This window comes from Rhodococcus sp. 15-725-2-2b (genome assembly GCF_002259075.1).
In the GTDB taxonomy this organism is placed as follows: domain Bacteria; phylum Actinomycetota; class Actinomycetes; order Mycobacteriales; family Mycobacteriaceae; genus Rhodococcoides.
In genome coordinates this window covers 57,672-115,342 of sequence record NZ_NPFL01000016.1, presented here as the reverse complement: position 1 = coordinate 115,342, position 57,671 = coordinate 57,672, and the positions used below count along the sequence as shown (strand labels likewise).

Annotated in this window: 45 protein-coding genes (2 of these 45 cut by a window edge); 27 read left to right on the top strand and 18 right to left on the bottom strand. The window is 62.9% G+C overall.

Going from position 1 to position 57,671, the window contains the following annotated elements; translation table 11 throughout:
* The 7 genes from CH306_RS17795 to CH306_RS17760 form a co-directional block, all read right to left on the bottom strand.
* Nucleotides 1–311, bottom strand: partial view of a lipocalin-like domain-containing protein gene (locus CH306_RS17795; protein ID WP_037183665.1) — the 5' portion only. It extends 148 nt beyond the left edge of the window; 311 of the gene's 459 nt are visible here — the first part of the coding sequence; its start codon is at nucleotides 309–311; its stop codon lies beyond the left edge, outside the window.
* Nucleotides 312–767: 456 nt separating this feature from the next.
* Complete coding sequence (locus tag CH306_RS17790) at nucleotides 768–1,106, bottom strand: carboxymuconolactone decarboxylase family protein (protein WP_037183663.1); 339 nt, start codon at nucleotides 1,104–1,106, stop codon at nucleotides 768–770.
* Between the two features lie 180 nt (nucleotides 1,107–1,286).
* Complete coding sequence (locus CH306_RS17785; RefSeq protein WP_094622270.1) at nucleotides 1,287–2,315, bottom strand: zinc-dependent alcohol dehydrogenase family protein; 1,029 nt, start codon at nucleotides 2,313–2,315, stop codon at nucleotides 1,287–1,289.
* Nucleotides 2,316–2,344: 29 nt separating this feature from the next.
* Nucleotides 2,345–3,718 carry an MFS transporter gene (locus tag CH306_RS17780; protein WP_218829682.1) on the bottom strand — a complete coding sequence of 458 codons (1,374 nt, stop codon included), beginning with the start codon at nucleotides 3,716–3,718 and terminating at the stop codon, nucleotides 2,345–2,347.
* Between the two features lie 810 nt (nucleotides 3,719–4,528).
* The gene (locus CH306_RS17770) at nucleotides 4,529–5,380 is read right to left on the bottom strand and encodes a class II fructose-bisphosphate aldolase (protein ID WP_094622341.1); all 852 of its coding nucleotides are present in this window, start codon (nucleotides 5,378–5,380) and stop codon (nucleotides 4,529–4,531) included.
* Nucleotides 5,381–5,456: 76 nt separating this feature from the next.
* Nucleotides 5,457–6,986, bottom strand: coding sequence for a four-carbon acid sugar kinase family protein (locus CH306_RS17765; protein ID WP_094631388.1), 1,530 nt, complete (start codon nucleotides 6,984–6,986; stop codon nucleotides 5,457–5,459).
* 55 nt (nucleotides 6,987–7,041) lie between these two features.
* Entirely contained in the window at nucleotides 7,042–7,719 is a 678-nt protein-coding gene (locus tag CH306_RS17760; RefSeq protein ID WP_037183658.1) for an aspartate/glutamate racemase family protein, read from the bottom strand.
* Between the two features lie 524 nt (nucleotides 7,720–8,243).
* Here CH306_RS17760 and CH306_RS17755 point away from each other — a divergent pair.
* The gene (locus tag CH306_RS17755; RefSeq protein WP_176459269.1) at nucleotides 8,244–9,482 is read left to right on the top strand and encodes an MFS transporter; all 1,239 of its coding nucleotides are present in this window, start codon (nucleotides 8,244–8,246) and stop codon (nucleotides 9,480–9,482) included.
* Between the two features lie 26 nt (nucleotides 9,483–9,508).
* Here CH306_RS17755 and CH306_RS17750 read toward each other — a convergent pair whose 3' ends face one another.
* The 3 genes from CH306_RS17750 to CH306_RS17740 are packed head-to-tail and all read right to left on the bottom strand — an operon-like array spanning nucleotide 9,509 to nucleotide 13,175.
* Nucleotides 9,509–10,267, bottom strand: coding sequence for an SDR family NAD(P)-dependent oxidoreductase (locus CH306_RS17750; RefSeq protein WP_208601183.1), 759 nt, complete (start codon nucleotides 10,265–10,267; stop codon nucleotides 9,509–9,511).
* 55 nt (nucleotides 10,268–10,322) lie between these two features.
* Nucleotides 10,323–11,804: an aldehyde dehydrogenase gene (locus CH306_RS17745; RefSeq protein WP_037183653.1), complete on the bottom strand. Its 1,482-nt coding sequence runs from the start codon at nucleotides 11,802–11,804 to the stop codon at nucleotides 10,323–10,325.
* 51 nt (nucleotides 11,805–11,855) lie between these two features.
* Complete coding sequence (locus tag CH306_RS17740) at nucleotides 11,856–13,175, bottom strand: MFS transporter (protein ID WP_254924329.1); 1,320 nt, start codon at nucleotides 13,173–13,175, stop codon at nucleotides 11,856–11,858.
* 356 nt (nucleotides 13,176–13,531) lie between these two features.
* Between CH306_RS17740 and CH306_RS17735 the strand changes: the two genes are divergently transcribed.
* Nucleotides 13,532–14,314: an IclR family transcriptional regulator gene (locus CH306_RS17735; RefSeq protein ID WP_217901044.1), complete on the top strand. Its 783-nt coding sequence runs from the start codon at nucleotides 13,532–13,534 to the stop codon at nucleotides 14,312–14,314.
* A gap of 21 nt (nucleotides 14,315–14,335) precedes the next feature.
* Here the strand turns inward: CH306_RS17735 and CH306_RS17730 are convergent, their stop codons facing one another.
* The 3 genes from CH306_RS17730 to CH306_RS17720 form a co-directional block, all read right to left on the bottom strand.
* The gene (locus tag CH306_RS17730) at nucleotides 14,336–15,694 is read right to left on the bottom strand and encodes an MFS transporter (RefSeq protein WP_254924319.1); all 1,359 of its coding nucleotides are present in this window, start codon (nucleotides 15,692–15,694) and stop codon (nucleotides 14,336–14,338) included.
* Nucleotides 15,695–15,773: 79 nt separating this feature from the next.
* The gene (locus tag CH306_RS17725; protein ID WP_094622278.1) at nucleotides 15,774–17,153 is read right to left on the bottom strand and encodes an MmgE/PrpD family protein; all 1,380 of its coding nucleotides are present in this window, start codon (nucleotides 17,151–17,153) and stop codon (nucleotides 15,774–15,776) included.
* A 136-nt stretch (nucleotides 17,154–17,289) separates the two neighbouring features.
* Nucleotides 17,290–18,045: an SDR family NAD(P)-dependent oxidoreductase gene (locus CH306_RS17720; protein ID WP_037183649.1), complete on the bottom strand. Its 756-nt coding sequence runs from the start codon at nucleotides 18,043–18,045 to the stop codon at nucleotides 17,290–17,292.
* A 1,590-nt stretch (nucleotides 18,046–19,635) separates the two neighbouring features.
* Here CH306_RS17720 and CH306_RS17710 point away from each other — a divergent pair.
* The 4 genes from CH306_RS17710 to CH306_RS17690 all read left to right on the top strand — a co-directional run bounded on the left by CH306_RS17710 (nucleotide 19,636) and on the right by CH306_RS17690 (nucleotide 25,100).
* Nucleotides 19,636–21,087 carry an NAD(P)/FAD-dependent oxidoreductase gene (locus tag CH306_RS17710; protein ID WP_094631389.1) on the top strand — a complete coding sequence of 484 codons (1,452 nt, stop codon included), beginning with the start codon at nucleotides 19,636–19,638 and terminating at the stop codon, nucleotides 21,085–21,087.
* A 1,168-nt stretch (nucleotides 21,088–22,255) separates the two neighbouring features.
* Nucleotides 22,256–22,699, top strand: a complete 444-nt coding sequence (locus tag CH306_RS17700) for an acyl-CoA thioesterase (protein ID WP_244165159.1) — start codon at nucleotides 22,256–22,258, stop codon at nucleotides 22,697–22,699.
* Nucleotides 22,700–23,077: 378 nt separating this feature from the next.
* Nucleotides 23,078–24,043, top strand: a complete 966-nt coding sequence (locus CH306_RS17695; protein ID WP_254924320.1) for an SDR family NAD(P)-dependent oxidoreductase — start codon at nucleotides 23,078–23,080, stop codon at nucleotides 24,041–24,043.
* 52 nt (nucleotides 24,044–24,095) lie between these two features.
* The gene (locus tag CH306_RS17690; RefSeq protein ID WP_037183642.1) at nucleotides 24,096–25,100 is read left to right on the top strand and encodes a GAF domain-containing protein; all 1,005 of its coding nucleotides are present in this window, start codon (nucleotides 24,096–24,098) and stop codon (nucleotides 25,098–25,100) included.
* 95 nt (nucleotides 25,101–25,195) lie between these two features.
* On the opposite strand, the gene CH306_RS17685 is transcribed toward CH306_RS17690, so the two are convergent.
* Nucleotides 25,196–25,648 (bottom strand): helix-turn-helix transcriptional regulator, encoded by a 453-nt coding sequence (locus CH306_RS17685; protein ID WP_037183640.1) that lies wholly within the window; start codon nucleotides 25,646–25,648, stop codon nucleotides 25,196–25,198.
* A gap of 1,121 nt (nucleotides 25,649–26,769) precedes the next feature.
* Between CH306_RS17685 and CH306_RS17680 the strand changes: the two genes are divergently transcribed.
* From CH306_RS17680 to CH306_RS17605, 16 genes are all read left to right on the top strand, one after another.
* Nucleotides 26,770–28,110: a hypothetical protein gene (locus CH306_RS17680; RefSeq protein WP_244165053.1), complete on the top strand. Its 1,341-nt coding sequence runs from the start codon at nucleotides 26,770–26,772 to the stop codon at nucleotides 28,108–28,110.
* A 49-nt stretch (nucleotides 28,111–28,159) separates the two neighbouring features.
* Nucleotides 28,160–28,753, top strand: a complete 594-nt coding sequence (locus tag CH306_RS17675; RefSeq protein ID WP_254924321.1) for a hypothetical protein — start codon at nucleotides 28,160–28,162, stop codon at nucleotides 28,751–28,753.
* A 74-nt stretch (nucleotides 28,754–28,827) separates the two neighbouring features.
* Nucleotides 28,828–29,484: a hypothetical protein gene (locus tag CH306_RS17670; RefSeq protein WP_094631339.1), complete on the top strand. Its 657-nt coding sequence runs from the start codon at nucleotides 28,828–28,830 to the stop codon at nucleotides 29,482–29,484.
* Nucleotides 29,484–30,773 (top strand): MinD/ParA family ATP-binding protein, encoded by a 1,290-nt coding sequence (locus CH306_RS17665; protein WP_094631340.1) that lies wholly within the window; start codon nucleotides 29,484–29,486, stop codon nucleotides 30,771–30,773. Before CH306_RS17670 ends, CH306_RS17665 begins: the two co-directional genes overlap by 1 nt.
* A 38-nt stretch (nucleotides 30,774–30,811) precedes the next feature.
* Nucleotides 30,812–32,893 carry a cutinase family protein gene (locus CH306_RS17660; protein ID WP_094647445.1) on the top strand — a complete coding sequence of 694 codons (2,082 nt, stop codon included), beginning with the start codon at nucleotides 30,812–30,814 and terminating at the stop codon, nucleotides 32,891–32,893.
* A 146-nt stretch (nucleotides 32,894–33,039) separates the two neighbouring features.
* A complete protein-coding gene (locus CH306_RS17655) occupies nucleotides 33,040–34,737 on the top strand; it encodes a peptidoglycan DD-metalloendopeptidase family protein (RefSeq protein ID WP_094631341.1) in 1,698 nt (565 codons plus the stop codon).
* Nucleotides 34,734–35,324, top strand: a complete 591-nt coding sequence (locus CH306_RS17650) for a hypothetical protein (protein ID WP_094631342.1) — start codon at nucleotides 34,734–34,736, stop codon at nucleotides 35,322–35,324. The genes CH306_RS17655 and CH306_RS17650 overlap by 4 nt, the downstream gene beginning before the upstream one ends.
* A gap of 58 nt (nucleotides 35,325–35,382) precedes the next feature.
* Nucleotides 35,383–35,796: a hypothetical protein gene (locus CH306_RS17645; RefSeq protein ID WP_094647423.1), complete on the top strand. Its 414-nt coding sequence runs from the start codon at nucleotides 35,383–35,385 to the stop codon at nucleotides 35,794–35,796.
* Nucleotides 35,797–35,868: 72 nt separating this feature from the next.
* Complete coding sequence (locus CH306_RS17640; RefSeq protein ID WP_094631344.1) at nucleotides 35,869–36,609, top strand: hypothetical protein; 741 nt, start codon at nucleotides 35,869–35,871, stop codon at nucleotides 36,607–36,609.
* A gap of 8 nt (nucleotides 36,610–36,617) precedes the next feature.
* On the top strand, nucleotides 36,618–38,789 hold the full coding sequence (locus CH306_RS17635; RefSeq protein ID WP_094647421.1) for a hypothetical protein: 2,172 nt from the start codon (nucleotides 36,618–36,620) through the stop codon (nucleotides 38,787–38,789).
* Between the two features lie 3 nt (nucleotides 38,790–38,792).
* A complete protein-coding gene (locus CH306_RS17630; protein WP_094631346.1) occupies nucleotides 38,793–40,379 on the top strand; it encodes an SCO6880 family protein in 1,587 nt (528 codons plus the stop codon).
* A 14-nt stretch (nucleotides 40,380–40,393) separates the two neighbouring features.
* On the top strand, nucleotides 40,394–41,890 hold the full coding sequence (locus tag CH306_RS17625; RefSeq protein WP_094631347.1) for an ATP/GTP-binding protein: 1,497 nt from the start codon (nucleotides 40,394–40,396) through the stop codon (nucleotides 41,888–41,890).
* Nucleotides 41,887–42,666 (top strand): hypothetical protein, encoded by a 780-nt coding sequence (locus CH306_RS17620; protein WP_094631348.1) that lies wholly within the window; start codon nucleotides 41,887–41,889, stop codon nucleotides 42,664–42,666. The genes CH306_RS17625 and CH306_RS17620 overlap by 4 nt, the downstream gene beginning before the upstream one ends.
* Entirely contained in the window at nucleotides 42,663–44,510 is a 1,848-nt protein-coding gene (locus CH306_RS17615) for a type IV secretory system conjugative DNA transfer family protein (RefSeq protein ID WP_094631349.1), read from the top strand. Before CH306_RS17620 ends, CH306_RS17615 begins: the two co-directional genes overlap by 4 nt.
* On the top strand, nucleotides 44,507–45,130 hold the full coding sequence (locus tag CH306_RS17610; protein ID WP_094631350.1) for a DUF4913 domain-containing protein: 624 nt from the start codon (nucleotides 44,507–44,509) through the stop codon (nucleotides 45,128–45,130). Before CH306_RS17615 ends, CH306_RS17610 begins: the two co-directional genes overlap by 4 nt.
* Before the next feature lie 289 nt (nucleotides 45,131–45,419).
* Nucleotides 45,420–46,673 (top strand): hypothetical protein, encoded by a 1,254-nt coding sequence (locus CH306_RS17605; protein WP_094647419.1) that lies wholly within the window; start codon nucleotides 45,420–45,422, stop codon nucleotides 46,671–46,673.
* Nucleotides 46,674–47,159: 486 nt separating this feature from the next.
* Here the strand turns inward: CH306_RS17605 and CH306_RS17600 are convergent, their stop codons facing one another.
* From CH306_RS17600 to mobF, 3 genes are all read right to left on the bottom strand, one after another.
* Nucleotides 47,160–48,173: a hypothetical protein gene (locus CH306_RS17600; RefSeq protein ID WP_094631352.1), complete on the bottom strand. Its 1,014-nt coding sequence runs from the start codon at nucleotides 48,171–48,173 to the stop codon at nucleotides 47,160–47,162.
* A gap of 125 nt (nucleotides 48,174–48,298) precedes the next feature.
* Nucleotides 48,299–50,941 (bottom strand): AAA family ATPase, encoded by a 2,643-nt coding sequence (locus tag CH306_RS17595; RefSeq protein ID WP_256981199.1) that lies wholly within the window; start codon nucleotides 50,939–50,941, stop codon nucleotides 48,299–48,301.
* A gap of 15 nt (nucleotides 50,942–50,956) precedes the next feature.
* The gene (gene mobF, locus CH306_RS29520) at nucleotides 50,957–52,402 is read right to left on the bottom strand and encodes a MobF family relaxase (protein WP_256981198.1); all 1,446 of its coding nucleotides are present in this window, start codon (nucleotides 52,400–52,402) and stop codon (nucleotides 50,957–50,959) included.
* 346 nt (nucleotides 52,403–52,748) lie between these two features.
* On the opposite strand from mobF, the gene CH306_RS17590 reads away from it, so the two are divergent.
* The 3 genes from CH306_RS17590 (at nucleotide 52,749) to CH306_RS17580 (ending at nucleotide 55,168) form a co-directional block, all read left to right on the top strand.
* Complete coding sequence (locus CH306_RS17590) at nucleotides 52,749–53,183, top strand: hypothetical protein (protein ID WP_254925923.1); 435 nt, start codon at nucleotides 52,749–52,751, stop codon at nucleotides 53,181–53,183.
* Between the two features lie 183 nt (nucleotides 53,184–53,366).
* The gene (locus CH306_RS17585) at nucleotides 53,367–53,588 is read left to right on the top strand and encodes a hypothetical protein (protein WP_094631353.1); all 222 of its coding nucleotides are present in this window, start codon (nucleotides 53,367–53,369) and stop codon (nucleotides 53,586–53,588) included.
* A 254-nt stretch (nucleotides 53,589–53,842) separates the two neighbouring features.
* On the top strand, nucleotides 53,843–55,168 hold the full coding sequence (locus CH306_RS17580) for an AlbA family DNA-binding domain-containing protein (protein ID WP_094631354.1): 1,326 nt from the start codon (nucleotides 53,843–53,845) through the stop codon (nucleotides 55,166–55,168).
* A 286-nt stretch (nucleotides 55,169–55,454) separates the two neighbouring features.
* Here the strand turns inward: CH306_RS17580 and CH306_RS17575 are convergent, their stop codons facing one another.
* Nucleotides 55,455–56,153, bottom strand: a complete 699-nt coding sequence (locus CH306_RS17575; protein WP_141214734.1) for a hypothetical protein — start codon at nucleotides 56,151–56,153, stop codon at nucleotides 55,455–55,457.
* A gap of 162 nt (nucleotides 56,154–56,315) precedes the next feature.
* On the opposite strand from CH306_RS17575, the gene CH306_RS17570 reads away from it, so the two are divergent.
* Both CH306_RS17570 and CH306_RS28810 read left to right on the top strand, forming a co-directional pair.
* Nucleotides 56,316–57,155: a hypothetical protein gene (locus tag CH306_RS17570; protein ID WP_094631356.1), complete on the top strand. Its 840-nt coding sequence runs from the start codon at nucleotides 56,316–56,318 to the stop codon at nucleotides 57,153–57,155.
* 203 nt (nucleotides 57,156–57,358) lie between these two features.
* Nucleotides 57,359–57,671 carry the beginning of a hypothetical protein gene (locus tag CH306_RS28810; RefSeq protein WP_143546919.1) on the top strand. It continues 368 nt past the right edge of the window, so 313 of the gene's 681 nt are visible here — the first part of the coding sequence; it begins with the start codon at nucleotides 57,359–57,361; its stop codon lies beyond the right edge, outside the window.

Here is a 57,671-nt window from a genome sequence, read left to right as displayed (position 1 = left end):
GTGAATGTTCCGGCATCCGCATCGGTGGTCAGGTCGCCGTAGAACGCCTCGTATCCCTGCACCGTCAAAGCCGTGTCAGGTGCCTCGGTGTCTGGGTTCATGGCCTGGACGGACACTGTGTCACTGGTGAAGGTGATCTGGCCCGAGTAAGGCACCGGCTGCAGGTCGCCCTCGGTCCCGACCTCGAGTGACGTCATGCGCCACTCGCCGACCAGCGAGTCGCTACCCTCCTCGTCCGAGCCTTGCGAGCACGCAGCGATCGAACCCAGCAACCCCAATGTGATTGCTCCCGTAAGTATTTGCTTCTTCATCGTTCCTACCTTTGAGTGTGAGACAAATCGTCTCTCCACACGGTAGGTGCACAAATCGGACAATGGGAGTCCCTGCCAGGGCACCTATCTCGCATCCTCTGTCGCCGTCGTACCGATCAGCCGCGTTGCAACACCGAACATGGACATTCAGCGACCGCCCATGGGGCCGGTCCGGGCAGGCGATCGACATCTGAACGCATCGGATCGGCGTCAAAACACTGCTGGCTGGCAGGATCCTCGCCCTTCTGAACCACGGAGATGTGTTTCACGAACACCCCCGACGCGGCAACGGGGCAGTCCTATTCTTTGCATGACGCGTAAGTTTTGACCGTTCATGTGTAAGTGCATGCCGTGCTGGCTCCCGGGGCGAAACGAACCGTCGCGACAATACAGCGGACTCGATTTTCACGATCCTGCAATCTCGATCGATTCGATTGAGCTCACCTGCAGCCCAACTTATTGGGCAGCATCCCCGTCGAACAATTCTTTAGCGACGCCCATCGCAGCCATCCCCTTGGGCCAACCCGCGTACATCATGACGTGCGTGATCGCCTCGATCAGCTCGTTCTGCGTTAGGCCGTTCTCAACAGCGCGCCCGAGGTGGAACCCGAGCTGCTCGGTGTCGCCCCCGGCCGTCAGCACCGCTACTGTCAGCAGGCTTCGGTCGCGGGCAGCAAGTTCGGTCCTGTTCCAGACATCGGCAAAGAGCACGTCGTCGGTGAGCTCGGCGAGCTTAGGGGCGAACTCCCCGAAGCTCGCCCGCCCACCTCCTACTTGCTTTGGTTGGTCGGTCACGGCAATCCTTCCTGGTCGATATCACCAGCATGGCGTGTAAGGCCCGAGGAGGGAAGGCCCTGCCGAAGAGCGCACCGACAGGGCATCATTCACTGCTCGAACCTGAAGATATGAGACCCGGAGCTCTCGAGGATTGTGGCCAAAGCGCTGGTCCCCTGCTGCCCGTGCGACACCGAGGCGTCAGTCGAAGACGAATACGCCCTTGCCGATCTCGCGTCGATCGAACAACCTGTAAGCACGTTCAGCTTCGGAAATCCGGAACTCGTCTGTGAACAGTGCTTCGATGTCGAGGTCACGCTCCGCCACGAACGATGCGCACTCCTCCTGGAGATTCTTGCTGAACGTAAGCGACCCCACGATCGTCTTGTGAAGATGGATCAGCTCGTCACTGCTGATCTCCAAGGGGCCGAATACACCGACCATGCACGCAGTCCCCCAAGGCCGAATCGACAGCACTGCGTGTTGACGCACGGTAGCGTTGGCGCTGCATTCGATCGACTTGTCTGCACCCTCGCCGTCACTTGTCAACGCTCGAACGGCCTCCACTGCATCGACTTCCGCGGAGTTGACAACGAAGTCGGCACCGAACCGCTTCGCCATCTCGAGTCGTGCAGGATCGATGTCCACCGCAATGACGCGAGCACCGAATGCTTTGGCCAACAACGTCGCACTCAATCCGACAGGTCCCTGACCGAAGATCGCGACCGTGTCAGCAGCGGTCAGGTCGATCCTTTTGATCGCCGCAAACGCAGTACCCGTTCCGCACGAGATCGCAGCACCCGTCTTGAACGACAAAGAATCCGGCAGTTTGATCAGCGTGTGCGCAGGGACCTTCATGAAGTCAGCGTGTGCACCATCGCCGTTGAGGCCCCCGTACACGATGCGTCCGTTCGGGCAGTATTGCGTCCAACCGGAGCGACAGTACCGACATGCGCGGCAGCCGTCGTAGTGATGGACCATGACGCGATCCCCCACCTGTGCCTCGGTGGGTCGGACCGCATTTCCTACGGAATCGACAACTCCGCACGGCTCATGGCCTTCGATTACCAGTGCGTCCGCGGGCCGTTTCGGGCTGTGTAGGTGATGCAGGTCGCTGCCGCACATCCCGGAGGCCTTGACACTGATGACCACCTCGTCCGGACCTGGCACTGGATCCGGTAAGCGACGAACCTCGATCTTGTTCTCGCCAAGAAAAATTACGGCATCCATTTTGTGGCTCCCATGTGTGGTTGACGGGGTCAGTTGCCGGTTCGCGTCGGTCCGACCGACACGTCGGCGTCCTTCGGCGTCCGAGAATCGGCCTCTCGATCGTCTCTGGACAGAGCCTCCTCGGAGATCTGGCTGAGAGCTTCTCGAGAAGTGTCGACGCGCGCAACGGCATACATCAGGGTTGCGATCACATACAAGCCCGACAGAGCCAGGATTACTCCGACAATTCCGAAGTGGGAGTACAACCAAAGGACGATGAACGGGGAGAAGATCAAGCCCACACGACCGACGGTCTGAGTCAATCCCCCGCCGCGGAACCGGAAGGCGGTCGGGAAGAACTCAGGCACTGTGCCGAGACACATCGTCAAGAACGATGCGGCCATGGCCACCAGGATGAAACCGATAACGACAATCAGAGCCGGATGCTGCATGAAGGGATAGATACCCGCGAATATCGCAGCGAGTGTTCCGAAGATCACGATGCTGTTTCGACGACCGATGCGGTCAGCGATCAGAACGCACAGCGACGGCCCGACAACGTATCCGGACATTATCGCGGCGTTGAAGCCCAAGGACCGCGACACAGTGAGCCCCTGCTCGACGAAGAAAGTGGGCATCCAACCAGTAATCACGTTGGAGCCGAACAAGCAGATGACAGTGAGGAACAAAGCCATTGCCGTCCGAGCGATCACCGGACGGGAAAACAGCACCGTGATCGGTACCCATTCGGCCTTCGCGCTGACGGAGGTCGACGCGGCGTCGGAGCTCTCCGGTGAGTTGTTCAGGCTGTGCGGGATGCCGTTCTGCCTTTCGATCTCCTGCATGACCGCTTCGGCTTCTTCGTACCGCCCGCGTGACTCCAACCACCGCGGCGACTCCGGCATCGACCGGCGCAGCCACCACGCAACGAGTGCACCGACGCCCCCGATAACGAACATCGCGCGCCACGAGAAGGTGGGAATCACCAACCAACCCAAGACAGCGGACACTGTCACCCCCAGTCCACCGAAGAAGCCGAGGATTCCCAGATACCGACCACGACGAGCACGCGGAATGAACTCGGTGATCATGCCGTAGCAGATGACGTATTCGGCACCCATCCCGATACTCATGAGAAAGCGCAGGGCAATCAGAATTTCCATGTTTGGTGCAATCGCGGCGCACAACGCCAAGACTGCGAACAACCCCAGGTTGAACTGAAATGCGAAGCCTCGGCCGACGCGGTCGCTGAGCCAACCCGCGAACGCTGCCCCGATCGCCAGACCAGCGAACGTGAACGACAGAAACAGAGAGTTCAGTTCCAGCGTAGAAAAGCCGGTAGGCAGCATCGAAGCAAGAACTGCAGCAGAGAGCTTGTTGTCGAATGCATCCCAGAACATTCCGAGCCCTACCAGAATGATCATGCGCCGATGGAATCTTCCCATCGGCAAGTTGTCGAGTCGCCTACCAACATCGATGCGTGTGCTCACTGCCCCGCCCCTCTCGACACTGGCTCAGTACCGACACCGAGAAGCCGTACACCTCGCCTGCTTCGATCGACCGGACACGTTCGAAGTTCAGCTTTCACTGCAACATACCTTTGATTGGTGTTCTTATTTCGTCGGGCGCAAGCACCGAGCTCCAGGTGGTCTTCGCGGGATCCGTTGGCAGGCAACAGCGAGATGCTGCACTTGGTCGCGTGCAATATCAATCGTCTTTCTTGTTGTACAGATCACGTTGAGCTCGATGTCCATTAAGTCGTCACAGCTCGCCCACGTCCAATACCGAAAGCCGATTCGGCATATAGACCACTACGATCTCCACCGACCAACTGCTGGTCGATCGAGGTGCCGGACACAGTGGATGCGTTTCGCCTACTCGAATTTCGGTCGGCCGAGCGCAGGAATCGGCGCGATGTGCGGTGCACCCGGTCGGCTCGGAATTTTGCTCGGCCGAGATATCCCCCGCACGCAGCGCAGCCATTTCGAGTGGAAAAGTGCGGGTCTACAAGCATGCCTGTCGACAGGGGCCACGACCGGCTCGACGATCGCCGAATGATCAACCCAACCGCCCGATTTCCGATGACAACCAACGGTGTTGGCGGCGGAACAAGATATAGCGGACACCGTCGCCGACGCTGCTCATTCGGTTGTACGGTCCATCCGATCGCCATAATCGAGCGAGGACCCCTGCCGCGCTCTACAAGATGCTCGATGCCGATTGCTCTGTGGCTCTCAACGAGTGAGGTTCGTCAGGGTCGCAACGCCGAATGCGCGGGCAGCATCATCCCACCGCCCCAGCAGACCGAGCAGGTTCTCCCCGTCCGCACGGTACGAACGGATTTCGAGTTCGAGAACCTCGAGAATGCCAGTTCGCAGCTCTGTGTTGAAGTTGATCTTGCCGACGTTCATCGTTCTCGCCCTGGCCAGATCCTCCGCTGGGATTCCCGATGCACCGTGCAAGACGAGTGGTATCGAGGTGCGCGTGGCGACGTCGCGCAGAACATCCCACTTCAACTGTGGTTCGCCGCGATATGCGCCGTGAACATTGCCCACTGCAACGGCAAGAAGTTGAGCACCGGTCCGAGCCAGGAAGTCCGTGACCAATGTGGGATCGGTGAGGCCAGCACTGGATTCCTCGGCATCGGACGCGACATGAGCACGGTCCTCGTCGCCGGCGAGGCCACCCAGCTCTGCTTCGATAACGATGTTCGGGCCGATGAGCTCTCGTGCCGCTCGGACCAACGCGATGTTGTCCTCGTACGCGAGGGCAGAACCGTCTACCAGAACGGAATCGGCCCCCGCCGCCACCGCCGCGGCGATCACTTCCAAGTCTCCAGCATGGTCCAGCTGGACTGCGACCGGAACGACGGCTCCGTCCGCGAGGCCTCGAAGTGCCGTGATCAGCCGGCACCCGTTCTCGGTCGCCGCCACCTTGGGAGCGACCAGCAACGTCGTCCCGCAGCCGGAAGTCTCCGCAGCGGCGACAACGGCGAGCGCCGTCGTGAAGTCGTAACAGGTGAAGGCGGGCACAGCCGACCCACGCAACAGGCTCACAGAAACCAGATCATCGAGTCGCGTGCGCATCAGAGGACACCGTGCCAACACCCAGCAGTGGAACCCAGCTGTCGGATTACGAACGAGCTCGATCCGCGATATGTGCTCATGCTGTCCCGCCGACTTCTTCCTCGAATTTGCTACTCAGTTTTCGAGTCACATCGACCAGCGATCGATCGTCGCCGACGTTGCCGGGAAATACGATGTACGGGATGCCTTTACCCGGACCTTCGGCTGGCTCCCACAGAGAGACAATGCCGGGCAGCATGGGCCCGCGCACGATCGCGTGGCGGATCTCCATACCGTATGCGGCCACGTCGGAGGACGTAATCCCTCCCTTGGCGATGACAAACCGGGGCGGAAAGGCTTCGAGGGTCCTCTTCACGACATCAACGACCGCAGCGGAGACGGTACGAGCAATTTCCAAACTCGACGACGCTTCATCGGTCTTGACGAGTGCTCGGCAAGTGTGCACGATGACGTCTCCGTCATGCAGGCCATCGACCACATCGGCGACGATTCCGTCGATATACGGATTGTCGGGCGCTTGGCGACCGGAAAGCAGTAGCTGCTCGACATCGATTTCGATGACACGAGCCGATCCGTGAGTCGATGTGAGGGCGTTGAGTTGACGGGTGGTGATCGCAACATGCGATCCCACCACGATCAATCCGCCGGCTTGGGCGGAAGTATTGCTTGCGTATACGTCCTCTGACACCAGAGCGGCACGAATTTCCTGACCGATGCGCGCCCGGACGAATGGCGGACCGACTCGGTACAGTAGCTTCTTTCCGCGGCGTTCGGCTTCCAGCAGTCCGAGCGCCAAGGCTCGAAGATCGTTCTCCGTGACAACGTCTGCGACGATCGGAGTCGAGTTCGTTGCAGGCTCGATGGCATCGGCAATAGCTTTCGCCGAGACGCTCGGGTCCTGTGTGGCCGCACCCGCTCGAATGACGTTCAGGTCCAGGACGATCACGGACTTCGCAGGAAAACGACCGTCCGACTTCTCTTCGATGTACTCGGGCAGCGACGAGTGGACGAAGCCGAAGCTGGCATCGCTCGCAAACTCCGTTTCCCCGACGGGTATCAGGTTTCCCGACTCGGTACCCGTTGCGCGCATGTAGTGGACTCCACCGATGGTGATCCGACCTGCGTCGGGAAATGCAGGGACGACCACAACGCCATCGGTGCCATCGCCGGTCACCGCTTTCACGGTGGCGGCGATGACATCGGGCTCGAGTGGGTAGTGTCCACGCAGAGTCGAGTCACTCCGGCTTACGAACGACAGTGTCAAGCGTCCGTCTACGGTCGCGGCCGATGTCAGCGCGTTTCGTACCGCCTCTTCGTTGCGGGCAGCGGCCTCGGCAGGGCTGAGGCTTCGAGTGTTGGTCAGTACGTAGACAGCCGGTTTGGTTTTCTCTTCTCGAATGTGCTTGAAGGCCCAGTCGAAATCACTCGGCTCCCACCGGGTGAGTACCGGTACGTCCCACACGGACTGCGTGCCTGTGGGGTCGTCATCCAGTACGACCAATACGCGAAAACTGTCGCCGTCGTGCGCGATGTTCTCCGACACGGCCGACGCTGAAATCGTTACCTCTTCGGGAAAAGCTGACAACACTTCATGTTCGAGCAACACTGCGCACTCCATCGTGACGGCTAGTTCGGTTTCGAGGTAGACAAACTCGGATCTGTCAGACGGCCACTGCGGAGACGCGTTCAGCCAGGTAACCGACACCCATGCGCGGACTGGACAACACAGTAACCCCAGTTTTCTCCTGCAACACCTCGGCGAGGCGGTTCATCGAAGCTTGCGCCAGAACGATCAGGTCGACCGTTTCGGCGAGGTTCGTCGCCTGCTCGATAATCAGTGCGTCATGCTTTTCGCGGTCTCCGGCCATCAGAACCGCGAACGCACCCTCACACAACCGCTGCTGGATTTCCACCTCGCGGCCGATCTCGACTGCCTTCTTTTCGATCAGATCGGACGTAGGGCCCAGAGTGGTCGGCACCGTTGCCAGAACGCCGATCCGTCGACCGTCGCTGGCGGCTTGGAGTGCCATTGCCTCGTCGATCTTAACTACGGGGGTGTTGACGTTCTGCGCGGCAACATCCAACGCCGGGCCGAGCGAGGAGCACGCGGAAAAGATGATGTCGGCACCTGCGGCCTCCGCAGCCTGGGCAAGACGGGTCATCCGTTCCTCACTCTTCCGAGAGATTCCCTGTTCGCGAACGACTGTGGCCAGAACATCGGAGTCCACGAAATGCATCACCTCTGCATCGGGAATCAACTCGGCGATCAAGTCGTTGATCACAGGCTCGACGGAGACGAAAACGAAACTCGTATGGAGAATTGCAATCTTCTTTGTCACGATATCCTCTTTCTAGGTGGCACCGGATTGTGAATCAGAGCGTGTTCGGCGAACGGTTCATTGGGGCGAACGGCTACGTCCGCAGATCGCGACGCGTAATCAATTTGCATGGCGCAGTGGCACGGCCGTGAATTGGTCACAACACGAGCCGGCTGACGGTCGACGCGCTCACGAAACGGCAGGTCCGCGGCGAAGGGTGGTCGCAGGGAGTCAGCCCGATCGGCGCTCGAGCGCGATCCGACCATTCCCTCCCCTGAAAGTCCTTTCGGGTCACATACCATTAACAGGCATGCACAATTCCATGTCCAATATCGGTTTATGATCAGCCATATAGCCTCCCTCTATGGACCCGCGATGTGCGTAACCACGCGGCTCACGTCGGCCGAACGAGCGTGATCGCCCAATTCCCCCGCGTACCAGAATATGTGCCGATCAACGTAGAGTGGAGTCGACAGTCTGGAATGGGCGCACTCCCCTGATGCGCCTCACCGACGAGTATTCGACGCCCACAGCAAGGATCGGCATTGGCATCGCGAGAACGAACCTGGACCATCCGTCTGCTGATTCTTGCGGCTTCGGCTTCCATTGCAGTGAGCATCATCTATCTGCCACAGGCGCTATTGACCGCCATGGCGGCGTCGTTCGGTATCTCACCGTTGGTCACCGGTGCAGTGGCGACCGCGGTCCAAATCGGCTACGCAATCGGAATCTTCCTGTTCGTTCCACTTGCCGACCGAGTACATCCGCGTCGACACATCACGATTCAGTCGGCCGCGCTCGGCGTGGCATTAGCAGTGTCCGCGGTGGTGCCCAATGTCGTTGCGCTAGCGATCAGCTTCTTCACAGTTGGGCTGGTGGCCAATATTGCGCAGGTCCTCATTCCGGTGGTGGGCAAATTGGCTCCGGAGGACAAACGGTCCCGGGCTACCGGGACCATGGTCGGCGCTCTTCTGATCGGGGTCTTCGGTGGCCGAATCATTGCCGGTCTGCTTGTCGACTCGATCGGATGGAGGCTCGTCGTTGCTGTTTTCGCCGCGACGATCCTCTGCACCATTCCGCTTACTCGACGAATTCTGCAGGTGAAGTGGGTAACTCCCGCACCGGGCAGTAAGTACCGCGTGCTTCTGGCCGATACTTTGAGGCTCACCACACGTAGTCCCGAACTCGTCGAATCCTCGTTCATACAGTTCTTCGCATTCGCGACGTTCAACATGTTCTGGACTGTCAGCGTGATACATCTGACGTCGGAGACCCACGGCTGGTCGGTTGCGTCCGCGGGACTCTTCGGATTGGTCGGCCTTTCAGCGGTTGTGATAACCCCACTTTTCGGCCCGGCTATCGACCGATTCGGATCCCTTGGGGTGATCGCAGTGAGCCTGCCGATCTTGTTGTGCGCCTGCATATCCGTCGCACTCGATTCCGATCACATCGCGTTGTTCGCGGTATCACTGTTCGTCGTAACTGCCTGCAACCAATCGCTGCAGGCAGCAAACCAGACGAGGGTGCTCTCCGCAAACGAGCAGTACGAGGCGCGAGCCAACACCATGTTCATGGTCGCCGTCTTTGCGGGTGGTTCGACGGGTGCCGTCCTGGCGCCTCTTGCTTACGGGCTCGGCCAGACGCCTGCTGTCGCCATGATCGCATCGATACTCATTGCCGTCGACATCGCGGTGTTGTGCGTGGTCTGCGTGCGTCACAGGCGCCGAACCGCAGTCACATCGAGCGATCTGGGGCTGGTCGATGAGTCGACCAGCCCCAGATAGTTCCGATGCGCTTGGCAGTAGCCGGTTCAGTGGAAGGACCGGCCTCCATCGGTCGCGAGCGCTGAGCCTGTGACGTACGAAGATTCCGAGCTGGTCAAGAACAGAATCGAACGAGCAATTTCGATCGGCTCAGCCAAACGGCCCAGCGCATAGTTCCCAACGTTGTTTCGGTGTCCGTCTGCCATCGCGGTGTCCACCATCCCGGGGCACACACTGTTGACTCGCACTGTCGGTGCCAGCTCGGCGGCGAGAACGCGAGTCAGGTTCAACACTCCACCCTTGGAGGCGGCGTATGCGGTGTATCCGGGGGCATTGGGTAGCAAGCCTTGCGCTGACGCGATATTCACGATTGTCGCGGTCTCCTCCTTCTGCAGCCAGGGGATACAACTACGCAGAACTATGTAAGCACCGGTCAAATTGACCTCCAGCACGTGCCGCCAGTCCGCCGCCGTGACGTCGGATGCCAGGCCGCGGAACATAATTCCTGCGGCATTGACTACACCGTCTATGCCGCCCAGCGCAGTGCCCGCTCGATCGACCGTATACCCAACCGCCTCCTCGTCGGTGATATCGACCGCGTAACCGGTTCCACCGGTAAGTTCGGCAGACTGCATTACGCCACGTTCGTCACGATCCAGTAGCGCGAGCGAAGCACCCTCGCTCGCGAAGAGCTGGGCAGTCGACTTGCCGATTCCCGACGCTGCGCCGGTCACAACTATTTTGCGTCCGAGCAATCGTTGCCCGGGGGTCGTCGAATGAGCTTCCATGCCTATCGAAGGCGTCATGATGCCGCGTCCCTCTCCTCTGTCTTCCGATCTCAGCAACCAACGACGATCCGACTCAGCGCATCACGAAAGCATTGGATGGCGCACCGTCATCGGTGGAGATGACAATGCTCTTGGTATCGAGATATCCGTCCACGGCTTCTATTCCGTGTTCGCGACCTAAACCGGACTGTTTGGTACCGCCGAATGGAACCATGTAGCTGTACGTACGGTAGGTGTTCACCCACACGGTCCCGACGTCGAGGGCCTTCGACATTCGTAGCGCGCGTCCAACGTTTTCGGTCCACACGCCTGCAACAAGGCCATACGCCACGTCATTACCGAGGGCGATCGCGTGCTTCTCGTCCTCGAATTCGATGATCGAAAGGATGGGGCCGAACACTTCCTCCTGCGCGATCCGCATGTCGTTGGTGACGTCTGTGTAGATCGTCGGCTCGATGAACTGACCACCGGTGAGATCAGCGCCACTGGCCGGCTTACCGCCGAGAAGGCAACGAGCTCCCTCGGCGTTCGCAATGTCGATGTAGTCCAGTACTTTTCGATACTGCGGTGGCGTAGCGATGGGGCCCACATTGGTCAGTGGATCGTTCGGATCGCCGAGTCGGATGCTGCGGGCAATCTCCACCAACTTCTCGGTGAACGCGTCCTTGATGGAACTGTGGACGAGCAGCCTCGAGCCGGCGGAACACATCTGCCCTGAGGCACCGAAAATCCCCGAGACCACTCCTGTCGCGGCCTTGTCCAGATCCGCGTCCTCGAACACGATGTTCGGTGATTTTCCGCCCAGTTCGAGCGACACACGCTTCATCGTGCGAGCGGCGCTCTCGTAGACCCTGGCCCCGGTCGTATCGGACCCAGTGAACGTAATCTTCGCGACATCGGGATGTTCCACGAGCGCCGAGCCGACATCCGGGCCGAGTCCTGTCACGACATTGAACACACCGGCAGGCAACCCGGCCTGCCTGGTCAGCTCGGCGAATTCCAACGTACTGGCAGAAGCGAACTCCGACGGCTTCACGATGACGGTGCACCCGGCGGCCAGCGCCGGTGCACACTTGACCGCCGCAAACCACAGTGGCGAATTCCACGCGGTGAGAGCTGCGACAACCCCGATCGGCTCTCGGTACGTGAAGGCAACCGAATCGGACTTCTCGATGGGGATTGTCGATCCCTGAATTTTGTCGGCCAACCCGGCGTAGTAGTACCAAACATCGGCAAGCGATGCCAACTGTCCGTTGACCTCAGCGAGTAGCTTTCCGTTGTCACGAACCTCGACGGCCGCCAAGTGATCGGCGTTCGCGAGTACGAGATCTCCCAAACGGCGCATGATCTTTCCGCGCGCCGACGCCGACATCGACGACCACGGTCCGTCGGTCATCGCGCGGCGGGCTGCCGAAACCGTCCGTGTGACGTCGTTCTGATTACCGAGAGGGATCTGCGCCCACGCTTCCCCTCGATAGGGATCGACGGTGTCGGTCCACTGCCCTCCGTCGGGGTCGACCCAATCTCCGTCGACGAACATCTGGTACTTCTTCATAGTCGATCCCTTCGTTTTATTGTCATGCGAGAGTTGGCCATGCGAATTCGGTCACGGCGCAGGTCGAGCTCCGGCTGTACCGTGCGCGGTGGCGGCAACTCGGTCGGTCGTGTATTCGGACAGCTCGATGTGACGGCCCTCGTCGAGATTGGACACCGCGTATGCCGAGCCGACAATCACTGCCAGCGTGAACACCATCACCGAGCTGGTGCCACCTAGGGCAGCGAGAGCTGCTGCAACGAAAGGTGCCGGGGCAGAGAAGATCAAGTTGGAAAACGTATGTGACATGGCAGCGCCTGAAAATCGCACCTCGGTCGGAAACTGCTCCGCGAACAATGCAGGCTGAGCGCCACTGAGGAATTGAATCGAGCACAAGACCAAGGTCACTATCAGGCCTGTCACGAATCCGTTCGCGCTGGCAAGGGTGAAGAAGAGTAAAATTCCAGCGAAGCAGCTTGCGAGTCCGATGTAAAAGACTTTCCTGCGTCCGATGCGGTCACATACCCATCCACCGGCGATCGAGAAGAAGATGGATACGCCGTTGGCAATCATCAGGATCACGAACGCCGTCTGCGAGGACATCCCCGTCTCACTCGGAAGGTAGCTCAGCCCGTACACAGCGATCAAGTAGAAACTGAGTGACGAGCCGCCCCAGGCCAGCGTGAGCATGAAAACCTTGCGTGGATGCGTCCTCAGCACCGACAGTCCGGCACCGCGAGTCTTCTCGATCCTTTGCTCGACAGCACTGTTGACTACGAACGCTGGGGTTTCCTCGAGCTTCGTTCTGATGAAGACGGCTACGACGACGATAAGGATGCTGCCGAGGAACGGCACGCGCCAACCCCACGACTCGAACTGCTCCTGGCTGAGTGTTGCACTGAGAACGACCAAAGCGAGGTTCGCGAGTACCTGACTGACCGGCGAGCCAACTATGATGAACGAGCCCAGTAGTCCTCGCCGGCTCTTGTCGCCGTGTTCCATCGTCATGAGTTGGTTTCCGATGGCTTCGCCGCCCAACGAAAATCCTTGAACGAACCTCAGACCCACGAGCACAGCGGCAATGCCGAACCCCTGTCCCGTCGGCAGAAAACCGATCAGGATCGACGAACCGCCCATGAGAATCAGCGTGGCGAACAAGATGGGCTTCCGCCCATGTCGATCGCCGAGATGGCCGAATACCACCGCGCCTACCGGTCGTGCGACGAAACCGACGCCGAACGTCGCGAACGATGCCAGGAGCGCACCAGTGGACCCCAGACTGTGAAAGAACAAGGCCGGGAACAGTGTTGCTGCGAGAGCGCCGTAGACGGCAAAATCGAAATATTCCAGAGCAGACCCTAGGGTGCCACTCACGACGGCGCGAGTCTCCATCGTTCTGGGCTGCATACGCGCGGCCGGGATAGGAGCGGCCGACTCCGGTTGACTATCTGTGTTCACTTCACTCTCCGAATCTCTTCATCGAGTCGCCGGGCGGTCGCTGCGGTGGACCGGGCCCAGGAGGTCCCGATACGGAATGGCTGCTCGATTTCGGTATTGATGTTGCCTCGATCACAACTCCCCTGACCCATTAACCCCTCTCCCAGGACCCGCGTCCAATACCGACATCCGAACACCCGGATAGCCACTTCCTATCGCCAACGCCTCTCCTCGATTCTTCTTGACGCGATGTTTCATATATGAAACTATTTGGCAGTTACGATGACTACCGCGAAAGATGGGCTAAGACGTTGACCGCAGAAGCACAGGATCAGAAGTACCGAGCGCCCGCGCTGGCGAAGGGCCTCGACATTCTGGAGCTTCTCGCTTCCACCGAAAACGGTCTTGCTCAGGCCGAAATCGGTAAGCAACTGGGGAGAACGACATCCGAGATCTTCCGAGTTCTGATGGTGCTACGCGAGCGAGACTACGTCCAGGTCGATGAAGCCGACAGATACCGACTGACGACAAAGTTGTTCGAAATGGCGCACCGCACCCCTACCATTCAGCGTCTCACTGCAATTGCAGGGAGCGAGATGCAGAAGCTTGCCAATCGTATCGGCCAGAGCATCCACCTCTGCATCCTTCATTCTGGTCAATTACTCGTCGTCGCTCAGGTCGATTGCCCCGATACCAACGTGCACACCGTTCGACTGGGTGCGCTCATTCCGATCGACAACTCTGCGTCCGGTCGGGTACTCGCTTCGCAGATGGATCCCGCCGACCTAGAGATTTTGCTTACCCTTGCCGGGCCCGGTGATAATGACCAGCGCACTAGGTTTCTAGCAGATCTCGCCCAAGTACGGGGAGCAGGCTACTGCCAAGGCAGGTCGCTTACAATCGAAGGTATCACCAACATTTCTGCACCTGTCTTCGACTTCACGGGCAATGCCGTGGCCGCAATGACCACCCCGTTCATTCACCGACTGACGGGAACCGAGAATGTAGACCCGGACCATGCTCGGATGTTGTTGGTGCAGACCTGCGAAAGCCTTTCCCGCAGAATGGGAGCGGGAGCGAGTGCCAAGCACTGATGTCGAATCGGAGACGCATCTCTAAATTGTCGACTCAGCTTCTTTGCGCTTTCTCGATCCGGCTACTGCGAAGGGCTCTCGCTGCGGAACCTTGACAAAAAGCAACAAGACGAAGGCCAGAGTTAGTGCAACCAACGGGACGCTCATTCCGACGATGATGTCGCCGGGGGTCGCTATCTTGCCGATGAGGAACGGTCCGAAAAATCCGCCCGCGGAGGCGAGCGAGTTGATCACTGCAATACCGACAACGGCCTGACGCTTGGTCAGAACCTCACTGATCAGGGCCCAATATGTCGGAATGTTCCCGATGACACCGCATGCAAGAAGTATCAAACCAATCATCCCCAGCAGCGGCGAGTCCCGGAACACACCAGTTGTAACAAGACCTACTATCGCAGTGGCGAAGCAGAACAGAACAATTGGCTTTCGTCGACCGCTGATATCGGCATACCGAACCAAAAGCAACATCACGATGGCGCCGCAGACGTACGGAATCGCTCCGTAAATTCCGATGCTGGTGGGTGAGTATTCCGGATTCAGCTGGGACACGACCTGCGGAAGGAAGAACGTCATTCCGTAGGTGGCAACTCCTGCGAGAGCATTGATGAGTCCGAGATACAGAACTTTGCGATTCTTCAGCGTCTTGAGCTCGCTCGAGTGGTCCTGGTCGTCTTCCGGCATGGCCGCGTACTCGTCCGCAATCGAATTCTCCAGCCAATTCTTCTCGTCGGCATTGAGCCACTTTGCCTTGTTCGGACGGTCCGCCAACGTCAGCAATATCCACACTCCGAGCAGGACCGGCGGCAAACCTTGCAAGATGAAGATCCAGCGCCACGAACTGAGCCCGAACCAATCGACATGATCGAGAATAAGCCCACCGCTGAGGCTACCGACGATGAGGGCAAACGGCATTGCCAGCGCCATAACACCTATGGCGCGGCCACGATCGTGGTTGAGGAACCAAAATGTCAGAAACAGAATCAGACCGGGGAACAACCCCGCTTCAGCGATCCCGAGCAATATTCGTGCGACGTACAGCTGAGTAACAGAGTGTACGAATCCGGTCGCAACAGTGACCAAGCCCCAGGTAATCGCAATACGCGCCAGCCAAACCCTCGCACCGACCCGAGCGAGGATGATATTGCTCGGAACTTCCAAGAGCACGTAGGCCAGAAAGAAGATTGCCGCAATAGCACCGTAGGTTGCCACATCGATGCCGAGCTCACTGCCCATTGTGAGTTGGGCATAGCTGATCGATGAACGATCCATGTAGTTGAACGCATAAAGCAGAAAGACAATCGGCAGGATCGTCTTTCGCACTTTCCTGACAACTGCCTTGCCGTCGACCGGCGAACTGACCGGCTGAGGATTTGTAGTCACCGCACTACCTCCATCTTGATTCGACCAGAATTTTTTGAACAGAACTTTCGGAACTCGGTACATCTAAAAGAATCATCGCTCAGCGAAGGAGCTCGATGATTTCGGTCAGGTCGTTGCACGCCTCCAACCCCCAGAGCAGTGTCGTCACCCGGTCGATGTCCTCCGTCGGTAGTGGTCGAACAGAAACGCGGGCACAGTCATCGAACTTCTTCGACAGTTCTTCCACGGTCATCGGTCGCTCCGGCGTGCCAGGAACATCAGAACCCCGGCGGGTGAATACTTGTCCGTTACGGAGTTGCACCTCGACTTTGCCATCCGGCAATTTCAGATCCCAGTTGAGTTCGGCATCCTGTACCGGAACCACCTTGCTCGCCACAGAAAGGACTTCAGCATCTTTCAATGTGTCAATAGAGAAGTCGGACAACAGCATCGAGCCCTTCACCAGTGCTACTGCGACTGTGAACGGTAGCGAGAATTTAGCGTCCATCATGGTTTGCGGTGCTTGTCGAGCGTGGAGTGGGAGAGTCATCCGTTCTGCGAAGTTGCCGACGTACACTCTGACCTCGGCGATGTCGGCAGCGTCGAAGGGGTTTTCGCGCACCAGCTCGATTGCGGCATGAATGTATGTATGCGCGTTTCCGACCGCTGGCCAGTACTTGTACGTCATGCCTTCGCTAAGGTAGTCGACTCCCAGGCCTTCAAGCATTTTCTCGCGGTCGTACTTGCCGCCGAAGTAGACGTTGAAAATTCCGGCCTCCCCCTCGAAGAGGTTCCGCATTCCATGCATACCTTTCCCGGCCAGGAGGGTTGCGTTCACACAGCTTTGAGCGATGAATCCCGCGTACAGACCCCGGACGTCGCTACCGACACCGAATATTTGCTCCATGGTGCCGCCTGCGGTAAGGCTTGCAATGCCCAACGAGTGGGCTATTTGCTCTGCGGTCAGCCCCATCAATGAGCCACAGGCGGCAGTGCCCGAGTACGTCCCGACGACACTCGACAGATTCCAGTCCATGTTCCATCCGACGTTGCAACGTAGCCGGATGAACAACTCTTGACCGATGGCCACCGCGGTGATGAGGTCCCTGCCGGTCACGGAGCCCTTGCGTTCGGCCAGAGCAAGGAGAGCCGGCACAAGTGAGCTGTCCGGGTGTGCACCCCACGGAGTCTGGCTGTCGTAGTCGAGACCGTGTGCGAGAGTGCCGTTCGCGAAGGCTGCGGCTGCGGCGGGAACGCGGCCACCGAAACCGAGGATGGTTGCTTCTTCCTTACCGCCCGCATCGGTGACAAGCTCGATGATCGGTCTGACAGCGGGCTCCATGCCACTTGCGCCCAGGATTACCCCGAGTGTGTCGAGAATGCTCTTCTTGGCGGCCTCGACCGCGCCCGCCGGCAAGTCCACATATCGCGTGTTTGCAGCGAACTCAGCAAGGTCCTGAGAGAGGTCACGGTTCGTCATCGTCGGTTTTCTCCGATTGGGTGATTGGTGTTGTCGGTTTGTCGGGGTGGCCGTTTCGTTGGCAATCCAGATCTCGAAACAGTGATCGGCCGATACAAAGTGTCGGTAGTGGCCCATGACCAACACTTCTGCGCCCCTATAGGCATGCTGTCTGCCCGCCGTCCACCGAAACGACCGAGCCCGTCATGAAGCTGGCGTCATCGCTGAGCAGAAAGACGATTGCCGCCGCGATTTCTTCGGGATAACCGATTCGACCAATTGGATGTTTTGCATTGATCGATGCGGCCTTCACCGGGTCGTTCATCATGTAATCGGTGAGAGGCGTTCTGGTCATTCCGGGAGCCACCGCATTGACGCGTATACCTAGGGGACCCAGCTCAGGGCACATCGATTTCGTGATTCCGGAGATCGCAAACTTGGACGCGACGTACGAGAGCCGATTCGGCACACCGAGAATCCCTGCCCCTGAGGAGATATTCACGATCGCCCGCGGACCTTGGGTGTCTTTCTCGGCCAGCACGAAGGCCTGGCACATGTTTATCGTGCCGTCGAGATTGACAGACATGATCTTGCGATGAGCCTCAGGGTCGAGGTCGACAATTGTTCCTGCACCGGTGATGCCGGCGCAATTGACGAGCCCGTTGATACTGCCGAACTTCTGGTGCATCGTGTCGAGAAGTTTCACGGCTGCGGCGTGATCGCAGACATCCAGCACCGCTCCGTGCACGCGGTCGGCGTTGGACACGTTGGCGATCGCCGCGTCGACCGCCTCCTGCGTGACGTCCACGACGACGACAGTCGCACCCTCGTCGATCAATCGAGCCGAGGTCGCGGCACCGATTCCACTACCCGCGCCTGTCACAACGACAGTCCGGCCTTCAAATCGCAACATCACTCAATCTCCTATGAATTGTCAGAGGCGTCGAGGTCACAGCCAGCTCTGGATGTGACGTGACGCACGTTCGCCTGTGAAAGACAGTTTCATATGTAGACGGTTGCGTCAAGGTCGGGTGCCCGCCGACTCGCACACCAGGTGACACTCGCGTGGCAGATCCACCGAAAAGGCACACGTCGTGGGTAAGTCGGATGAGGTACTCGATCCGTAGCGCGCGCGTTGTGAATTCGATGCTGCCGAACGGCGGTATCTGGTCGACCGCGCTCCGGCTCCGCGGCCCACGAGCACAGCTCCGCGGCGACGAAAAGTGGGAGCCATCCCGGCTGCAATTGCAAGGGTTGCCGGATTGCATGACTACGTCAGCGGTGGTTCTGCGCAACGTGCGAATCGACTTTGCGGTAACCAATGCGCTGGGCCGAGCGGAGCACGCTCCCCTACTTTGCGAAGGTCGGCGAGCCGACATCGCCCGCTATCAGTTGCTGAATACCTCGGCCCGGTACTTCGTTCCGGATTGAGGTGGAGCTGCACCTTCGTCCGTACTGTTGCTCTTGTCCGAGGCAGGACGGGCCCAAACAACCGCGCGCTGCCTGAGCTCATCGGCGAAATGGGCACCAATCAACGCGGGATCCAAGTCGAAGCGAACGGGCCCGAACGGCATTTCTACTACGACTCCAAGTTTGCGGTGGCGACGGGTGGCACCGACCATGGACGGCTAGTCGGTGAACCATCGTCGCCGACGGAGAGGCGTTTCAGAATTGTTGATGACAAGTCGGCGGTGCCGGGCAGATGACGGCCCACATCAAGTCGACCGTCCAACCGTTTGGATCCGACTCTGCATCTCGAGGTTGCTCTTAGAGCAGTAGCGTCATCGGTCAGCTCGTTCAACCGCTCGTGAGGACGTCGATTGTCCACATTCCAGGCGTGTACGAAGCCACTCGTACCCGATCATGGTCAAGTACCAGCAGATCTCCGCCTTGCATCACGCGAATGAGGTATGCATTTGGGTAGCAGTCTGCTCCCCCATCGCTGATCACGTGGATACAGCTGCGGTTCGAGACCTGACAGTCTTTTGCGATCGTTTCTCTCGTTTTCGCGGTCATTCAGCTGCTTTCGGGATCATATGAGCGTCGGCTAACCTCGGAGATCGGAACTTCAAGATTTTTTCAGACCAATTTCACAACTTCCTTATATCAAAATCCAGTATCGAAAGCCGATACCACTTATAGGCCTGGTAGTGACTTCTCCCTGACGTCGCTCCCCGTACCAACAAACCGGTAGGAGCAGATCGGAGGTCGACATGACCAGTTCACACTGATGATTCATCCTCTTACGGTGCCACCAAGTCGCGACTTCGAGGGGCGTTGGTCGCGGGCCAATCCCCACGACTCAGCCTGAATTGCTGAGACTGATAAGCCGTATCGAGTTTCGATATTGGACTTGGCTCACCAGATAGTGGATAAAGAAGGCTGACGGTGACGGAATCTACCAATGCAGCCGATGCAAACAGTAGTGACCCCGATGGTTCGCTGCATCAGCGAGTGCTCGACAGCCGTATCCCGGCCGTCCCGAACGTGGAAGGACCTGACCATTCTCGCATCTGACACGCCCGAGCTAACCCCTGCTCTCGCGGAGCGCATCCACAGACACCAGGTCGTTATTATTGGCTCCGGGTTCGGTGGATTGTTCGCGGCGAAACAGTTGCGTAAAGCCAACGTCGACGTCACGCTCATTGCCAAGACCACTCATCACCTGTTCCAGCCCCTGCTGTACCAGGTGGCAACCGGGATCCTGTCCGAAGGCGAGATCGCCCCGTCGACCCGGTTGATCCTCAAGGATCAGCACAACGCATCGGTCATCCTCGGCGATGTCACCGCCGTCGACCTCGACGCGAAGGCCGTCACGTCCCGCTTCCTCGAGCGCGTCACCGTCACCCATTACGACAGCATCATCGTCGCCGCGGGCGCGGGTCAGTCTTATTTCGGCAACGACCACTTCGCCGACTATGCACCCGGCATGAAGACCATCGACGACGCCCTCGAACTCCGCGGCCGTATTCTCGGCGCATTCGACCAGGCCGAACTCGCAACGGATCCAGCCGAGATCGAGAAGCTGCTTACCTTCGTCGTCGTCGGCGCAGGACCGACCGGAGTCGAAATGGCCGGTCAGATAGCCGAGTTGGCGCACAAGACGCTCCGTGGCACCTACCGCCACATCGACAGCCGCAGTGCCCGCATCATCCTGCTCGACGCCGCACCGAAGGTACTGCCGCCGTTCGCCGATTCCCTCAGCCAGGCCGCCGCAAAGCGTCTGACAAAGATGGGCGTCGACATCCAGCTAGGCGCGATGGTCACCGACGTCGATGCCGACGGCTTGTCGGTCAAGGACGGTGACGGCACTGTTCGACGCATCGCGGCCCGCACGAAGGTGTGGTCCGCAGGAGTTGCGGCGAGCCCGCTCGGTAAGCAACTCGCCGAGCAGTCCGGTGCCAAGATCGACCGCGCCGGACGCGTAGTGGTGAACAAGGACCTGACGCTCCCCGGCCGCCCCGAAGTTTTCGTCGTCGGCGACATGATGAGTCTCGACAAGCTCCCCGGCGTTGCACAGGTTGCGATTCAGGGTGGCCGCTACGCAGCACGTACCATATCCGCGGGAGTCGAAGCCGTCCGCGCAGGCCGGGACGTACCGACGCGCAAGGACTTCAAATACTTCGACAAGGGCTCGATGGCGACCGTCTCGCGATTCAGTGCCGTTGCGCAGGTCGGACCGATCAAGGTCACCGGGTTCGTCGCCTGGATGATGTGGTTGCTGGTGCACCTGGTGTACATCGTTGGCTTCCGTAGCCGTCTGACGACCGTCATCTCGTGGCTCACGGCGTTCTTCTCCCGCGGCCGTGGCCAACTCGCGATGACCGAGCAGCAGGTGGACGCACGGGCCGCGATGGTCCGTTTCAATGCGCCCGACCCGAGCGACGCCGGTATCGAAGTCACTGCACCGGACCCAAAATCCGTTACGCGCCCACTGCAAGGAACCCGAGGTTAACCAGCAGACCAATACACGAGTGCGCCGAATGATGCGCTGCCGGCTTCGGATGAGGCGAAGCCAAGCCATTCGCCTTTGATTCGCCGGACTTCGCCGATTTCCGATCGATCTCATGAACCTAGGACAACAATAATGACGCCAATTCTGAAATCGTCCATACCCATCCCGAACCTTCAGCAACCGGCACATATTTGCCCGTCGACGGTGGATATCTGGTCCGTGAAGCCGATGCACTCATGCCGGCCGAAGTCAGCACGATCATTCGTTGTTCGATCTTTACACGTGTACAAACTCGCTTCAATGAGAAACAACTCTGTGATCGCTGATCCAAAATGCTGGCGAACGTACAGAGTAGGACTGTAGATGCCGGCCGCTTCGACTCCACACGCACGTCCTGCCAACGCGGCCGGGGACTGGTTAGCAGCGCTTGCCGGCCGGTTGATCTGCGTCATCAGTAAGCCCCTCGAAGCTCGTCATCTCAGCCTCGAATTGTACGCAGCATCGCGTTTACTAGTTCCGGACGGCGAGCAGTGATGTAATCCCTACTTCTACGTGGAGCGCAATTCCCGTGCACGGCGTCGCCAGCATTTCCACGGTTCCCACACTTGGCACTCCCCCCACGTCGGACACCAACGCCATTCCTGGCATCGTCACAACCGCTGCGCAGATCAGTTTTCCAAGGTGGACTCTACGAAGCTCGCGCGATCGAAACAATGTCGAATCTGGCCGATCGGCTAGGTACACGCCTGAGCGCAAAGGACTTCGAGAAGTGAAAGGTCCCGATGACGACCGTCTCGCGGTTCAATATCGTGGCGCGGCCGGACCCATCAAGGTCGCCGAGGACAGCGCCTGTGTAGCACGTTTGCTGGTACACATCGTCAGATCGAACGTAGATTGTCGGCTACACTTCGGTCCCCGTATAGGCAGACTGACTTACGCCAAAGTGGCCCTATCACCACCCACCAACATGCACTGAGCGTTCGCCGTCTCCGAACTGTTCGCAAGGAAGCGCTTCGAAGTGACCACTGGATTTGCTTCACGGAATCGCTTACTCAGTCGGATCTACGCCTCAATTATTGACGTTATCAGGAGTGCAATGCAGCATAGTACCGAGACCGACCACGTCTCATCCGATCAGGCCGTCCCGCGCGGCCAAGTGGCACTCTCAATGTCTGTCCTCATGACACCGGACATGAGCAATTTCTCGGGAAATGTTCATGGTGGTGCGCTACTGAAATTACTGGATCAAGTTGCCTATGCTTGCGCGAGTAGATACGCGCAAACCTATGTCGTGACAATCTCAGTTGACCGAGTAATTTTTCGAGAGGCAATACACGTCGGTGAGCTCGTGACTTTCTCCGCTTCGGTCAACTACACCGGACGGACCTCAATGGAAATCGGTATTCGCGTGGATGCCGAGAACATTCGGTCGGGGCAACTCAGACATGTCAACAGTTCTTACTTCACGATGGTTGCCGTAGACGGGGCCGGCAATCCCGCACCTGTTCCACCACTGCATCCGAGCGGTGAGATCGCCATACAGCGCTATAACTCTGCCCGCGCCCGCAGACAGGGGTTCGCGAACCTGACAACACATCAGCAACCAATCTGACAGTATTCACGAGAGTCCCGCGTGCGACACGGGATTCGGCGGCGCCCGCGCAGATCCTACGAAGGTTGCGGCACTTGTGCTTGAGCGTCGACTACTGCGACTCAGCACACCATCTCCACCAACTCGCTTCGGCCGCAAGCATCGGTCAACTAGAAGCAGCAGGATGGCCAAGTCACGGCGCTCAGGGAATGCGTTTGCACAGCCCCGACACCGTTCTCGGTCGAGTCCTACAAACAGCTCGTGTCCTCGACGAGCAGTGGGTCGCATGGAGATGGTCGATCCCCGGCTCCGGCCTACTCGCGCCGTACCCCGGAGGGCTTCTCGGCGACGGGGTCATTCGCGGACGGGGACAGACGTCCGGCGGTGTGACGACGATAGTTGATCGCCACGATCGAGGTGCCGGAGGTGGCTGTCGGACACAGCTCATCCGAGCGACCGGATACAGACCAGCTGGTTGCTAGCGCGATGAGCGAGGAGTCGTTACGGTGCCTAGTTACCGATGGCACCGAGAGCTGGGAGGCAGAGCAGATGCCGGGGGAATGGAAAGCAGCGGTCACCGGGGCAGGTTCGGGAGTGGGCCGTGAGGTCGCTCTGCAACTAGCACGCTCGAACTGGTCTCTTTCTCTCGCAGACAATAACTTTGATGCCCTCCTCGACACACAGTCAGAGTGCGCGGCTACCACCAACACCGCACACGCGACTCACCTGGATGTCACCAACCGAATCGAAATCGATTCGTGGGCGGCGTCGTCACGCTCCGCACTGGGCGGTATCGATGCGGTCTTCAACGTCGCAGGCGTTCTCTACAGCGGCGATGTCATCGACACTCCCCCAGCTGACTTCGATCTAGTGATGGCGACCAACTTCGAGAGTGTCGTCAACAGCTCTCGCGCTTTTTTGCCGGACATCCTGAAGTCGCGTCGAGGTCGAATCGTCAACGTGTCGTCTGCATTTGGTGTCATGTCTGCACCCGGCTATTCGGCGTACAACGCATCCAAGTTTGCCGTACGAGGTTTCACCGAGGCCCTCAACCAAGAACTGCGGCTGGCGTCACGAACCGCGCGTGCGACCTGTGTGATACCTGGTGGACTCAAGACGTCGATCGCTCGGACGGCGCGGGCGGCACCAGGCGTTGATCACGCGCGGACTGCCGATTTTTTCGATAGCCGCATAGCCCGAACCACCCCCGAAGTGGCCGCCCGAAAGATCATTGCGGGTGCGTGGAGGGGGAAGTCGCAGGTGACTATAGGGAACGACGCCCGCCTCGTCACCGCGACCACGCGCGTACTTGGCCCTCAGTACCAACGGCTGCTGCCTTCGCTCCAAGCACTACGACGGACCTAACAAGTCGTCATCAACAGAAACCATTCACCAGACCTGCGGGGGTCGGTCAACTATGTCGAACAGCTGGATCCTGATAGAGACGTTCGGAGACGCGGAGCCTACCGTGATTGGAGTTGGGTCTTCGCCCAAATCCTTTGTTCCACCTCGTAAAGTTCTCCGCAGCTCCACCAGCCGCGAAGAGGCAGTCGCCGCGGTAGCTGAGGCGCTTTCCACAGGCACCGTAGTGGATCGGCCATGCAAAGACCGCTACAGGCGAATTCTGGCCGAACCACTGCACACCTTCGCGGGCCGTACACATGGCGCATGGGTGTGGCTCGGCCAGCGCGACGAGACTCCACCTCGACGAGACGCCGCCGGGGCGTGGCAGTTCAACCTAACCAAGAGCACAGCAAGCGGTAGCAACGATCTACTCGACCTTTACTGCGTTCCGCAAGACGAGCGCGAGACGCAGCGTGCACTCGCCGGAGCGTTCACCCGACTTGTCACCAACCGGGACGAGAGCGAAGCTATGGCCAAGATCGTGCAATCAGCGCCGGGCACCACTCACCAAGCGGTCTGGACAGTGAGGCGGGACGACGGCGAACTTCGAGCCGCGCATTTCTCGTGCCGGATGATTGCCGAAGACGGGATTTCGGGCACCGAAGTCATCCTGAGGGGTATCACCCAGGACATCGGCCCCGCAGGTGAAATCAATATCGCTCCCCCACCCACGATTCTCGAGCATCGCGTTCTGGAGGCTTCCACCAAGGAGGGCGAGTACCGCGCACTGGTCAACCTTAGAAATCTGAGCTTGCTGCGCTGGTACAACTCTGAACCTGCACCGAGTATCTGCTGGGAAAACCTTCCTGACGAACCGGTACCGGCGATTCATCCGGACGACATACCAATTGCGAAGCAAATGTCGAACGCACTCGCACGCGAACGCACCAACGGCGTGCTTCGGTTCAGAACTCTTGACGGCGACTGGAAGCCGATGACAATTGATGCCGTTCTAGTTTCACTCGATCAGCACACCACGGCCGCACTCGTCACTCTGACCGAATTGTGCGAGGAGTAAATAAGTTCGCGGACCCATGCGGACCCACATAGCCCACTCCGGACTGAGTGCAGTTGAAGCGTGAACTCCGAAGGTGCGTTTAATAGTTGCGTTTTTTACAAGGATTGTGCGCGTGTCGTGCGGGCATCGCGAGTCCGACTCCACGCAGCTGCCACTGTTCGAGTCGACACACCATACGTTTCGGCGAACGACTCGATGCGCTCCTCGGTCTCGGACTTTCGCCCACGCTCGATGTCGGCGAGAACGGTAGTCGACATCCCGAGCAGCTGCGCAGCGTCACCCTGGGACAGCGCCGCATGCACCCTCAGGTCGGACAATTTGAGCTGAGACTGCGGGATCGGAACCAGCGCCGCTACGGACGTGTGCAGGGCGTTCGCGATTCGGCCAAGCGTCGCAGGCGGTGGCGTCGAGCGTCCAGTTTCCCAGGTCGATACCGCCTGCCTCGTCGCGCCCACCTTCGCCGCGAGGTCGTCTGCACTGAACCCCGCCCGTACCCGTAGCTCACGCAACCGGTCGGCGCGAAACCCACGAACTCCGCTTCGCGGCACTGTCCCCAACTCCCTGTCGACCTTTCAAGACAGTCCCATCTTCCTCGATCCGTCATGACCTTGGACTCTTGTGCGTTTTATAGTTGCGCGTTACAGTTGCTGTCATGCATCCCTTCGATCTCGGTGCTACGGAGCTGAACCAATTGCGCGGTGCACTGAACCTGTTCTACAGTCCTGATGCGCGCCCAAAAGGGATTCCTCGGTGCTTGCCTATCTCGGCACTGCTTGTAGCGCGGGACATCAGGTCGGTCTGTTCAAAGAATCCGTCCGATCATTCCTGTCGGGAGTTCCACATGTTCGCGTCGCTCGCCCTTGCCGCATCGCACATGCCATCGACGGCTCAGACCAGCATTTACCGTCGTCGAAGTTCAGCGTTGAGCCGTTACGGACGAGGTGCGACAGCAAGCGCATTCGACCGACATTGCCGTTTCCGTCGAAGTCACGGGGCCGAACCGAAGTGAGCACCGCACGGGATGCGATGGAGCCGAATTTCCTCCCAGAGCATCAGTTCTGCACGGCGATCGTCGTGAATCGGACACATGGCGACTTGATTGCATGCTCGCTCGACCACGGGCATTCCGGTCGCCATCAATACATCGGTGACGACGGAGCACTGCTAGCCGAGTGGAAGCCATCCACATCGTGCAACGAGCGGTCCATTCCTACCCGTATGCCGTAGACCTGGCAGTTCGGACTGCCCCGACTCGAGTGGGCTTTCGCTGATAGCCCCACTCGTGAGCTACAGGAGCTCCCCCGCGCCTTGTAGCTCGACCGGTGGACCGGCGCGAGGGTCGCGTAGTAAGCGCATTTCATCATGTTCAGCGCTGCGTGGCCCCGCCGGGACATCGCCCCTCGAACCCACACCCGTTCGCACAGAAAGGATTCCGTACCTGATGTGGATTTTCCAGCAGCCTTGGTTCTGGTCGGTGGTCTTCGGCTGGCTCTGAGCCTCTAGCACGTGATGGGTGCGTGCAACTGCCCCACAACCTATCGATCGCACGCACCCATCCACTTCTCCCCACCGACTCACTAAAACCAATTGTCGCCAGAGTGATTGTCCCGCAGACGCATTCACCAGCACGACCCGATCGCCGGGTCGCACCAGGAAGGGATCGGCACCAATGCCAGCATCACAGGGCACCGGACACCACCGCTCATCCAAGAAGCGAGGGCGGGTGATCAAATCGCTGCCCGCCGTGGCCGCGGTGACGATCGCCGGCCTGACCGTGCAGGCCGCTCCCGCGCAGGCTGCACCATCTCAGCCGGGAGTGACCAGTCCTCGAGGATCACAACCGGGGGTCACGAGCACACCGCAGACGGCACCGGCCATCCCGCCGCCGCCAGCTCCGAAACCGCGCCAGTACTTGGACGGCTACCAGCCCTCACCACAGGTGCAGCAAACCCCATCGCGTAGCTACGACGACTACTTGGCCGGTAACCAGCAGTCCTCGAACTACCAGAACACTTACTACCAGGCCCCCGCTCCGCCGGCTGCCCCGAGTGAAGCACCCCCGGCCCTGCAGGCGACTCCGCCGCCACCGCCGCCACCGCCGCCGGTCCCGACGGTGCAGCGCAAGGTCATCGCCCCGATCGAGGCCCCGCCCGGAACCTTCATCGCCGGCGGCACGTTGGTGCCGGTCGATACCAACATCGTCGACCAGAACCTGCTCACACGTACCAACAACACGTTGCAGGCGATACAAGCCGATGGCGGAAACTGGCTTGTGGACAACGGATTCGCCGACGCGCCCCGCGCCGACCGGATCGCAGCGGGTACCGCGACCGGTGTCATCACCGGTGGCGCTGTCGGCCTCGCTGCATCGGTGGTCCCGGCCGCGGTGATCACCGGCACCGCTGCTGCTGTCGGCGGCGGACTCGGAGTCGCCGCTACCACCGGCACCGGTGCGGTCGTCTGGGGAGGACCGGTGGGTTGGGTCTTCATCCCCGGCGCAGCCGCACTTGCCGGTGCAGGCGTCGGCGCAGCACTGTCGGCACCGATCGTGCTGGGCCTGACCGGCGCAGGCGCTGTCATGGGCGGCATCCTCGGTGCCACCGTCCTCGGCGGCGAGCAGCAGATCATCGAAGAGCCGGCCCCCGCCCCGGCAGTGGTTCCCCCGGCTGCCGACAGCGTTCCGACGATCCCGCCGGCCGCGACAGTCGATCTCCCCGGCCCCATCGGGCAAGTTCGCGACACTCTCGCGGCCGACCCGAACGGCCGCCAGGTTCTCGCGGCGGCCGACAAAGCCGTTCAGAACGCGGCTCCGATCGTAGACAAAGCCGTCAACGATGCGTCGGTGTGGACCGCACCGGCCGTCGAAGCAGCACAGGGGTTCACCTCGAAGGCCCTCGAGCAGCCTGCCGTCGCCGACACCGTCGCCGCGGTCAACACCGCAGCCGCACCCATCGTCGATCAGGCCACTGCCGCTCTCGGCGGCTTGCAGGCGGCGTTCGCACCCGCCTGATTCGCCCTACAGCCAGCTAGTTGAACCAGCCAGGAAGGACACATTCCAGATGATCCGCCGTTCGACGACATCTCCGATTGCCAGTGCCACCGGCCCAGCCCGATCAGGGGTGCCGTCGAGCGCGCCCCGTGTGCCGCGATCGCGCCGACGCGCGATCGCGGCCGCCGGGGCTGCTGTCGTGTTCGTAGCCGTCGCCGCCGCTGTGTTGCTCAGCGGTGGCGACTCCGAGCCGGACACGACAGCCACCGACACGATAGCCGCTTCCTCCGTCGCGCCGACAACCGTTGCGGCCGGGCCGGATTGCTCGATGCCGACCGGTGATCAGAACAGCGGCCCCGGGGTCATCGCCGCGTTCGAGCACGCGTACTACGTCCAGCGATCGGGCGCGGCCGCGCACGCTCTGGTGTCACCGAACGCCCCGGCAAGTGCCCCGTTCACCGTCGAAGCCAACCTCGACGCAGGTATCGCCACCGTCCCGGTCGGCACCACCTACTGCCTCGACATCGACCCGCTGCGCACCGGCTGCTACACCCTCACTCTCACCGAGAGCGGCCCGAACGGGCCTGGGACGCAGTACCGCCAACGGATCACCACCGACAAGGTCGACGGTCGCTACGTCATCGCCGCCATCGAGCAAGCGTGATCACCCACCGCCGCCACAGCGCGAGATCGCCGCAGCACCGCGGCGAACAGCCACCACGAAAGGAACGTCAGGACATGAGCGATGCAGCGAGCGAATGGGCCGAGGCCGCCACCGCAGTACGACAGGCACGCGAGACCCTCGAGGCGTCGACCGCGAGCGAGATCCGCGCATGGGCCGAAAAGTCCGGGCTGACCGACTGGTCGATGTGGCAGAAGATCAAACGAGAGCTCTACAAGCAGCTCGCCCTCGACTACGACGGATTGCGCGCCAGCGAAGCCGAGCAGGTCACCGACGCCGTCGCCTCCGCGGCATCGGCCGCACCGGTGGTCGAGCTCTACGCCGCAGGTGATGAGCGTGGCAGCTTCGCAGTGGTCGGAGACGGTGACGAAACAGCCTGGTACGGAACATTTCACGCCAAGGATGCGGTCTTTCGGCAGGGCGATCAAACATCGGCCGACGACTCGGCGGCCGGCAAGGCAGCCTTTCTCGCCGGCAAGCTACGCGAAGAGCTCGACGCCCCCGCGATCCGGCTGATACTGCATATCTCCAACCCGCACCTCGACGGCACACGGCTCGCAGCTCTCGCCGCGCGATACGGAGTGCACCTCGAACGCCTCGAGATCGACGACGAGAACCCGGCCACCGTGTGGTGCGAGGTTCCCGGACACCGTCCGTGGCAGGCCATCCGGCTCTCCGATCTGCTCGTCGACGATCAAGCGGAGGTCGGCTGATGGCCGAACAGCACCCGCGCCCAGACGTCGACAACCCCGTCGCGGGGTACGAAGCCGAGGACACCGTCAACCTCCGCGCTCAACGCCTACGACGACCCGAATCCGAACCGGACGAACAGCCTGCGGAGGAGCCGGCCGACGACACGGCACCGGACCCGTACGGGGTCGGGCAGGGCGCATTGGCAGCGGTCGAAACACCCGACGTCGACCCCGCAGCGTTCTACCGAGCACGACTGTTCGACCGCCAGGAAGAAGACCCGACCGCCGAGCCCGCCGAAGCAGGGCTGAGGGGCCGGATCAACGCCGCCCTGGGAACTCATCTCAAGCCCAAGCCCACCTCGGCCGAAGTCAGACTGCGTCAGTCGATTCGCGTTGTGCAACAACCCCTTCCCGGATGCTCGGTGGTCTCGGTCATCAATCCCAAGGGCGGAGCGGGCAAAACTCCGACATCGGTGCTGCTCGGTTCGACGTTCGGTAAGCACCGTGGCCACGGGGTGACGGTGTTCGACGCCAGCGAATCGCTCGGCAGTCTCGGCGATCGAGCCGCCCGCACCACCGATCCGGAGCTCACGGTGTGGGACCTGCTCGACCATGCACACGAGCTGGCGTCCTCGTCGGCGGTATCGGGATCGCTCAACGCGTTCCTGCGGCGTCAACCGACGATGGAAGACATTCTTGCTGCGGACAATTCGGCCGACCGTGAGCGCAATCTGGGGTGGGACGAATGCGCCGCGGTGATGGCAGTGCTGCGCCGACACCGGGACCTGATCGTCATCGACACCGCCGCCAATCCCTTGGCCGAGTCCTGGCAGTGGGCCGTGCAGCATTCCGATGCCCTGGTCGTTCCGCTCCCGCTACGCCTCGACATCGCCCGGCAGGTCTATCAGATGCTCGAGGGCATCATCGCCCGCGGCTACGGGCACCTGTTGGCGTCGACGATCGTCGTGACCTGTGCAACACCCGATTTCAACCCGCAGTTGGCGTCGGCGGTCTTCGAGGACCTGCGCAATCTCGGTGTCCAGGAAGGCAATTTCATTCAGGCCCCGTACGAATCAGCGCTCGCCCGCGGCGATCGGATCGTCTATAAGGACCTCCCCCCGGACACGATCGAGGCCTACACCAATGTCACCGCGCTGGTCGCCGACAACGTCGCCGCGGCACGAGCCGGCGCGGCCTATCAGTTCACCGATCCGTATTCCCCGCAGCCGGTGTACCGCCAGCCCGACAGCGCACCACCCCCACAGCTCTCGCAGTGGGAGCGGCGCAGCCGCGACCGTCGCGGAGCCTGACCCGTCCCCACCCCGCTCGAGCACACGAGGAGAACACCATGACCGGCCAGAGAACGCTCACCACCGCGCTACGACGACCGCGCTGGGCGCACTCCGCGATGGCAGCAGCCGCCGCGGTGGTCCTGGCCTTGGGCGCTGTCCCAGCACACGCCGCACCGGCAGCGACGGCGGCGACCTCGTGCGCGAAGTACGTCGCGATCATGGCCCCGGGTACGTGGGAGACCAATGCCGCGGCGAATCCCACCACCCCGGTCGGGATGCTCGCCACCGTCGGCAACGCCCTGAAACAGAAGTACGGCAACGACATCGAGGTCTACTACCCGGCATACGCGGCGTCGGCGTTCGACAAGGGCCGTACCTACGCCGACAGCAAGGAAACCGGCAAGAGCGCCATCAACAACATCCTCACCTCGGCGTGCGCGACGTCGAAGTTCCTGCTCTCGGGCTACTCCCAAGGCGCGGACGCCGCCGGCGACGTCGCCGCCGAGATCGGTAACGGACGCGGCGTCGTTCCCGCGTCCCGGATTCTCGGCGTCGGCCTGGTCGCCGATCCGCACCAGGGCACCGCCGGCGGCACCGTGGTCGGACCGAAGGTCTACGGCCAGGGCATCGGCGGGGTCCGGCCCGAAGGCTTCGGCTCTCTCGCCCCGGTGGTCAAGCAGCTCTGCAATCCCACGGACCTGTACTGCTCGACGAACGCCGGCAAGGACGGTCTGCTCGCGGGCCTGGGCAAGGTCTTGGCGAACAAGCCTGTCGACCCGGCCACCACCGGCGGACAGGCCGGAACCGGGTCAACCGCGGCAGCGTCGAGTACCGCAGTGCCGTCGACGACCGCGCAGGGCGGTGTGACCGGTGCCGGGACACAGCCGGGAACGACGCCGACACAGGCCGGAGGGGTCAGCGATTTCTCGTCGTCGCTGGTCTCGGACTTCTCCCGCGTCGATCTGGCCGGTGCCGCGAACACCGCATCGACTCTCGGGGAGCGGGTAGCCACCCTGCCCGACTCGGTGGGAACCAACCGCACTCAGTCGCAGGTCGCCAGCGTCGGGGCCTCCGCGACATCGTTGCTCAACACCCTCGAACCGGTCGCCGACGTGCAGTCGGTGATCGCCGCGAACCCCGGCATCCGCTCGACTCTCGACACCGCCCCGGAAGGATCACCGGAGGCCAAGACCTCGACGGTGCTCGACGCACTGGACCAGATCGACATTCCCGCAGTCCTGAGCACAGCGACCTCGATCGCCGACACCGCATCGTCGGTACTGGGCGGCACCGGCACCACCGCCGGCCTCGCAGGCACTGCGTCGACCCTGGGCGGGCAGGTCGCACCGTTGCAGTCCGTGTCCCCGGACGCGCTGACCTCGGCAACGCAGGTGCTCTCGCTGCTCAAGCCGAAGACGGTGGTCAACCAGGTCGTCAACGTCGCGACCGGCTTCACGAGTCTGGACTACCAAGGCATCGTCGACAACCTGATCGCGTTGCCGCAGAAGGTCGCTGCACTCGATGTCACGGGATCGCACAAGATCGCCGGAGATCTCAACAACCAGTTCGCACCGATCGTGAAGATGGCCGCGGGAGTGGATCTGCACACCCTGTCGGTGTTGGTGGCGATGATCCCCGACCCCAGCGGCTCGGCGCAGATCGCCTCCCTGGTGCTGAGCTTGCTCGGCAACGTCGACGTGATCCGCCTGGCCAACGATGTCGGCGCGATTCAGGAAGTCGCGTGGAAGATCCTCGAAACCGGCAACCTCGCGGCCACCGCCGAGCTGCTTCCCATCGGGCTCGACCTCGCCTCGGTCGCGGTCGGAGTCCTGACCGGCTCGGCCGCCAAGACCAGCCCCGACCAACTCGGCGCACAGACCCAGGTCACCGGACAGTCCGCAGCGATCGGCCAGCAAGCCTCCACCGGCGATTTCGCCGGTCTGGCAGGCAGTCTCGTCTCACTGGCCTCGTCACCGAGTGCCGGCGATGCCGCGGAGCTGGTCGGTGCCGGTATCGACGCCGCGACGTTCTTCGCCTCCGGTGCGCACCAGTCCTACGGCGACTTCAAGGTCGACTCCACCGGCCGCAGCGCCCTGCAATGGCTCATCGACTTCTTCACCCAGAAGATCGGGGGCTGACCGGCGACCACCGAGCAGGCTCTGCAGCCGGGCGGGTATGACGCAGAGCAGCCGAAAACTACAGCACCACAACCGAACTACACGTACCACCACAGGTGTCCGGGCGGGCACTGATCATCTTTTTCGATTCGTGAGGACATGCACCGATGGCAGCATCACAGCAGGGCAGCAAGGGCAGTGCCGGCGCACTGAGCCTGCTGCTGATCGCCGCCGTCGCTGCGATCGGCATGTTCGGTGTCCTCTCGGGCGATCGCACACCGCCGGTCGACGAAGGCACCTGCATGCCTGCCGGCGCGGCCGTAGTGGCCCCGCACTCGGGAACAGTGGTGATGCCGCTGCGTGAAGGCACCTATCAGGCCACGAGCGGTTTCGGTGCCCGCACGAACCCGGTCACCGGCGAAGCCGAAGGACACCAGGGCCAGGACTACTCCGCCCCGATCGGAACCCCGATCTACGCGGCCACCGACGGCACGGTCGTCAAGGCCGAACACGCCAGCGGGTTCGGCAACTGGATCATCATCGACACCACCGTCGACGGACAGTCGCTCTCGACGGTCTACGGCCACATGAACGACGACGGCGTCGGGGTCACCGCGGGCCAGACCGTCAAAGCCGGCGACCCGATCGGCGGCGTCGGCAACGCCGGACAGTCCACCGGCCCGCACCTGCACTTCGAGGTCTGGCCCGGCACCCGCCTCGCATCCGGATCGAGCCCGGTCGATCCCGTCGCCTGGCTCGCCGCCGCCGGTGCCACCGCACCGACCGCCACCGCAGACGTCCTCGCCGCAGCCCCGGCCGGCCCCTCCGCCGCGACCCCGACCACCGGTGCCGCGGCGCAAGGCGTATCGAGTCGATCGGTCAAACTCGCCGCCGCCATCAAACCCGGCTGCGGAGTCCCGGCCGGATCGACCGGACTGCGACCGGGGTCGGTCCCGGCGGACTTCGAGCCGTGGATCGTCAAGGCCGGCACCGTCTGCGCAGAGGTCACCGCCCCGGTCGTCGCCGCGCAGCTCGAACAAGAGGGCGGCTTCAACGTCAACGCCCACAACAACGGTTCCGGCGCGGACGGACCGGCGCAGTTCATGCCCGCCACCTGGGCCGCGAAAGGCGTCGACGGAGACGGAGACGGCCGCAAGGACACCCGCAGCATCGCCGACGCGGTGATGAGTCAAGCCGCCTACGACTGCGAGCTAGCGGGCATCGCCAAGGACTCGCTCGCCGCCGGCAAGGTCAGCGGCGACCTGACCGAGCTGTACCTGTCGATGTACAACTGCGGGCCCGGTGCGACCCTCTCGCAGGGCCGGGTGTGCCAGAACGCCGAAACCCTCGACTACGTCGCGAAGATTCCCCGCCGCGCACCAGAAGCGTTCTCCGTCGCCGTCCCCCAGGCCACGCCGGGCATCGTCCCCGGTGGACCGTTCGGTCAGAACGTCGTCGCGGCCGCGATGCGCTGGCTCGGCACCACCTACGCCTGGGGCGGAGGCGACCGCAACGGCCCCACCCGCGGTGTCAGCGACGGCGGCGGCCGCGCGGACATGATCGGCGACTTCGACAAGGTCGGCTTCGACTGCTCCGGACTGGTCCTCTACGCCGTCGCACAAGCCTCGGGCGGTGCGATCGTGCTCCCCCACCAGGACTCGGCACAGATCGCCGACAGCCGCGGCCGCGTGATCGCCACCCCCGGCGAGCTCGCTCCCGGCGACATCATCCAACCCCACTCGGGCCACATCTTCATCTGGCTCGGCGGAAACAAGGTCGTCGAGGCACCGCAGTCCGGCGACGTCGTGAAGGTATCGGACTGGACCCCGCCCGCGAGCGGCCTGACAGCACGGAGATTCGGATGAGAACCACCCACACCGCGTTCGCCGCAATCCTCATCACTGCAACGGTTCTCACCGCGTGCGGTGGCCAGGAGACCGGCGGCACCGACGCCCCGTCGATCCCGGCGCAGCAGTGGACCCCGGGTACGCCACCGCCCACTGGCAGCGATCCCACCCGCACCCCGGCGCCGGCCGCGACCACGCTGCCCGACATCGCGGCAGGGGTGGACCGCCAGGACCCGGACTCGATGGCCACCGCGGCGTTGACGGTCTGGTTCACCTGGAACACCGCCGTCGACGCCGGACCCAACGATGCCGCCGCCCGCACCGCACCGCTGCTCACCGCCGACTACGCGCGCGAGATCACCTCCACCACAGCGCAATCGAGCCCCGGCGCGCAGTGGCTGGACTGGGCAGCGCGCGGCGCTGTCCTGACCCCCGACCTCGTCGCCGACGACGAACCCGTTCCCCCACAGAACGATTCGACGGCCTACCGCTCCTACCGCGTCACCCAACGCATCGACGGGGCACCGGTGAGCGAGAGGGTCGTCGCGATGATCCTGCGGCGCGGCTCCGACGGCTGGGAAGTGAGCCGCATTCAAGACAAATAACCCCGCCTCGTACATCCACTGGCACTGCAGAACAACGTGTTACGGAAAGGAACCCCCGATGGACACAGACTCCGTCACCACACCCACCACCCGCACACCGCACCGAGCGCGCCGCATCCTCGGCGTCCTCGCCCTCACCGCCGCGCTGACCGTGCTGGCCGGCGGAGTCGCCGCCGCACAGACCGTCAACCCGTACGACGGGGTCAACCCGGACATCGGATTATTCGGGCCCGCTCTGAACCAGACGTGGAAGCGCCTGCTCGCGGCGATCTGGGGAGCCAGCATCGCCCTCGCCGGTCTGTGGGTGCTGACCTCGTTCCTCAGCTCCAGGAAGGCCCGCAAGCGCGGGATGTCCAGCGATCTGAGCGAAGCGGGCGAGGATCTCAAGCTCTCGCTCATCATCTTGGGCGGAGTGGCCGCTGTCTCGCCGATCGTCGGCGCGGTCTTACTCCTCGTCCAGCCCGGCGCATAGTCGACCCGGCTCTGACCACCACTCTTACCCCTCCCCGACGCGGGCACCGTCCGCAGAAACGAGTTACCCATCATGGCCATCGACTACCGCAACGTCGGCGCCGAACCCCCAAGCTCGCCCAACACCGGCACCGTCTCTGGTGATCAGCACTCCGACAGCAAACCCGCCCCCAAGCGCTGGATCATTCCCGGGGCCGTCGCCCTGGCGATCCTCGCCGTCGTCTCGGTGATCGTGGTCGGTCTGTCGGGCAGCTCCGACAACTCCGGCGGCGGTGGCTCCGATGCTATACGCGCAGTACACGGACCCACGACGGTGAACAACGGTGTCCCCAGCGGCTACACCCGCGACACCCAAGGCGCATCGACGGCCGCGGTGAACGTGCTCCAGGCGTTCGATCAGGGAAGCCAGGGCCGCATCGACATGAACGATGTCCGCTCGACGATGATCGCTGCCGACCCCGGTGCTGAACTGGCCCGCGAGATCGAACTCGGCAGCAACCGCGACGAGAGCAGCGACGTGATGAACACCCTGCCGGCCGCGGTGCACGTGTCCTCGTTCAGCACCGACGCCGCGCAGATCTCGGTGTGGTCGATGACCACCACCCAGTCCGACATCAACAACACCGGCACCGTCGCTGTCAGCACGCTGTGGGCAACCACCGACATCTCGTTGGTCTGGCAGGACGGGGACTGGAAGGCCAAGGACTGGTCCTACCGCCAGGGCCCGCGCCCGGAAGACGCCTCCTACCCGGCCGCTGATTCCGCGCTCGGCGGTCAACTGACCGCCGGGTATTACACCTTCTACATCGACTAGGAGAGAACATGATTCGCCGTCTCGTTCTCATCGCGGTCACCGCCGCACTGGTGGCACTGTTCGGATCACCCGCTGTTGCGCTCGCCCAGCCTTCCGCCGTTCCCGCTCCCGCACCGGGGGCGGTCACCGCCCAGCAACCGGCCTCGAGGCTGCCTGCGCACTTTCCGGACGATCTCAAGAAGTTCATCGGCGGTACCGAGGAATTTCGGAGCGGGCCCTGGTTCACGGGGAACTGCGCAGACCACGGCGGCGACCTGGGAACCTATATCTCCCAAGCACTCACGAACGAAAACCGGCTCCTGTATTGGACGGCATCGGACGAGAACAAAGCCGTCATGCTCGGCGGTGCGGGCGCGGTCGGCAGCGACCCGCAGGCCCAGGCCACGGCCGGGATCACCCGTCAGGCCGTCGCCGACGGGACCGAACCACCGGCCGACGCTCTGCCGACGGTGTTTCCGGCCGGGGACACCAGCTTTCACCCACCGACGGGAACCTGCGCCGCCGACCTCGCTCGGTGGGGCACCAAGGAATGGGGCACGTGGGGCTTCGCCTGGGCGCAGAGCCCGGACGCGGACTCGCTGACCGCGATCAAAGCGCTGCCCGGTGCCGACAAGGTGCCCGACGCCGCCTGGTCGGACCCGTGCTCGCAGGGTTCGGGCGACCAGTACTGCATGCACGCGTTCTTCGTGGACTGCTCGAAAGCCGAACGGGCAGATGCCAGCCGCTGCCAGGACTGGAACTTGTCGATCGGACGATTGTTCGCCGGCACCGCGAATTGGATCGACAAGAACACCTCGTTCACCGAACGCCTCGACGACACCCTCGGCAAGGTCATCGCGGCCACCCCGCAGTACAAGCTCGGCAAGGCCTACCTGCAGGCGTTCTCGTGGATCTCGGAGGCAGCGAACGACGTCGTCGACTTCGTCACCGATCCAACAACCGTCATCGACGACTGGGTCAACGCCACCAAGAGCGGGGCACTCTCACTCACCGACGCCGTGCTGCGTGGGTTGACCTCGACCGGCGACTTCGATCCCACCCAGCAATGGTTCGTGACCTATTACGCCGGGTCGACAGGTCTGGGAATCATGGTCATGTCGCTGGCGGTACTGCTGGCGATCATGCGATCACGGCACAAGGGCTCACCGTCGGAGCTGGTGGCCAACGTCTTCGGCTACATGCCGGCCGGGGTGGTGATGATGCTGTTCTCCCTGGCCCTGGCTCAACTGGTGATCGAGTTCGCGACGGTGCTCACCGAGGGCATCGCCAGTTTCAGCGGATCCACGATCACCGAGATGGTGGAGAACATCTACGCCACGATGGGCACGCTGAACAAGGACACCGTCGTCGGCGGCTCGATCGTCGGACTGGTCTTCTTCGGCATCCTGCTGCTCGGCGCGATGTCGGTCTACCTGGGTCTGCTCATGCACCAGATCGGGCTTCCGCTGACCGCGTGCGTCGCCGGAATCGGCTACGGCATGTGGGTGCACCCGACGTGGCGAACCAAAGCTCTGCGGCCACTGTTCACGTTCGTCGGCATCGTGCTCAGCAAGCCGATGCTGTTCCTGCTCATCGCGATCGTGCTCGCCGGGGCCAACAACGCTCTGCTCTCGGGCGGCGGCGGCTCGGGAGACCTGACCTCGCTCGGCGCTCTCGTGCTCGTCGGTGCCTCGATGGTCGTCGTCGGCCTGGCACCGTGGGCGATGCTCAAGTGGGCACCGATCCTGCCGACCAAGGCCGACTCCGAAGGGTTCGGCGGCGGCGGTGGCTCCGTCGCCGGCGGTGTCATCGGAGGCGTGGGCAGCTCGGCCCTGTTCCGCAGCCGGAGCGGCGGAGGTGGCGGAGGCGGTTCGACCGTCACACCGCGCTCGACCCGCTCCGGCGACGGCGTCGACAAGGCCACCCGATCCGCGCACTCGGCCCCGTCGAGCAATTCCACTCCCGGCCACACCACCGGGGCCGCCCACAGCGGTGCCGACAAGGGCGGGGCGTCGACACCGAAGCGCTCGACGATGGGTATGGCCGGCCGACTTGGAGGAAAGCTCGCGACGGGATCGGCCGCGACGGTCGCCTCGGCCGGGGCAGCGGCGGTGCCGATCGCCGCGCAGTCCGCAGCGGCGGCGATGAGCAAAGCCAAATCCAGTGCCGAGTCCGCTCCGTCCGAAGCCGAAGGAAAGTAAGCGATGTCGACCGAGACCGTCGAGCACGACAGCGAGCAGAGAACCTCCATCCTGGGCGGTGAGATCGCGCGCCGCGGCATGACCGGGATCTCGGCACCGGTGCTCATCACCTGGACCGCTGCTCTGGTCATCGGCGTCGTGTGCTACTTCGCGGCCGGTGGCGGCGCGATGACCGTCGGGCTCGTGGCCGTGTTCTACGTCGGGGTGTTCGCCTCGACATACGAATTCGGGGACGCTTCCCTGGCAGCGCGGCAGTTGCACCGACTGCGGAACTGGGCGCGGATGCGCCGAGGTGAGCACGTCTACCGCAACGCCGACGACCCCGCCTACGGGATCGCCGATCTCGACCCCGGCTGGGAGTACCCGGTCCCGCTCGGGCGGACCGCCCCGCTCGACGTCGCCGGCACCGGCCTGGACGAGATGTTCATCGTCCGCACCGCCAACCCCGGCGAGCGGGCCTACTACACGGTCGTACTGTCCGTGCAGGGCCTGGCCGGCGGACTGCGCACCGACGCGGCCTGGGCGACGACCTCGGAGAAGTTCGGTCTGTTCAGCGCCTCGATGGCCCGCAAGACCTCGCTCATCCGCGGAGTGCAGCTGATCCACCGCTCCATTCCGGCGGATCTGACCATGCACGAGGACTGGGTCGAGCGGGAGGTCGAAAAGCTCGGCGACATGCGTCTGCGGGCACCGGTGGAGTCCTACGGCGACCTCATCGACACCATCCGCCCGCACTCGGAAGAGCACCGGGCGTACGTGGTGCTCAAGTTCCCCCAGACCGACCACTTCGAGGCCGAAGCCGCACGAGCGGCAGGCGGGAAAGGTGCCCGATTCGAAGGCGGTGTCGCCCAAGTGATCCGCGACGAGACGATGCGCGCGATGAGCAAACTCGTCGCCGCCGGCATGGGCCGCGTCCAGGTCCTCGGTGAGCAGCGCACCTGTGCGTTGATCCGCGCGTTCGTCGACCCGTCGAACCCACTCGATCGACACCAAGGGGCGCGGTGGTCGAACTGCTGGCCCTCGTACGTCGGTGGCCAGGACTCGGTGGTGGTATCCGGACGCTGGCACACCCGTGTCGGGTTCCTCCCGCCGGCGAGCATCGAACCCATTCCATTGGGCCCGTTGTGGCTCGCGCCGCTGCTGACCGGGGTCGCCCCCGACATCGGCGACGACGAGAACCTGCCCTCACCGACGATCCGAACCGTCAGTGTCCGAGTCGATTTCGTACCCGACGCCGTCGCCCGGGAAGCGGCCAGTCAAGACTTCACCCAGGACAAGGCGGCGCAGGAAAGCGCCGCCCGCAAAGGCATCACCGGCGACGGCTCGGCCGAAGTGATGGCCACCGCCTCCGGACGTCGACGCGCCGATCTGATGCCCGGCTCGGGCCATCACGGCACCATCTACTCCCTCGCCGTCGCAGTCACCGGCCGCGACGAAGACGACCTCGAGCGGGCCTGCATGCGCGTGGAGGAAGCCGCCGACGAATCGGCAATCAAAACCATCACCTGGCAGGACGACACGCACGACGTCGCCCTGTTCACCACCCTTCCCTTCGCTCGCGGTCTCGCCGTGACGCGCTACACCAAGTAGCCCAGGAGATTTCGATGCCGCAACACACCACCCGTCGTCCGTCCACCCGACCCGCCGAGACCGAGCAACCGGTACGCCCGCGGTTGCTCGGCGGCGATCGCGAACGATTCGGCGACGGCGGCACCGTCCTCGAGGCCGCGCAGGCGGTCCCGAAGCGGATTGCCCGCCGCAAGCCACCTCGGCGGTTCGCGCTCCTCGACCGCTACGGCTGGTACGAACCCCGCACCGAAGGCGCGTGGAGTACGACCAGGCAGTCCGAAGCGCTGAACCTGGCCATCAGCCGCCGCAGTGCCCGCCACCAGGGAGCGGTGACGGGCCTGAACCGGATCTCCCAGGACCTGGTGATCACCGATCCGTTCGAGCTCTACGGCACCGACATCTCCAACATCAACGTCTGCGTCGTCGGGGACATCGGCAAGGGCAAGTCCTCGATGATCAAGACCGCGTTTCTGTGGCGGCAGATCATCTTCGGCCGCCAGGTGGTGGTCATCGACAAGAAACGTCAGGGCAGCGAAGGCGAGTACTCCATCTTCGCCCGCACCCTCGGGGTGGAATCGGTCCGGTTCAAAACCGGTGGCGGCGGCGCCAGACTCAACCTGCTCGATCCGGCGATCACCACCGGCGGTGAACACGCCGGCGGCCTCGACGGTGTCACCCCGGCCGGTCAGGAAGCCCTCGTGCTCGCCGTCCTCGCCGACACGATGGAACGCCCGCTGACCACACCGGAGAAGAGCGCCGTCGGCCGAGCGTTGGAGCTGGTCAACGCCGACGCCGCCGCCACGGGTCGTGCACCGGTGCTCGAGGATCTCGCGCGCCGCCTCGTCGAGCCGTCCACCGACGACGGCTCGTACTTCGGTGACCGCTGGTCCGAGCGCTCGCTCGAATGGGGCTACGAGCCAGGCTTGGCCCTGCTCCGCCTGGTCGACAGGGACCTCAAGGGCCTCGTCGACGCAGAGACCTCCCCGGAGGTCCGGGAGGCGCTCGAGCACCCCTTCGCGCACTTCGACGTGTCCGCGTTGCCGACCGAAGGGCCTGCGCTGCGGGTGGTGATGACCGTGATCAACACCTGGTTGGCGAACCTGCTCGCGGCACGCTCGTCGGTGTCCAAGCAGACCATTCTCATCGTCGAGGAAGGCTGGCACGTCGCCGAAGGATCGACCGGCACGGTGTTCCGGTCGAACATGAAACTCTCTCGCGGACTGGGCCTGTCGACCGTTTCGGCCTTCCATCACCCCTCGGACATGTCCCACGATTCCCCCGCTCGGGCGCTCATGCAGGAGGCGGGAATCGTGTTCCTGTTCGCGCAGGAACGCTTCGACGACGCCCGCGAGACCGCGGAGATGTATCACCTGCCGCCCGGGTCCATCGACATCATCATGGGCCTGGGCCAGGGCGAATGCCTGGTCAAGATCGGCTCGTCCGACCCGATCCTCATGGAACACGTCCGCTCACCGCAGGAGATCGCCCTCACCGACACCGATGCCGCCGTCAAAGGAGTCACGCCCGCATGAGCACCTCATCGCCATCGCCGTCAGCGGCCAAGCGTTCCCGCGCCATCGAGGTGCGCGTGAGCTCGCCGGCCCCGATCGGGTACGACGACACCCGCTCGAGCACCGGGGGCAGGTTCGCATCGCCCTCCGCCGCAGCACGATTCGCCGTCAGCCACGCCGCGGCCCTCGACGCCGGTCGCTCCGCCATCACCGTCACCATCACTGCCGACGGACACGACGACGTCTGTGTGTCCGGCACCGCCGGCGAGATTACCTGCGCGCTCGCCGCCATCGCGATCTACAGTGCCGGCGTCCGCGCAGCGCGGATACCGGCACCGGGCTACCTGCGTGCCGCCGGCGACGAGGTCGCCCTGCCGATCCAGTGGCGGGGCAGCGTGGGAGTGGAGCCCGGCGTCGATGTGCGCGTGCTCTCGACCCGGCCCGACCCGCTGCCGAACTCGACGCTGCTGCTCGGACAATGGGCACCCGACCTCGCGCACCGCCTCGCGCACGACCTCGCCCGCTCGATCACCGAGCGCAGTGGTCAACGGAGCCCGGCCACCGTGACCTATCTCCCCGACCAGGGGCGGTACGAGATCACCCATCCCGACCCGATTTCCGATACCGACGCCGACGCGGTGGCCCGGTCCATCCGGATCACGCAGCTGCGAGCCAACCTCGCCGCCCTCGACCCGGTGGCCGACGCGGACTGCGCTGTCGGTCTCGCCGCCGAGCTGCATGTGCTCGAAAGCTATTCCCGCCGTGCCCCTTCCACCGACGACAGGACAGTTCGATGAGTGCGATGCAATCCCCTCCCCGTAGGCCCAGCGATCCGTTCGTTCCGTCCGAGGTCTGGGTCGGTGCCACTCTGATCGTGGGTCTGGTGTTCGCTATCGCCGGGGGCGGCATGGTCTCCTCGCTGGTGTCGGGCAGGGTGATCGCGATGCCCACCAGCCTCGCTGAGCTGTTCTCGATCTTCCGTGGGTTGGTCACGAACCCGTCGGACCCATCGGCAGCGTGGCCGGCGACCGGGCAGCCGGGCCCGGCGTGGGTGACCTGGGTGTGCATTCTGGTGCTCGGTGCGCTGTATACCGCTGTGGCACTGTGGATCAGCTCCGAGATCGACGACTGGCAGCACCCCCGCAGCCAGGCCCGCCGCGGTTTCGCCGGCCGACGTGAGCTCGCCCGGGCGGGTATCGACGACAAGAGTGTCCGCACCGCCGCCGTCGCCACCCGTTCGTCGTTGAAGGGCACGCGGGCCTCGAAGCTGGACGCGAGCGAGGTCGCGATCGCGTTGGGCCGCAACATGGTCGACCCCGACAGGGTCGTCTACATCAAACAGAACGACTGCATGCTCGTCGAGGGCGTCACCGGCTCGGGTAAGACCTGGCGCGTGGCGTATCAGCGCTGCATGGACGCACCTGGTCCACTGCTGGTGACCTCGACGAAAGTGGACCTGATCTCGGCGTCGTACGAGCACCGCGCCGCGCTCGGCCGAGTGTCGATCTTCGATCCGGACAACATCACCGGATGGCCCGACCCGATCCGCTGGTCGATCCTCTCCGGATGCCAGGATCCGGACGTGGCGATCCGCCGCGCACAGAGCTTGGTGTCGGCAATGCCTATGGGAGACACCAAGAACGGCGGCTACTGGGAGGACAAAGCAGTCGTGCTGCTGCGCTGTTACCTGCACGCGGCTGCGATCAGTGGTGCGGATCTGGCCACGCTGCGCGTGTGGGTGAACTCGCGTAAAGGCCGCGAACCACGCGAGATCCTGATGCGGACGATGCCCGGCTGGGAAGCCGAACTCGGCCAGATCCTCGACTCCGGATCGGATTCCTCCGACGACATGATCGGCGCGGCCAGCAGACTCCTCGTCCCGCTCGCCTCCCCCGCACTGCTCAAGGCGGTCGATGTACCGATGCGCGAGTCGTTCGACATCGACGAGTTCATTCGATCCGGCGCGGACACGCTGTATCTGGTGTCGAAGGGCAAGGACAATTCTGCGGCACCGTTCATCGCGGCCCTGGCCAGCGAAGTGCACTACCTCGCCGATCGCCACTCACAGAGCCTGCCCGGTGGCCGATTCGATCCCCCGATCCGATTCGAGCTCGACGAAGTCAACAACGTCGCCCCGATACCGGGCCTGCCGGATCTGATGTCGGACTCGGGCGGCCGAGGCATCACCATCCACGCCTACGCCCACAACGAAGAGCAGAACAAGCTCCGCTGGGGCGCGGTCGCGGGCAAGATGTTCGCCGACAACTCCCCCGCCCGCCTGATCCTGCCGGGCCTCAAAGGCGACGAGCTGCAAGCGATCTCGAAGATGCTCGGCGACCGATACGAATGGCAGCCCTCCGGCAACGCCCAGTCCGGCCCGACGCTGCGAGAGGTACCGGTGATGTCGCCGGCGCAGATCCGTCAGATGGACCCCGATCAAGGCCTATTGATCTACCGGACCGCGCCGCCGATCCTGGTGCACCTGCCGACAGTGTGGGACGAGAAGGAATCACGCGCCGCGGTGCTGCGCTCGCAGAAGGTGTTCGACGAGATCGTGGCGTTGGGCACCGCGCCTCGTGCCGAGCTCCGGTCCGGCGCGGTAGTGCTCGACAAGGTCAGTGACGGGACGACTTTGTCGTGACCGCACCGGGGGCCGAGCAAGAAGAATTGGTGCCGTCACGGTTCACCTGGCGCTACCTCGACGCCGAACAGGCTCGGGCCCTGTGGTCGGAGCTGATCGACTGGACCACCTGGCTGCGAGAGCGCTACGAGCTCGGCACCAAGATCCCGCCGTGCTGGTACCGCCACGATCCCGTCGTCGAGGAACTGAGCGCCCTGATGGCGGCGTGGACCGATGCCTACTACCGCGGTGACGAGTACCGGGACGACCTCACCGCCTGGCACACCCAGTGGTTCCGCCCGCTCATGGCGCGCATCCGTGACATCTCGGACTTCGACAGCTGCACCCACGATCGGTGCGCGCACCGCCCGTTGCCGTCGGCCACGCTCGCCGGCAACGAGGAGTTCGTCGCCGCCGATGTCGACGCCCGCCCCGAACCACTCCCTGCCCCGCCTGCACCGGTCGTCGACGTCACCACGGCCGAGGAAGTGCGCACCATCCCCGCCGACGACATGGACATGGCCATCGACTCCGGCCTCGCCGGACCGCTCGACCCCGCCGACCCCGACAGCCCCGTGAGCTTCGAGGGCATCGAATGGACCTTCAACGCCCGCATGGGTGCCTGGGTTCCTTCTACCTGACCGTCAATTCCACTCCCTGAGCTGCGGGCCTGTACAGCTCGAGCGTGGCCGCGACGCCGTACATCCCGCCCGGATACGGCCCGCGCGGCCACCGAAGAGAGCAGGGCCGCCGAACCCGGGCATCGGCCGGACGTTCCCCGCCCGGACGCCGGCCGATGTCCGGGACAATTCCGGAGCTTCATGTCAGTTTTGAAAGAGTGATGTAGCTCACACCGAAGTATTTGTCGTTTCTGGTTGTTGGCGCAGCTAGTAGGTGAGGACACAATCGAAACGACGGAAGGCCCCACCCATGTCTGACTCAGACGACACGACTCAGCCCGAGAAGACGACCCGTTCGCTCTCCATCTACGAGGTCGAGCGCGAGCTCGGCCCAGCTGCCGCCGCGCAGCTCGCCCATGTCCGCAAGAACTTGCTGACTTACGCCAAGCAAGCCCACGAGGCCGCCGAAACCGCTGACGCGGCTAACGCAGGCACGGGAGCACCTGTCGCCGGTCCGGCTCCTACTCGGCCGACCCCACCCAAGGGCACCCGCAAACCAGGTAGCCCCGTGAACCTCAGCGGGCTTGCCCCACGCATCGAGATGCCTGACTTCACCGCCGCGATCCCGAAGATCAACTTCTTCGACAACATCGCACCCAAGATCAACCTCTTTCCGCCCATCGAGATCCCCGACCTCCCCGTCTCGATCCCCAAGCTCAACCTCGGTCTCGACAACATCGCACCCAAGATCAACCTCTTTCCGCCCATCGAGATCCCCGACCACCCCGTCTCGATCCCCAAGCTCGACCTCGGTCTCGACTTGGCTGTACCGCGGATCGATCTGGGTGCGTTGAGTGCGATCACGAGCGTCGCGGGAGTACTAGGCCAATGGATGGGGGACTTCTCGGTTCAGATTCTTCCGATCGTCGACACTCTGAGCGCGAGGGTGTCGTCGCTGCTCGATGTCTGGAAGGTTCTGGGTGACTTCGGCCATCGGGCTGCACGCTTCGGGCTCCATGCTGCGCTCGCTGCTCGAGAGGCTGTTGTTCACGGGGAACCGGAGCCGTTGGTGCGCTTCATGGAGACCTGGCTGGGCGTCAAGCCGACGAGGGAGGGGCAAGACGCCGTCGCGGCTGCTCTCCTCGACGATGACTGGCTGGACGTCACTCCCGACCAGGCGATATCCACCATTGGACTTCTCCACAAGCGCCATCGAAGCATCCAACGCCCTATCACCGAGTCACAGCTCAATCGCTTCAAGGTCGTGAGGCTCGACGCAACCATAGGCCGGGACCCGAACGGCGTGACATTCAAGGATCTGGTGCCGGCACAGGCCGATCGAGATCCGTTCGAGGCCGAGTTCAGCGACCCGACGCTGTTGCTGATCCTCAGCAAGCTCGACCCGATGGAGCAGGCCATCCTCGCGGCAAAAGCAAGTGGGGCACGTACGTGGGCAGATGCCGCGGCCGAGTGTGGTGCTCCTCTGAAGCAAGGCGAATCAGTGCGGAGAAAGGTCAACCGATACCGGGACCAGGCGCTGGGCGTCGATGGGAAGGCGAGTTGAAGCCAGAACTAGACCCCTCCACCCCAACGGGCAGGAGCTTTGCCACCCCATGATAGGATGCTACTAGCGCATGACTCATGCCCGAAACGCGATGCGTTCCGGGCTCGTGCGCAACAACTACAGAGAGGAGGAAAATCTGTGAAAACAGAACCATCAAAGCGTCGAAGACGCTTCAGGTCGGCAGTGCGCTGGATCGGTCACACGATCGTGCGTGAACTGCTGTTCGCTTTTTTCGATCTGGATCTCTGAAGTATTTAGTTATCTGTGAGTTGCTCACTCAATAGATAACATACCTCAGCTTCCAGATAAGTCAACAATAAGTCAGGAGGTGAAGGTGGTGGTTGTAGTCACAAATGACTGCAACCACCACCGTCATGACAGCGAAACTATCAACGCCCGACCAGCCGCGCTGCAGCAGTTGCACCCGTGGGAAACGCTCCACCCGCCCCTCGGCCGTCAGCAGACGTATGAGCCCAACGGCTAGCCCTACATCGTGGGCCGCCGCTGTGCAGGTGGAGGCGCATCGAATCGTCGTCGGTGCGGCCCGACCGGTGAGCGGTTCAAGTGATCCACACGCGGTTCGTAGCGAATCCCGGTCGCCTGGGTACCAGCGACCCGACGCTCGGTCTGCACAAGCTTCGATCGATCTAGTCCGGTTGCCTGTTCACTCCATTCGCGGATCCGCACGTGCGACATGTCGGTCGAGAAATCTCGTGTGAGGTCGATGCTGCGGTCGATGTGATCGACGACGTCGTGGTGCGCGGCCGCTCTGGAGACCTCGATCGCTTCGTGGAGATTCTCCACGGTCGCGCGGGTGTGGTCTCCTCCCGGCCAGGAGCGGAGTTCGGCAACACGGGCCTCCCGGGTCACCTCGTCGTCGAGCGTGCCGATGAGCTCGTGCGACGACGTCTCTCCGAGGACGGTTGCGGCGCGGTGTACGTCGAGCTGCGCTTCCACTGTCTGCAGGTGTTGCAGCAGCTCGGGGGTATGGGTCTGTGCCGCAATCGCGGCGTCATCGGTGGCGCTCTCGCTCAGCACTGCAAGATCGCGGCGCAGTGATTCCACCTGAAAGACCAGACCGAGGTTGTCGAGATGCAGGTCTGCGTACTCGGCGAGGGTCGAGTCAGCGTGCATGTGCAGACGAGCCGTATCGGGCAGCTCGACGCCGGCGTCCACGGCCAAATGGTGCGCCAGCTCGTCGGGAGTGCGCATGTACTCCCAGACATCAATCGGCTGGTCCGACCCCGTGAGCGAGGCGCAGAAGCTCGGGCGGGTCAGCTCTCGAATGTCGATCGCGGTCAGGGAGTGTTCTGCGATGCCGCGTTCGGTCTCGAGGTGCTCGAAGAGTTCGCGGCCCAGTTGCGCTCGGGTGGTGAACAGGCGCAGGGTTCTCCAGTCGGGCAGGTCGACGGTGCGGGGGTCAAAGTCGTGTTGCTCGATCCTCATGTAGGTGAAATCCCTGAGCTCGTACGGATCGTTCGCCGGAAGGTATCGGGCCATGTCGAGGGTGCTCCTTCGAAGTCGCTGTTCGCGCGCACCGACCGGTCCACGCAAGGGGACGTGCTGCTGGCGTGGTGATGCCTCTGGCTCGGTGGCGCTACTGGCGGCGGCAGGTGCGGCGGGCTTTAGATACGTGGTCCGCGGGTCGGCCCGGATCGGCGGGCTTGCTGTTGGCGCAGTTGTTCGCGGCGTTCGGCTTTGCGTTGCTCGGCGAGGCGGCGTTGTTCTGCCGCGCGTTGCTCGGCTGCCTCTCGTCGCGCCCGGTCCGTGTCGATGATCGGATCGGGCGTCGCAGGTTGCGGGGTCGGTGCCGACTGCTGTCCGGGGCCTGCGTGTGCGGGCACCTGAGCGGGCGCGGTGACTGTCTTGATGCGGGCGTTGACCTGATCCCACGCGCGAGCCGCTTCCCCGTGTTCGGGTCGGTCGCCTATGAGAGTGCGGTCGGTGTCGATGCCGAATTGTTCTCGGTAGGCCCCGACTTGCCCGGCGGTGATCTGCCAGCGCAGTCGGGCACCGCCGTAGTCGGAAACCTCGCCGAGGTGGCGGGTCCAGGCGGGTTGTTCGTCGACAGCGTGCTGTCCGAGCTCGCGGGTGCGTTCGGCGATCTCGGTGTATCGGCGGCGGCTCCAGGCGACGAGTTCGGGGTCGATTCCTTCGCGGTCCTGCATCGGCGGCAGGACCCAACTCGGGGCACTGTGGTCGCGTGCTTCTCGGCCGAGGGGCCAGCGTCGTTCCGCATCATCGAGCAGATCCGCTGCGCTCGGGTCGGGGTCGGTGACACCGCGCCGCAGTTCCACGATCGCGGCATGGGGGTCTTTGCCGGCGCGCTCGGCATTGCGTACGTGCGCGGCGAGGTCGGGCCACGCCCCGTCATCGGCGAGGATGGTCTCGGCGTGCTCACCGAACTGGGTCCGCAGCGTCGGTTCGATGCTCTGCGCCCACGCGTGCATCTCGTCCGCGCCGTTCTCGATGTGCTTCTCGAGTCGCCAGTGCATCACGGCGGAGACGGAGTCGGCGCTGGCGAGTTCACGCTCCGAGCGTGCGGCGGCCAATGTGGGGGCGGCGTCGAGGCCGAGCTGCTCGGCGCGGCGGTACTGGTGGACGAAGGTGTCCCATTCGGCTTCGCCGATCATCGTGTTCGCCAGCTCCGGACCCATGTTCTCGCGCACGATCGCTTCGATGCGGTGCGCGTCGATGAGCTCTCCCGCGTACTCGTATCCGCCGACGTTGTAGTCGAGCTTGCGGTGTGCGACGGCGGCGTCGCGTTGCTGTTCGGTCGCCGAGACGTCCGAGCCGTCGCGGCCGATGATGGTCCGCACGACTTCGTCGGCGATCTTCTTGTCCGGGTGCACGTGGATCAGGTGCGGGTCGACGATCCGGTCGATGGGCACGTACAGCTGGTTTCCATCACGGCCACGGGTGAGGGCGACGTAGAGGGCTTGCCGGTTCATGGTGTCGTCGACGAGGACATGGACCTGGTCGACGGTCATGCCTTGCGACCGGTGGATGGTGGCGGCGTAACCGAGCTCGCAGTACTCTGTGACGTACTCGGCCGGCAGTCGGATGCGCCCGCCGTGTTCGAGGTGGCGCACGGTCAGCGAGCCGTCGCGGTGCGCGGTCTTGACCGTCCACAGGTCGCCGTTGCGGACCCGTTCCCCACGTGTGCCGGTGACGCGCAGGCTGGTGTCGTTGCGGCGGGTGACGATGCGGTCCCCTGCGCTGGCGCGCAGTCCATCGGAGAGGTCGTTGCCGCCCTTCTTGACCAGCCCCTTGGCGAGTCGTTCGGTGCGGGCCCGATCGTTGAGGTCGCGGACGGCGTGGTTGCTGCTGGCGATCATCAGCGACGTCGTCTCGGTGTCCGAGGTCTGCGCCCACGCAGTAAAGACCTTTTCGGCGAGGTCGTCGGCCATACCGTGCTGCACGCGGTCTTTCGCGGCGTACCAGGCCGCGACGGAGGTATCACCGTCACGCAGACGCAGCGAGATCTCGGCCTCTTCCTTGTCGCGGAAGCGGTGGACGTCGACCAGTTCCGGTGCCGCGCTCGATCGAGCGACCAGCCGCAGTGCACCCCCGGTGTCGACGGCGGCGAGCTGCTGCGGGTCGCCGAGTAGTCGGACCACTGCGCCGTGCTCGGCGGCGATGTAGGTCAGCCGGTCCAGATCGTGGGTGGAGGCCATGCCTGCTTCGTCGACGAGGATCATCGCCCCCGGGGTGATGCCGGTGTCGAGTTCGTTCTCGTAGCGGGTGAGGACGTCGGCGATGGTGCGGCCGGTGACACCGAGTTCGTCGCCCAGGACGCCGGCGGCTTTCGCGGACGGTCCGAGGGCGATCACGTCGTATCCGGTACTGCGCCACGCGTCGACGACCACGCGCATGGCGGTGGTCTTGCCGGTGCCGGCCGGACCGACACCGGCAGCCAGCAGGGCACCGGAGAACAGGAAGTGCTCGACGAGTGCTTTCTTGTCCGCGCCGAGATCCCAGCCTTTGCGTTGGGTGTGCGCGGCGAGGGCGGCGGTGTAGGCGTGGGCAGGTGCCATGACCGCGGTCGGGGTGTGGGCGGCACCGACGAGGCGGTGTTCGGCGGCGAGGATCGCTGCGCTGGTGTAGGTCTCGTTGCCGTGCACGGTCAGGATCGACGCACCGTCGCTGCGCTGCAACGCTGCCGGGGTCGCGTCGACCTGCCGGGTCAACCGGATCGACTCCCCGCCGAGCGCGGCTTCGGTGACCTTCTCGGCGACCGCGTCACGCTCGGCGGCGGTGGTGAACACGAGTGGCCGTAGTTGTCACTGGACTTCGGCTTGGATGTGCCAGCGGTTCCAGCTCGAGCGTTGCTGTGCGATGCGTGCGACGGCGGTGCGGGCGATTTCGCGGTCGTCGATCGCGGCGGCGTCGGTGACGGTGATCGTGTTCCCGGTGCTCGTTTTCAAGGCTGAGTTCAGGGCGCGGCGGCCGACGACGTCGAGTGCGCGTTCGCGCCATTCAGCGCGTTGGGCACCAAGTGATTTCGGGGATGCTTTCTCGTTGCGGGTTTCCAGGGTCGCTTGGTCGGCGAGGCGCATCTGCATCGCGGTCGAGGGGTCTTTGCCGTGGGTCTTGCGGTAGTCGGAGACGAGCTTTTCCAGGCGTGACTCGATGGCGTCGCGGCGGGAGAACTCGCTGAGCAGTGCGGTGGGGATGCCCTCGATTTCGCGGACGGCGCGTTTGTTGATTCCGGTGCCGGGTCGGTCGGCGAACACGGTGCCGAGCTCGCGGGTGACGTACTCCTCGATGAGGGTGTTGTAGCGCTCGGATGCGGCGACGGCGAGCTTGTGCAGCACGCGCCCGTCGAGGCTGCGCCATTTGCCGTCGATGCCTTGCACTTTGGTGGAGATCGCGACGTGGGTGTGCAGGTTCGGGTCACCGTTGCGGTTGTCGCGGTGATCGAACCGGGTGTACATCAGGCCGGTCGATTCGATCTGTCCGACACCCGCTTTGCCGACGCGGGTGTAGGAGGCGTTGTCCTCGACCCAGCCGATGGCATCGCTCACCGCGGCCCTGTGTGCACGCTCGACCGCGACACGGGTGTCGTCGTCGCCTAGGCCCCAGAGAACGGACACAGATTTCTGTGGAGTGAACACGCAGTCGTAGCCGGCGACGGGTTGGCGTTCGCGGCGTTGCTGCGAGGCGATGTAGCGGACGAGCTCTGCTTCGCTGGCCGGTGATCGGCCGACTTCGCGGTGGAACTCGTCGGCTCCGACGCGGTAGCGGATCTGCTGGCACTGCTCCGCGGTGAGCGGCCCTCCGCCGGCGGCGCGGCCGTTGTCGATCTCGGCGCGGATGCGCTTCATCAGCGGCACTTCGTTGCGGAAGCTCGCGAACTTACGGCCGAGCCGAACGCTCTCGATCGCCGCATTCGCCTTCGTACCGTCCAGGATGGCGGCGTCGATCAACGCCTGGGCTTCGGGGTGCAGTCCTTCGCCGAACAGGGCTTTCATCTGGTCCTCGCGGACGTACCCGGATACGCCGAGTTCGGCCGATGCCCGCCCTCCCCAGATGCCCGGTTCGGTGCCTTCGGCGTAGTAGTCGGTGAGGTCTTGGCCGCGTTCGAGGCGAATGTCGGCGCTGGCGACCTCGCGGGTGAGGTAGGTGTAGCCGTCGCCCGCGTGCAGCGCATGAACAGTCATCATCGCGGGCACAGCCGCCGACGAGGCGGTGTGCGACGAGATCTCACGGGCCGATCTCGCTCGCATTCTGCTTCTAAATCGCGCGGCACATTCGCGATAGTACGCAGATTCCGCCCATGGACACTAATAGTGCAAGAGGTGTGTGGCGTTTGGTTTTTCATTTCGCGAAGCGATACAGGGAATCTAAAGTCGATAGTATCTAGATTTCGGACGAATTAGAACGTGCATGGACGATGAGGGACGAAAGTTGAAGCAGGACAGATTAATCAGGGCGACCGTGGGTGCGTATGACCCTTTCGCCGGCCAGCATGTTGGCGGTAGCCTGTCCAACATGACTCCCTCGAACGGTGGACCGGTCAGCGCTCGGGAACGGGCTCGGAGAGCGAATGCGCAGCGACTTTCGGACGCGCAGATGCACTTGAAGAATCAGGAGCAGGATTTGGTTTCGTATTTCGATGCCACCCGCGACGAACAAAGGATTAACGACGATGTGACGAAAAGGATCGACCGGTTGCGGCGGGACGCACGAAGCAAGCTCGACGCGGCGTATGAGAGACGCGCTGAAGCACTTGCCGCGCTCAAGAAACGCGGTGAAACATACGCCAGTATCGCGGCCTTGGTGGATCTTTCAGTGCCGGAGGCGACGCGGTTGGTCAAATCGACGATGCCGGCACGTGCGACCGCCAGGCCCGATAGCGGTCCGACTGCAGAGAATTACTCGGGTGGCACGAGTAGCACGGAGGAGAGTTTCGAGAGCCCTGGGGATTTCGCATCAACTGCATCTGCAGAGCCTTCGACAGATGGAGACGCGGGGGCGGATGGAGCGGGCGCGCGCAGCATCGCCTGACAAACGAGCGGAGCTAGCGCCGCAGGCTTCACGCCCGCGTACATCGAAGGTTCTAACTCATTGCAACACAACGGTAGTTCGAGAACGCAATGGGAGCGCACGCCTTACCGCACATGGTTACGGCGAAATATTTATGTCGTTGGCTTGGTGTTGAATCCAGCTTGAGGCAGGAGGTGAACGATAGTGATCGCACTTGTTGCCATCGGCTTGATCGTCGTAGGAGCGCTGTGGCGCGCTGGGAAGTCCGAGTCAGGTTGGCGGTTCGCTCCCCTGCGGGCAACGGGAGTCATCGCCGGCGGCGTGTTTCGCATCGGCGTGTTTCGCATCGGCGTGGTTGTTGCGTCGATCATGTTTGCCGTAGTCGTTACTGTTGCCATCGGCGCGTTGCGCAGCACCTTCCAATAGGTCGTCGAAGCCTCATCACGTGGCGAGCTGCAGTGTGGTCCGGATGTTGCTCGATCCTTTCTCACGGGTCCGCACCACTTCGGTATCCAGCGCCTGTGATAACTCGATTTGAGCCGAACCCCAAGCCGGTGAACGACAAGACTGGCACCCCTTGAACAGACACACCCCGGCACGCAACGCGCCAACCGCACCGGTGGGGGCATAACGCTGAGTTCCCCCCACCGCGCGGGTCGCCTGCCCCTAGTGTCCACACCATGATCGAAAAGGAAGACGTCGAGCAGCACCTCGCGCTGAATCACGAGACACGTCCATTCGAGGTCAAAGGACCTGGGGACCTCGCTCACAAGGCCTACGTCGCGAAGATCGCTCGCGCCGCAATGGCAATGGGCAACCTCAGCGACGGCGGGATTGTCTGTCTCGGCATCGACGACAAACGCATGCGCGAGATGATGCCCGGCCTCAGCACCACCCAAGCCGCGGACTGGTCGGACTTCGACAACGTCAGTGCTGCACTGGCAAAGTACAGCGACCCACCCGTTACATTCCAAACGGATCAGTACACGCTGTCCAACGGAGTCACCGTCGTCGTCCTCGACATCTCCGAATTCGACCGCGTCCCACACGTGTGCAAAAAGAGCTTTCCCGACGTGTTGCAAAACGGCTTCACGTACGTCCGCCCACGGGGCAAACCGGAATCAGTGACCGTCCCCTCGTCATCGGACATGCGAGACCTGCTGGAGATCGCAATCAGCAAAGGTGTGCGCGAGTTCGTCCGCCGCGCCGGTGCAGCGGGACTACCCCTAGGCCTGAATGACCTCCAGCAAGACACCGACAAAACGGCATACGCGCAAGAACGATCACAAGCCTGGCAACCGCGATCGGAACACACCGGATTGACCACCAACCCCCACGGTGGGCTCTTCGGGTCGTGGGCGTACACCGACATCGCCATCCGCCCAGGAACCTACGAGCGCGAAAGACTCAACCCTGCGCGCCTCGATGCCACCCTCATCGAGCACGTTGTCCGACTGCGTGGATGGCCCGTACCGATGGTCGACCAGCGAGAGCCGATCGTCCGCCACGGACGCTGGATTGCTCAAGACATCTCCGCGCCCGGCGTCCACGAAGAAGAGGCATGGAGACTATTCACCAGTGGCCAGTTCCTCCACCGCCGCGCGCTGGCGACCGACATGCATCCCGACAGCCCCGAACTGGCTGCCACGCACCCAGCAGCAACCGGTGCAGTCGCCGTCTGGGACGTCCTGCTCTACATGGTCGAGATCGTCGAGTTCGGTGCCCGCTGGGCTACTACCCTCGAATGCGACACCATCACCTTCGACATCGCCCTCAACAACGTCTCCGGACGCCAACTCATCTCCGGCGATCGGAAACGCGACATACGCAACGACCTCATCATCACGGCGGACCAAGTGCCGGCCTCACACACGATCACCACCACACAGCTACTCACCGACACCCGCCGCACCGGGGTCGACCTTGCCCAGAGAATTCTTCACAAATTCGGGGCCGACATCCCGGACCAAGTACTGCTCGACTACCAAGCCCAGATTCTCCGCTGACCCACCGTGCCCGTGGTCGATCTCCTTTGACGATTATCGCCCGGTCAACGTCGACAACGGTTTGTACCCAACGACGCTTACAACGTAATGATTGAGTTCTGCGAAGTCGGGCCAGGCTACATCTCGGAGAATGGAGGCGCGGATCTGGATCACTTCACAAACAGATCTGTCGCGGTTATTCGTCGACTTGAGACGGCATATGAGCCCCGAAAAGTCTGTGCGGGTTGCTACTCGACCCCAAGGTGTCTAGAGCCAACACTGCAACAGGGGAACATCGTGTCCCGGTCTACTGACCCGCACGCCCTCTCGCACGCGGACGCACTCCGCCCGCATCTGCGAGGTTCAGATCACGACGTGATGTGGAGACGTAGGGCACCACCGCCTGCTCGACTGCCTGGACAACCTTCGCCAACACGCTGGTCGATTGCTGCACGTAATCGAGGTCCAGATCCACGGTGAGTCCGTCCCGCGTGCGGAACTGCTTTCGATCGTTTTCTGTTCTCAGCGCTCCGCGCCGATGCACCAGGGTGTGCCGCAGCTGGCGAATCAGTCGTACTTCGTCCGTGTCCACGTCAACGCCGAGACGGGCATAGAACGCCTTGAGTACCCCCCAATTCACCGATCTGTCAGCACGACCGGCCCACTTGAGGTGATGTTGATACAGCATTTCCGCTGCCGCCGATTCGAGATATACCTCAAACGCTGTCACCGAGTCCTTCACGGTTGCCGAGTGCAGCATCCAGTCGTAGTCGTGCGGCATCACGTCGTGCAGTTGGCCGAAAAGAATGTCGATCGGGTCGAGCTCGTCTCCGGTGCCGGGACTCTGGTTGATCGCAGCCCACATCTTGTCGATAGCCTCCGTCGACCACCGCGCTGTCAAGTGATGGAACGCAGCGATATCGGATCGCGCGAAACGCCACTGGACGAAAGCTGCAGTCCCCTGCTCATCGCTCCATCCACGCCAAGCCGGATCTAATTCCTCCACCTGCGAATGGTAGGTGCTGCCTACTCGGCGAAGGCTGAGTTCCGGACAATCGCGGATAGACGTGGAACCGTCCCGCGTGCCCTACCGCGGGCAAGCAAATGGACCGACCCCGCCAACGTAGCCGCTTCACTTCCGGTCACGGGTGGTCGAGTATTACTTGTCATGAGCGCTAACGAATCCGAGCGAGCGTGCGAGCAAGCGATCCGCGAGCGGTTCCCTGTGCTCGACAAGATGCGTGCAGCATCAGCGATGTTCACACCCGCAAAGAGCAGCGAGCTTCACCTGGACGACGAAGACTGGATCCCACACCCGTTGTCTCAAAGCGCATACCAAGCGTTCACTGCGGCGCTGGACCACTTGCAGGCAATCCGTGTCCACCTCGACGTGCCAAAACCGGTGCTGTTCCCCTATGCCCACCTCAGTCTCTGCCGACCTGCATTGGTCGCGGCCTCACTGGCTGTGTGGCTGCTGAACCCGGCCGAGCGGCAGGAGCGGATTGAGCGGCATCGCATCTCGATCGCCGACGAACTCCGCAACCACGCGCGATATCTGAGTGAACTCACCCACCTGGACCCGAGCCACGAAAACACTGCCGCCGTCCTCGCTCACGTCCGTTTACGGCTATCAGAGATCAACACAAAGCTCGGTGTCACCTCGAAGAAGAGTTGGGACAAACTCCGCGTCTCCACAACTGACCAGATCGGCGTTGCTGCCGACGCCCTAGCCGAGAGCCTTGTCGCGAGCAAACGGTCCGCCGATGATCCCCGTCAATTGGCGAACGAGATCAAACTCTCGTGGCAAGCAACATCTGGAGCTGCACACGGACTCACCTGGCAGATCAATGGCACCCCATCGATCGAGCAAGCGGGCGAAGCAGACGAATACGGCCGAGCACTGTTCACCGCGGGCGGCTCCTTCGGCCAACTGGCCAACCACTACTGCAGTGCCATTGAGATGGCCAGATTGAGCTGGGACCTGCTCAAACAAAGGGGCGGTCGCTGACCATGAATGTCTCCCATGACTCTTGCGGCGCTCCCGGCAACATACATTCGGACTGCAGGCCGAGTGCCGAGGAAGAGCAGGCGATCGCTGTCGCGGCTGCGCTCACTGGCCTCGACTTCGAGCGAGTGTGCGAACGATCGACGCAGAAGCCAAAGCCTGACTACCGCACAGCTCTGTCCGTATCAGTGCCGACGGCCGTCGAAGTGAAGCAGTTGACGAGCGCGTCGGTACGGCGACACCACGCTCGACGCATCAAGCACCTCGGGCATGAGCCATTCCATCCGGTTACCTCGCTGACGAGGACATGGCTGGTCTTCATCGACACCAGCCACGGGCACGCTACTTTCGGATCAGACAGTCAGACGCCAGCTTTAAAATCCCTGGTCGCCGACCTCACCGCCGAACTAGAACGGCTAGAAAGAAACCACCAGACCGAACGAGAGATCAACGCTGGTCACGATTTGGCCATCCGCCAACTCACACACTCGTGGGTCTGTTCCTCGGTCCCTGACTCAC

Coding starts and splice junctions, on each gene's coding strand:
- CH306_RS17665 (WP_094631340.1), top strand. CDS start 29,484: ATGGCCGAACAGCACCCGCGCCCAGACGTCGACAACCCCGTCGCGGGG.
- CH306_RS17725 (WP_094622278.1), bottom strand. CDS start 17,153: ATGACGAACCGTGACCTCTCTCAGGACCTTGCTGAGTTCGCTGCAAAC.
- CH306_RS17635 (WP_094647421.1), top strand. CDS start 36,618: ATGATTCGCCGTCTCGTTCTCATCGCGGTCACCGCCGCACTGGTGGCA.
- CH306_RS17675 (WP_254924321.1), top strand. CDS start 28,160: ATGATCCGCCGTTCGACGACATCTCCGATTGCCAGTGCCACCGGCCCA.
- CH306_RS17600 (WP_094631352.1), bottom strand. CDS start 48,173: ATGGCCCGATACCTTCCGGCGAACGATCCGTACGAGCTCAGGGATTTC.
- CH306_RS17605 (WP_094647419.1), top strand. CDS start 45,420: ATGTCTGACTCAGACGACACGACTCAGCCCGAGAAGACGACCCGTTCG.
- CH306_RS17620 (WP_094631348.1), top strand. CDS start 41,887: ATGAGCACCTCATCGCCATCGCCGTCAGCGGCCAAGCGTTCCCGCGCC.
- CH306_RS17570 (WP_094631356.1), top strand. CDS start 56,316: ATGAGCGCTAACGAATCCGAGCGAGCGTGCGAGCAAGCGATCCGCGAG.
- CH306_RS17785 (WP_094622270.1), bottom strand. CDS start 2,315: ATGGATGCCGTAATTTTTCTTGGCGAGAACAAGATCGAGGTTCGTCGC.
- CH306_RS17740 (WP_254924329.1), bottom strand. CDS start 13,175: ATGGAGACTCGCGCCGTCGTGAGTGGCACCCTAGGGTCTGCTCTGGAA.
- CH306_RS17720 (WP_037183649.1), bottom strand. CDS start 18,045: ATGTTGCGATTTGAAGGCCGGACTGTCGTTGTGACAGGCGCGGGTAGT.
- CH306_RS17745 (WP_037183653.1), bottom strand. CDS start 11,804: ATGAAGAAGTACCAGATGTTCGTCGACGGAGATTGGGTCGACCCCGAC.
- CH306_RS17680 (WP_244165053.1), top strand. CDS start 26,770: ATGCCAGCATCACAGGGCACCGGACACCACCGCTCATCCAAGAAGCGA.
- CH306_RS17640 (WP_094631344.1), top strand. CDS start 35,869: ATGGCCATCGACTACCGCAACGTCGGCGCCGAACCCCCAAGCTCGCCC.
- CH306_RS17750 (WP_208601183.1), bottom strand. CDS start 10,267: ATGACGCCTTCGATAGGCATGGAAGCTCATTCGACGACCCCCGGGCAA.
- CH306_RS17645 (WP_094647423.1), top strand. CDS start 35,383: ATGGACACAGACTCCGTCACCACACCCACCACCCGCACACCGCACCGA.
- CH306_RS17690 (WP_037183642.1), top strand. CDS start 24,096: ATGTCGAACAGCTGGATCCTGATAGAGACGTTCGGAGACGCGGAGCCT.
- CH306_RS17780 (WP_218829682.1), bottom strand. CDS start 3,718: ATGATCATTCTGGTAGGGCTCGGAATGTTCTGGGATGCATTCGACAAC.
- CH306_RS17625 (WP_094631347.1), top strand. CDS start 40,394: ATGCCGCAACACACCACCCGTCGTCCGTCCACCCGACCCGCCGAGACC.
- CH306_RS17615 (WP_094631349.1), top strand. CDS start 42,663: ATGAGTGCGATGCAATCCCCTCCCCGTAGGCCCAGCGATCCGTTCGTT.
- CH306_RS17590 (WP_254925923.1), top strand. CDS start 52,749: ATGCACTTGAAGAATCAGGAGCAGGATTTGGTTTCGTATTTCGATGCC.
- CH306_RS17655 (WP_094631341.1), top strand. CDS start 33,040: ATGGCAGCATCACAGCAGGGCAGCAAGGGCAGTGCCGGCGCACTGAGC.
- CH306_RS17670 (WP_094631339.1), top strand. CDS start 28,828: ATGAGCGATGCAGCGAGCGAATGGGCCGAGGCCGCCACCGCAGTACGA.
- CH306_RS17700 (WP_244165159.1), top strand. CDS start 22,256: ATGTCTGTCCTCATGACACCGGACATGAGCAATTTCTCGGGAAATGTT.
- CH306_RS17770 (WP_094622341.1), bottom strand. CDS start 5,380: ATGCGCACGCGACTCGATGATCTGGTTTCTGTGAGCCTGTTGCGTGGG.
- mobF (WP_256981198.1), bottom strand. CDS start 52,402: ATGCGAGCGAGATCGGCCCGTGAGATCTCGTCGCACACCGCCTCGTCG.
- CH306_RS17660 (WP_094647445.1), top strand. CDS start 30,812: ATGACCGGCCAGAGAACGCTCACCACCGCGCTACGACGACCGCGCTGG.
- CH306_RS17650 (WP_094631342.1), top strand. CDS start 34,734: ATGAGAACCACCCACACCGCGTTCGCCGCAATCCTCATCACTGCAACG.
- CH306_RS17630 (WP_094631346.1), top strand. CDS start 38,793: ATGTCGACCGAGACCGTCGAGCACGACAGCGAGCAGAGAACCTCCATC.
- CH306_RS17580 (WP_094631354.1), top strand. CDS start 53,843: ATGATCGAAAAGGAAGACGTCGAGCAGCACCTCGCGCTGAATCACGAG.